Origin of the sequence: Acerihabitans sp. TG2, assembly GCF_035013185.1 — a bacterium.
Classification (GTDB): Bacteria; Pseudomonadota; Gammaproteobacteria; order Enterobacterales; family Enterobacteriaceae; genus Acerihabitans.
On record NZ_JAYGJO010000004.1, the window covers coordinates 57,077 to 114,747 of the forward strand.

A 57,671-nucleotide genomic window follows, 5' to 3' on the forward strand; every position below is an offset into this window, starting at 1 on the left:
CTAGGAAAATCTTACTGGCACGCGTTATTGCCGCTGCACAGCACCCAACGCCTGCGCGCAGGCCCAGGCCGAACTCCAGGCCCATTGGAAGTTATAACCGCCCAGCCAACCGATCACATCCACCACTTCGCCAATAAAATAGAGTCCTGGCACGCGCTGGCATTCCATGGTCTTGGAGGATAATAGGCGGGTATCCACACCGCCCTGAGTCACTTCGGCAGTGCGGTAGCCCTCGGTGCCGTTCGGCTGAATCCGCCATTGCTGTAGGGCCATCACCCAATCGGTTTGCTGGCGTCGTGTCAGTTGCTTAAGGGTCGGCTCCGGAATTGATAACAGGGTAAACCACATTTCAACAAACCGGCGTGGTAAGAGTTTTGCCAGCGTATTTTTAAGGCTTTGATTGGGGTGATCGCACAGCTCCTGTGCCAGGAAAACGGCGAGATCGATATCCGGCAACAGGTTGATGGTTAAATGTTCGCCACTTTGCCAGAAGCTGGAAATTTGCAAGACAGCCGGCCCGGACAAGCCGCGATGGGTAAACAATATATTTTCCCGGAACATGGTGCCGTTTTCCGCGCTGACCAGTGCTGGCACGCCAATACCGGACAGCGCGCTGACCTGCTCAAGCAAGGGTTTATGTAACGTCACCGGCACCAGGGCCGCACGGGTGGGGATCACCGGGACACCAAATTGCCCGGCAATTTTATAACCAAAGGGCGTGGCGCCAAGACCCGGCATCGACAGCCCACCGGTGGCAATCACCAGGGCCGCCGTTTTAATCGTTCCCCCAGGCAGCGTCAACATAAACTCGTCGCCTTGCCGTACAACGGCGTCAACCTCACTGCGCACGCGCAGCGTGACCTGCCCCAGTTGACACTCCTTAAGCAGCATGTCCACGACCTGTTGCGCGGAGTCGTCACAAAACAGCTGGCCCAGGGTCTTTTCATGGTAGGCAATGCCATGGCGCTGCATCAATGCGATAAAATCCCATTGGGTATAGCGCGATAACGCGGATTTACAGAAATGCGGATTTTGCGAGAGAAAAGCCGCAGGCTCGACATGGAGATTGGTGAAATTGCAGCGGCCACCACCGGACATGAGAATTTTGCGCCCCGGTTTTTTACCATTATCCAGCAGCAAAACCCTCAGCCCTAGTTGCCCGGCCTGCGCGGCGCAAAACATGCCAGCGGCACCGGCGCCGATCACCACCACATCGTACTGTTCCAAGCTGCCTCTCTCTCTTTAACCGAAAATTTAGCCGAGCAAAAACAACGGGCCGGCCGGTAAACGTATGCCCGGTGGCAGCTGATTGTAATGGGCAAGGATGCGTTAAGCCAACGTAACCGAATGATAAAAACCGTAAAAATAGATATCCTTATGATTTAAAGCATAAAAAATGCTGGTCAAGGAGGTAGTTCCTATAAAAAAGTCATAAAAATGTCATATTTCCCTTTTCCCCCGGGCCTATTGTCGCAGATAATGCGCCCCGTTCATGTCCAATCAATGGCGTAACCCTATGCTACATCTATTTACCGGCCTGGAGTTCCATACCGGTCTTATGTTGGTGCTCGCATTAATATTTGTGTTGGTTTATGAGGCTATTAATGGCTTTCATGATACGGCCAATGCGGTAGCAACCGTAATTTATACCCGCGCCCTGCGTTCCCAACTGGCAGTAGGCATGTCGGGCATCTTCAATTTTCTTGGTGTGCTACTCGGCGGCCTAAGTGTGGCTTATGCCATTGTTCATCTGCTGCCGGTTAACTTACTGCTGAACGTCAATTCCACCCATGGACTGGCGATGATGTTTTCTATGCTGTTGGCGGCCATTATTTGGAACCTGGGTACCTGGTACTTTGGTTTACCTGCCTCCAGCTCTCACACCCTGATCGGCGCTATCATCGGTATCGGCCTGACCAATGCAATGGTGACCGACACATCCGTGTTGGATGCGCTCAATATACCGAAACTGATTGAAGTATTTCTTTCATTGATCATTTCTCCGGTGGTGGGCCTGGTCGTCGCGGGTGGCCTGGTGTTCCTGCTGCGGCGTTATTGGAGCGATACCCCCAAACGGCAACGCATCCATCTGACCCCGGCGGAACGGGAAAAAAAAGACGGTAAGCGCAAACCTCCGTTTTGGACGCGAACCGCGCTGATTTTATCCGCGGCCGGGGTAAGTTTTGCCCACGGCGCCAATGATGGACAAAAAGGTATCGGCCTGATTATGCTGGTGCTTATTGGCGTGGCACCGGCGGGATTCGTGGTCAATATGAGCTCAACGGGTTACGATATCGCCCGTACGCGGGATGCCATCAGTAACCTGCAGCAATATTATCTGCAACATCAGATGGCACTACCAGAGGTGGTGGAAATCGAGCCACCGATAATACCTGCGCCCAATACCAACCCCGACTCGACCGGCTCCACTGAATTCTATTGCGACAGTTCACGCGCGATGATAGCCATTAATCAGGCCATGAAGCTGCTTGATAATCTGCAAAGCTTTGACGCGCTCTCACCCTTTGAACGCTCCCACGTGCGGCGTTTGCTGATGTGTATCGCCGATACAGCGGACCAGGTGGCTAAACTGCCGGAAACCTCTCATGAGGCTCAACGGTTCATGAATAATTTGCGCAAGGATCTGCTGGCAACCGTTGAATATGCGCCGTTGTGGATCATCGTTGCAGTCGCCGTTGCGTTATCATTAGGCACCATGATAGGTTGGCGTCGGGTCGCCACCACCATTGGTGAGAAGATCGGCAAAAAAGGCATGACCTATGCGCAGGGATTATCCGCGCAGGTGACCGCCGCCGTTTCGATTAGCGCTGCCAGTTATACCGGCATGCCAGTATCCACCACCCACGTACTGTCCTCTGCAGTGGCGGGCACCATGCTGGTGGACGGCGGCGGGGTACAGGGCAAAACGGTGCAGAATATCCTACTGGCGTGGGTGCTTACCCTACCGGTAGCGATCGTATTATCAGGTAGCCTGTACTGGGTGGCGCTAAAACTGATTTAACGCCCCCGGTAGCCATTTTACACAGGCGACCCGTTGGTCGCCTTTTTTATACCCTAAATAGTCCACTGGGCAGAAAACCCACACATCTGCAACGCAACGTATCGCAGGTATAGGCTTAATGCCAGATAACCAACGCCACCAAACTCACGACGATCAAACCACATAACGCGCTGGTTAACATAAACTGCCCGCGCACCCGTTCACAACGGCGAATAAATTCCGGATCATGATGATCAAGGTAACGTTGGGCGTAGATATAACGCACCAATCGCAATTGTTTGCTGGGTTGTCCGTGGGAGGTAAAAAAACCGCTGCCATCAACATATTGATAAAGTAACGGATCGCACCCACGCAGCACAATGAGCAAAGCCCTTAATGAGGAGTAATAGCGCGCCATATTGATGGCGCAGACGACACATAAAGCCCATAACAACGCGACAGTGTTAATCATAAACCCCCCCCGGCGACGCAAGTCATCACTGAAACAAAATATCATTTTTTTCAGCGAATGATGCGTCCTGACGGCTAACCCCCAAGGCTGATTAAGCCCACCCCAAAAAATGCATGTTACCGAGAACGGAGCGACGTTATAAAACATATTTGCTAACAATAATAAGTGTAGGAAATATTTGTCAAAATAAAGCAATTGCAGCGACACAAATGATAGATTTATAGCAAAATTTTTTGATTGTGCCAAAACCTTACCGCTGCCTCTCTTCAGTATACTCCCACGAGAGATATTGGCAGATCCCCTATTTTTAAGAAGCTATACTAAAAGTCGCGCCCAGAATAATTAATAATTTTTACTCTACTCCAGCAGTTGATGCTGATATTGTCTCAATTTCTCGGTACGTTAGCATGATAATGCCATGATCGACCGGCATCGTACACCCGATGAGCTTTCGCGTTGCAGGCAGGCGGCAAGCAAATGAACCCCGATGAGCTTACTCTCGTAAGTGATTCGGGTGAAAGAGTGCAGCCAACGCACCTGCAGCGCGAAAGATGACGGACATACCCTATAGCTTTCGCGTTGCAGGCAGGCGGCAAGCAAATGAACCCCGATGAGCTTACTCTCGTAAGTGATTCGGGTGAAAGAGTGCAGCCAACGCACCTGCAGCGCGAAAGATGACGGGTATAGTGATCCCCGCATCACTTCTACGATACCATCGGGTGGTAAACTTAACACGTCACAGACATGCCGGATGATTTACCCGCGTCACGACGAGCCTAACGAGTGACATTTTGCAAGGAGCCTAATTATGTCTTACAAACACATCCTGATCGCCGTTGACCTTTCACCGGAAAGTAATATTTTGGTGGAAAAAGCCGTATCAATGGCCAGACCGTATAATGCCAAGATTTCGTTGATACATGTGGACGTCAATTATTCGGATCTTTATACCGGACTGATCGACGTCAATCTTGGCGATATGCAAAAACGCATCTCCGAAGAAACCCAAAACGCCATGACCTTGTTATCGAAAAATGCCAACTACCCGATTACGGAAGTCCTTAGCGGCAGTGGCGATCTCGGGCAGGTATTGGTGGACGCCATTAATAAATATGATGTCGACCTGGTGCTTTGTGGCCATCACCAGGACTTCTGGAGCAAGCTGATGTCTTCGGCCCGACAGTTAATCAACACTGTGCACGTTGATATGCTTATCGTTCCGCTCAATGATGAAGAAGTATACGACGAATAATAGTCATCCTACCCCATACTCGGTGCGTTGAGGGCGGAGTATGGGTGGTATTGAACTTAGACCCGGTTTTCGTCTGGGGTATAGAGATCGAAACGGTGATTTTTTGTGGTGATGTGCGCTTGCGCCGCTACGCCGCCTAGCGGCTCGGCGTAGTCTGGCCGCTTTACCACGATGCGTCGAGTCGCCAACGCCCGAGCGGGCGCCAAGAGTTCATCCGCATCTTCATCGGCCCCTACCAGCGACTGAAATACCCGCATCTCTTTTTTAACCAACGCGCTTTTTTGCCGGTGTGGAAACATCGGATCCAGATAAACCACGTCTGGACGCGGCTGCAGCCCGGTTAGACCGGTCAAACTGGAACAATGCACCAAGGTCAGGCGCTCGCGCAACCAGGGTCCCACCAGTGGATCGGCATAAGCTCGCTGTAATCCATCGTCCAATAACGCCGCCACTACCGGATGGCGCTCAAACATCCGCACCCGACAGCCCAGCGCAGCCAAGACAAAGGCATCGCGCCCCAATCCGGCGGTGGCATCCACCACGTCTGGCAAGCGCTTGCCTTTAACCCCGACGGCCTTGGCGATAGCTTCACCACGTCCGCCACCGAAACGCCGCCGATGGGCCATCACGCCGCCGGTAAAATCAACAAAAATGGCGCCCAACTTGGGCTCGTCACGCTTGCGCAATTCCAGCCGCTCTGACGTCATCACGAGCTCCATCACTGCTGACGCGTCGTTCACCAAACCCCAGCGTTCCGCTAGGGCTTGCAGCCGCGATTCGTCAACCTCTGGCCCATGGTTTAAGCATATTGGCCCCAGCGCCATTATCCCCGGATGCCGTAATGGTGCAGCATCGCGTCCAGCTTAGGTTCGCGGCCGCGGAAACGGACAAACAGCGCCATCGGCTCTTCGGAACCGCCGCGGGAAATAATGTTGTCCAGGAAAGACTGACCGGTCGCACGGTTGAATATTCCTTCGTCCTCAAAGCGCGACCAGGCGTCCGCCGCCAACACATCCGCCCAGAGATAACTATAATACCCTGCGGCGTAACCACCGGCGAAGATATGGCTGAACGCATGAGGGAAACGGCTCCATTCTATGGCCGGCATAACCGCCACCTGCTGCTTCACTTCCGCCAGGGTCTGCAAAATACGCGCACCCTGCTCGGCGCTATATTCGTAATGCATACGGAAATCGAACAGCCCAAACTCCAACTGACGCAGGATAAACAGCGCCGCCTGGTAATTTTTGGCGGCCAATAACTTGTCTAGCATCTCCTTGGGTAGTGGCTCCTGGGTGTCGAAATGGCCAGAAATAAAAGCCAATGCCTCCGGCTGCCAGCAGAAGTTTTCCATAAACTGACTGGGCAGTTCGACGGCGTCCCAAGGTACGCCGCTGATGCCGGCCACTCCCGGGGTGTCAATCCGGGTTAGCATATGGTGCAGACCATGGCCAAATTCATGGAATAAAGTGGTCACTTCATCATGGGTAAACAGCGCCGGTTTCCCGCTGACCGGGCGATTGAAATTACAGGTCAGATAGGCTACCGGCTTTTGCAGCCCACCATCAGCTTTGCGCAACATGCCGACGCAATCATCCATCCATGCGCCGCCACGTTTATTTTCGCGCGCGTATAAATCAAGATAGAAGCTACCGCGAAGCTCACCTTGTTCGTCGAACAGATCAAAAAACCGCACCTCCGGGTGCCAAGTGTCGACGTCGTGACGTTCGTCGGCAGTGATACCGTAAATGCGTTTTACCACTTCAAACAAGCCATTCACCACCCGTGACTCGGGGAAATAAGGGCGCAGCTGTTCGTCGCTGATGGCGTAGAGGTGCTGTTTTTGCTTTTCGCTGTAATAGGAGATATCCCACGGATTTAACGCGTCGCGGCCATGATGTTCGCGCGCAAAAGCCCGTAACTGCGCCAGCTCTTGTTCGCCCTGCGGCCGGGCACGTTTGGCCAGATCGGTGAGAAAATCGAGGACTTGCTGGGGATCCTGCGCCATTTTAGTGGCCAGCGATTTATCGGCATAGCTGTCGAAGCCCAGCAACTGCGCAAACTCATGCCGCAGCGCCAGGATTTCCTCCATGATGGGACCGTTATCCCATTTACCGGCATTGGGGCCCTGATCAGAGGCGCGGGTCAGGTAGGCGCGATACATCTCTTCACGCAAGGCCGCATTATCACAATAGGTCATCACGGGCAGATAGCTGGGAATATCCAACGTGAGCAGCCACCCATCAAGCTCCTTCGCCTGGGCTTGCGCGCGGGCAGCAGCCAAGGCGCTTTCAGGCATGCCACTGAGTTCCTGTTCATCGGTAATCAGCTTGTTCCAGCCCATGGTAGCATCCAGTACATGGTTACTGTAGGTCGAGCCCAGCTCGGACAAGCGGGCGGCTATCTCGCCGTAGCGCCGCTGTTTTTCAGGGGATAGTCCGATACCGGACAGCTCGAAATCGCGCAGAGCGTTGTCCACGGCTTTTTTCTGCGCCACGCTCAGCTCAGCATAATGCTCACCGTCGCGTAACGCGCGATAGGCGTCATAGAGTTCTTTGTTCTGACCAACCCAGGTGCTGTATTCCGACAATAACGGCAAACTTTGCTCATAGGCCTCACGCAGTTCCGGACTGTTCTTTACCGCATTAAGATGCCCAACCGGCGACCAGATCCGGCCGAGAAGATCGTCTACTTCCGCCAGAGGCTGGCATAAATTATCCCACGTATAAGGGCCAGGCTGCGCCACCAGGTTCAATACCGTTTGGCGGCAATCATCAAGGGCGGAGGTGATTGCCGGGACGATATGTTCCGGACGAATGGCGGAAAAAGGGGGCAAGGTAAATGAGGTCAATAACGGATTGGTCATAGGGCAGCCTTGATAATTGTTAGCAATACATTCGACTAAGATGAGGCTAACTATAGCGAAAATCAATGGTGGCTGCGGATTTACCAGATTTGGATGCTGACGACCGGCGATAAAAAAAGCCTGCTTTCCGCCATTTTTATCCAAAATAGTTTGATCTGGCGCAGCCCACAATAAGTAGATTTAGCATTGAATAATATATTCATAAATGCAACGATAATCGTTCAACATTTATGAACATATTCAGTTGTGCAAAAGCCACCCGATGAGCTTACTCAGATAAGTGATTCGGACCCGCGAGCGCAGCTAACGCACCTGCGGTTTGAAAAATAATGGGTGTCCCTGGTACTATTGATTCTATGGAAAGGTAACAACATGATTTCTATATTTAATCGTCTACTTGATAGACCCGATCTAGGAAAATTGCTGCTGCGCGTCACCTTTGGTGGTCTGATGCTGTTTCATGGCATTCATAAGCTGGTTTATGGCATCTCTGGCATCGTTGGCATGGTGGTGCAACACGGCATGCCGGCCTTTGTTGCTTACGGTGTATTTATCGGCGAAATCGTGGTGCCTATCTTGTTCATCCTGGGTATCCTGGTTCGCCCTGCCGCATTGATTTTTTGCGCCACCATGCTGTTTGCCTGGCTGGTTAGCGATCCGGGCATGGTATTCACCTTGACCAAAGTCGGTGCTTGGGGATTTGAAACTATTGCCGTCTATCTGTTTGCCGGCCTGGCCATTGCGTTTCTCGGCTGCGGTCGTTACAGCATTATGTCAAATCCTAACTGGCGTTAACTGCTCACGGGTTAGCCAAGTATGTTGATGAGTCTGAACTGTTAATTTATCAATGACATTTCAGGCTCCTGCTCCCGGCTAAACAAGACGTGATGCCGAGTCGATCAATAAGCAAGGTTTCATCGCCCTCGTTGGCCGCCATGGCGGCCGTCACCAGATGAAAACCGACCCGATTTGCTGCCCAAAAAGCGTTATCCGCCGGCGCCGATTTCAGTAATCATGGCCGCCAGTTGTTCAGGATAAACAGTGTCCATACTGGTCTTGATAGCCCATTGGGAAAACCACGCATAACGCGCCAGTTCGTTCCGCTCGTTCTGCGACCAGTTCTGTTCGGAAATGATCACGAGGCCAACCTTGGCGACAAAATAATATTCCTGGGCATTAACCCACTCACCATCGTTAAGCTGCATGGGAAAGTTACGGGTAAATTCCGTTGCGGTTAACATGACATCCTTGATACCGGTTTCCTCATATAGCTCCCTGGCCGCGGCCTCGAGTAACGTTTCACCTGTTTCCACCGCCCCGCCAGGAGTTGCCCAATAAACCTGTCCAGCCAACGCACCGTCGGAATGGCTGAATTGAAACAGTAATACCTCGTTGCGCGGATTCAAAACTAAAATCCGTGCCGATGTCCGTATACGCATTTCTTGTCTCGATAATGATATTAAGACGCAGTATAAAACCAGGCAATCTCAATAAGTCCGTTCCCAACCTGAAATATCGCCATGTTCTCTAGCGGTTTTTCCAACAGCGCAAAAATGCCGCTAAATCGTGAGCATTATAAGCATAGAATTGATGTTCTACCGGGAAAATAACACTCATCGTGATCATGGCTATCGTCTGGAATAAAAAATTAATATATAACGGATTAAATGGACAGGCTATCACCGTCAACCGCGCCGGCTGAACGCTATCATCATACTGTCGTCATACTGTCGGTTGTCTGTCGGGTTGCCGTCGTGTTATCACCGCGGCGGGGCGATTAAATTGAATGCGCACCCACCGTCAGGAGAAAAACATGAGTGAATATCGAATCAAAACATTGCGTTTGGCCAAAGCGTGGTCCCAGGAACAGTTGGCCGACATCGCTTCCGTGAGCGTCAGAACGGTACAGCGTATCGAAAATGGCGAACAGGCTAGCCTGGAAACACTGGCCGCTATCGCCTCGGCATTCGGCGTTAACGTAACCGATCTTTACGTCGGGCAGGCGGCGCCAGCCGAGCAGGAACAGGCAAAGGCTATCGATGAACAGTTGGCCAGAATCAGAAAGCGGATCGAGTCGGAGGCCAAATTTTATCGTAGTTTAATCAGTTTCATCATAACCAGCATGATTTTACTGACCACAAACTGGCTGACCAGCCACAGCATAACCTGGTCGGCATTGGTGATCGGGATCTTGGCCGCCTTGCTGATCAGACGGGGATTAATCATCTTTATATTCAATCGACATATCGATAAATGGAAAACGGACAAGATCACCAAGCTGCTGGAGAAATGAACTCGGCGCTGAAATTGTTTATTTTTAATAATCTTCGCCAAAAAGAAGCTATCATTAAACTGCCTAAAAACGTTTTTTTCGCAGACCGATAAACCCGCCGCCGCTAAATGTTATAAGCGTATTTGTCTTGTCCGTTATAGTCATAATGGCTGCGGGGTTGTTTTATATTTTTAGGTGTTTTTTTTACAACTGTTAAGAATATATTAAGGCAGGTAAATCATTGTCAACCTGGAGTTTTTTAGGATAATTCGTGGTTACACATCATCATACTTAGCTGATAGTGATAACCATTGGCTTGACAAAGCAGTCGCGTTATCAAGGGATATAAAAATGAAAAAAACAATGCTCGCATTCGTAATAACCCTATTCTCAGCAAGCGTCTGCCTTTCCACCCAATCTTACGCTGATGGTCGTGATGGTGGCCCTCAGGGACAGCAACAGTGGCATAAACCAGGTGGGCAAGACCGCGGCCATGGGGATCAGGGCGGCCCTGGCCGGCAGGACAGACATGGTGATCGCGGCCATGACAATCGTGGTCATAACAACGGCCCGCGTGGCGGCGAGCGCGACCATTTTACCTGGGGCGGTCATGATTTCAGGCGCGGACATCCGGCACCACGACGGTTTCGCGGCGACGAATACCGTGTACACGACTGGCGCGGTCGCGGCCTGCGTGAGCCACCCCGTGGCGAATATTGGGCTTATGTTGACGGTAATTATGTGCTGATTGCTGTGGCGACCGGGATCATAACCTCGATCATCCTCGACAGCGTGGTACATTAATAACCCCTGCGCGTGCTGCTCGGCGTTTCGGCCGGCGGCATGCCTGAGCCAGTCCCCCCCCCCGCTTGAACATCTGAAAACCGTACCGGGTTGATGAAAAATCCACAGGTCTACACTTTTTATAACCTATGCGGTTTATCCTGCCCGTCATGGTATGCTGTGCTCCGTTTTCACGTGCCTTGCTTGTCGGTTCCCGCACAGGTTGCCCATAACCAGCACAACAACAATGCACAGTAGAAACTTTAGCTATTCACTGATTTTACTGTTGATACAAACACCCTCTAAAAAAGCAAATATACTATGTTAAGTTATCGCCACAGCTTCCATGCCGGTAATCACGCCGATGTGCTCAAGCACACCGTGCAAAGTCTGATTCTCACTGCCATGAAAGAAAAGGATAAACCTTTCCTTTATCTTGATACCCATGCCGGTGCCGGGCGTTACTTGCTCAGCAGCGAGCACGCTGGTCGCACCGGTGAGTATCTCGAAGGTATTGCTAAAATCTGGCAACGGGATGATTGTCCGGCGTTACTGGAACCCTATCTGACGGTCATCCGCCATTACAACCGTAGTGGTATGCTGCGTTATTATCCCGGTTCGCCGCTGATTGCCCGCCAGATGCTGCGTGAACAGGATAAGTTGCATCTCACTGAGCTGCATTCCAGTGACTATCCGTTGTTACGCGATGAGTTTCAAAAGGATCTGCGCGCGGACGTGTTGCGCGCCGATGGTTATGCGCAGTTAAAATCGCAGTTGCCGCCGTTAAGTCGCCGTGGGATGGTTCTGATCGACCCGCCTTATGAAATGAAAACCGATTATCAGGATGTGGTATCGGGTATTCAGGAAGGCTACAAACGCTTTGCCACCGGTGTGTATGCGCTGTGGTACCCGGTGGTGTTACGCCAACATGTGAAGAAAATTCTGGTGTCGTTGGAAAAAACCGGCATCCGGCGCATCATGCAAATCGAGCTGGCGGTACGGCCCGATAGCGATCAGCGTGGCATGACCGGTTCCGGCATGATTGTGATTAATCCACCCTGGATGCTAGAGCAGCAGATGACAGAACTGCTGCCATGGCTGCACCAGGCGCTGGTCCCCACCGGTCACGGCCATACGCTGGTGCGCTGGGTAGTGCCTGAATAACCTCGGCATGCAGGCATGTCATGCGGCAAGATAATGCATGTTGTCCCTGCGCCTATCGGAGGGATTGATGCAAACTTTGCGACAAATGCATTTTGCACGTTAAACTTGTGCCCATCATGTCACACAAAGGGAACACACAAATGACCAGACATTATGATTATCTCGCCATCGGCGGCGGCAGCGGCGGCATCGCCTCCATCAACCGCGCTGCGTCCCATGGCCAGAAATGTGCGCTGATTGAAGCCAAACAGCTTGGCGGTACCTGCGTTAATGTCGGTTGTGTTCCGAAAAAAATCATGTGGCATGCCGCGCAGATCGCCGAAGCTATCAAGCTTTATGGTCCGGATTATGGATTCGATACCACGGTTAATCACTTCGATTGGAGTAAGTTGATCAGCAGTCGTAGCGCTTATATTGACCGGATCCACCAATCTTATGAAAAAGTGCTCGGTAATAATCAGGTCGACGTCATCAAGGGTTTTGCCACCTTTGTCGATGCCCATACCGTGGACGTTAACGGTGAGCGTATCACCGCCGATCATATTCTGATCGCTACCGGCGGCCGGCCCAGCCATATCGATATTGTTGGTGCAGAATATGGCATTGATTCCGATGGCTTTTTTGCCCTCGACGCTATGCCGCAACGGGTGGCGGTGATCGGCGCGGGATATATCGCGGTGGAAATCGCTGGCGTATTAAACGCGCTGGGCGCACAAACCCATCTGTTCGTGCGTAAACATGCACCGTTGCGGACCTTTGATCCGCTGATCGTGGATACGCTGGTGGAAATTATGCGCGCGGAAGGCCCGACCCTACATACCGGCTCCATCCCTGAATCCGTCGTCAAAAACCCGGACGGTAGCCTGACGCTGACCTTGGAAAACGGTGAAGCAGTGACGGTAGATGCGCTGATTTGGGCCATTGGCCGCGAACCCTCCACCGATAACCTCAACCTGGCCGCTGCCGGGGTGGAAACCGATGGTAATGGTTATATCCGGGTCGATAAATATCAAAACACCTCAGTACCCGGCATTTATGCCGTCGGCGATAATACCGGCGCGGTAGAGCTTACACCGGTGGCAGTCGCCGCCGGTCGTCGTCTGTCGGAACGGTTGTTTAACCACAAACCGGAAGAACATTTGGATTACGATCTTATCCCCACCGTGGTGTTTAGCCACCCGCCCATCGGCACCATTGGTTTGACCGAGCCGGCGGCAATAGCCAAATACGGCGAACAAGAGGTTAAGGTGTATAAGACTGCCTTCACATCGATGTATACCGCTGTCACCGGCCACCGTCAGCCTTGCCGGATGAAACTGGTCTGTGTTGGGGCAGAGGAAAAAATTGTTGGCCTGCACGGCATTGGTTTTGGCATGGATGAAATCCTGCAGGGATTCGCGGTGGCGATTAAAATGGGCGCAACCAAACGCGACTTCGATAATACCGTGGCCATCCATCCCACCGCGGCGGAAGAGTTGGTGACGATGAGATAATGGGTAGAAAGATGCTGATGGCTCTTTCTGAAAAACCATCATCTGTATATATCAATAATGAAGTCAGGTGCTTGGGCATCTGACTTTTTTATTTAGGGCAACGGGTTCGTTTGGCTTTTATGGGAAACCTTATTCAAAATGGTTCATTGGGGTCGGCCATCATTGATCCATTCTGTTACTTGCCTCATCGTGAGGCGATAGCGTGCGCAGTTAAATACATCTAGCACTCGCAGCTCTTCTTGTACCAGGGTACTGAATCGAGGCACATCATTTTCATCAATGCCTATTTTGGCAATAACGGCATCGACATTATTCCGGTCGCACACCACAGTGCCAATAGCATGATTAAGTGCCTCACGATAACGCAACCTGAACGGATCGGGTATGCCCATGGCTTCCAGGGTGACGGTATATTTCTTAATTGAACGCCGATAGACCAGCTCAAATAAATCTACCGCCAATGCTATATTGCGTTTTTCATAAACGCCCATCATTGCATATGCATATCGCGTCGGGTCTGCATCCAGGAAGGATAATGGTGCATTGTTATTGATCATAAGAGGAATATTGGCAGCCAACCTGCTTGTCCGTTTGTTGCCATCTTCAAAGGGTTGCAGATAGGCCAGATGTACCCAAAGGAAAAAAGACGATTCGACAGGATTTTTTATATGACAGGCTTTATCAATAATCTCGTTAAAGAGTTCTTCAAGGATCGTAGGGACCTGCAGCGGGATGTATGTTGAATCACTTATGTTGACGATTTTCGTTCTGATGCTGCCAAGACTCGCGGCATCTGGCAGTAAGTCACGCATTAGAATTGAGTGAAGGTTACGAATCAATGCCGGCGTCAGCCCGAACTGCGGAACTGAATCAACCAGAAACTCAATAGATTGCTTATGGTTAAGCAGCATCACGGCATCGATATCTCCGGCCTGCGTTCCACTGCGAAACAACTCTTCCGTAGCCAGCAATGAATATCTATTTCCTTCAAGTCGGGAAGACGACCACGACAGGTCTATCAGTAATTGTTCTAAAACTTTGCGAGCGTAGGTTCCTGCGGGCTGCTGACCGGCCATTCTTCCTTCTTCCATGAGAGTCTGCGCAAGCGGTTTTGGCAGCAAGAACGTCTGATTGGGTATGTACTCATCGACAAACTCACGGACATAGCCTGTTATGTCTCTCAGGGTCAGTGGCGTATTGAGATAAGCTAACAATTGTTCTGCTTCTGATGCCTGTTTTAGATAATGTTGCGGCAAAGACTCGGCAAGAGCAGAAACGTCTGCCAGAGTGTATCTGGTTGCCTTACCAATCCCTTTGCGGATAACCAAACCTTTATTGATAAGCTCGTCCAGATGGCGTTTTATTGTCGATTTACCAACATTCAGCTGCCTTGCAAGTTCCCCCGAGCTATATTGCACGTCACGAGTATTGCCTATGGTATTAAGAATTTCTTCTTCCAATGACATATTTTATCCAGGGAGTAATGGCTATTCTCAGCAAGAATAGCATTTTACGGCCCACCTCACGACTCAATACGGCCCATAAATGATAAATACGGCCCAATATGTTTCTTACGGCCCGGCCAAACCACGAATGCGGCCCACAACTTCCCTTTTGGCCCATATCAGCGGCGAATGCGGCCCACGACTTCCCTTTCGGCCCACATCAGCAGCGAATACGGCCCATTGCCTCCCTTTCGGCCCACATCAGCGGCGAATACGGCCCGCAAGCACTTTTACTGCGTCAGCCCTAAGATGTTCTCACCGCACAGCGGGGAGCGACTGCCCCGCTGCCGGCACATTTTCTGACGCTATTTGATGCGCCTTCGGCGACGGACTTTGCGATCGCGGTTCCAGACATTCACGCAGCCTAGGTCAATGACCGCCTAGGCGGTCACCCTTACCCCACGCGATCAGAACCAGGCTTCCCACATGGCCCCGACGTTGAAAGAGTCAAGCGTGGTATCTTCACTGTCGGTGGTGTTCGCGGTATGCTGGTTATCGACTTTGCCGCCGGTGACATAGAAACGCAGCATCGGTCTGAATTCCGGTCCCATGGCAAAAGAAATATTTTGCGAAAGGGTCAGTTTCCAGCCTTTATTGTCGCCGCCGGTTTCATAATTGACCCGTTGATAGCCCGCCTCGAGCCAGGTTGAATGGACATCATTCCAAAAATACATCGGCCGTACGATGGCAGCATAGTTCTTCCGATTATCCTCAGTTTGTTCACTATTATCGTAATCATGGAACGCTAACAGATATTTGACTGTGGTTTTCGGGTTAAACGTGTACAGTCCTTCAAAGCTGGTATACAGGGTGCGTAAGGACTCGGTTTTTCGATAAACGCTGTTATCCGAGTTATCTGAATAACGGGTAATCAGTTTGTTCATAGTTTTGTCAGTCGTGTGACTCAGTACAACTGCGCCTTGCCATGCTTTGGTTCTTTCTTTGCTGTCGATGGCTTTGGAATCAAAACCATAGTTGGCATAAATATCAACATCTAGCGGGCCTAACTTTATGTCATGTATTTTTGACGTCAGCGCATAGTTGCCGGCTTCACCGGTGCCTGCGCCGCCGGTACAGGTAATACGCGACGGGTTATCGCCATCACTCACGACCTGCGATTCACAGTTTTCCACGGCGCCGACGCCCGCCAGGTCAAACTTGATGCCGTTGATGTCGAAATTTTTTATCCCGGCGCCCTGTCCATCATGAGCCATCCACATGTAGTCATTGATATCTTGTTGCGGACGCTGATGGAAATCGCGCCCGGCCCATAAATAAAGTTGGGGCTGTGATTCAAATAGATTGGTGACACCCGCGTAGGCTTTTTTCAGATTAACCTCATCGCTCCAGTGGTCAAACATCACGCCCACATCCCAGATGGCGCCGTTTTCGGCTTTAAAGAATTTAGTCAGCTGGAACTCGCCGCCGTATCCTTCGTTACCTAATCGACCAATGCCTGAAGAACCATTGTATGAACCATCTACGCCGACGTATTTTTGATCGCCGCCCTGGAAATTGGCGCCATAACGAGCATACGCGCTGAATTTCAAACCATAAGGAATGTCCGTAGCAGGTGATGTGGGTGCTGGCGACGTGGCTGAGGTTGAGGTTGTTGTCACTTGTGGTACCGGTTGTGCTTGTTCCACCCATGGCACCTGTGTGGCTTGTTGCGTGGCTAGCGCATCGGCCTTTTTAAGCGCGGCAGCATCCAGTTTTTCTTGGCGCTTCGCCAATGCTTTATCCACTGCCCGAGCGACAATTTGATCTAATTGATCCTGACTAATTGTTATTTCTTGAGCGAATGATGGCAAAGGGCTCAACGAGGCAACAACCGCCATTGTGAGTAGTCGTTTTTTAATTGGTTTCATATTATTCTCAACATAGTGAATTATCTTCAGACAATAACTATCCCGCTCAGATTTGACTGTAAAAAATCATCATCTAAACAAGCTTGTTTGTATTTTTTAATCTGTTTTTATTTAATTATTTACGCTATATCGTCTCCATCCCAGTGGTAGAATATTCATTATTTTTGTCATGTTAACGCTGATAAATATTGATAACTCTGCTGATAATTTGTCGACTGCATTCTACATTATTAATGGATGCCAATAGTAATGTAATCTGTTTATTGGCTTTTTTAGCCATTACGGCAAGCAGTATAGTCTGTATCATTTTCGCCATTAATAATTTTATTGCGCTACAGTTTATGACGTTTAGGAATAACTCTCGCTAACCAACATAGATTTCCCCATTCCTAATACGATATTGTTTATATTAAACAGGCATTGGGTTTTGAATAGTAAACAATACAAATCAATCGCTGGTATCTTTTGTCGGTTTACACTCGCCTGCATTTAAAAGAAATCATTTTATCAATTGTGCTAAAACTCAGGTTGCGTCCCTGCACGTCATCGTCACCAAAAGCTGCCACATTGAAATAGCGCAACGTCACCAGAGGTTATTTAGCATTTAGCGCTCCATGTATTAGCCCACAATGTCAGTGGTTATGAGACACTGGTGACGGTTTCTGCTCGCGGCGAAAGATTTGGGTCGTTTTCTTTTATCGTTTTTAATAACGAACGTTCATAAGCACGCAAGAAAGGCAGGTAAAACAAGCAAGATACCCCCATGCAAATCACACACATCACTAGCGGGCTGAACGTCCAGTTAGTGGCCCAGGAAGCGCCAATAGGTGCGGGTGTGGTCCAGGGCGTCAGGGAAACCACTTGCGCCAGCCAACCCAATTTAGTCGCGCCGTAAGCGAGCACAGCATTCACCATCGGCACGAAAATAAACGGAATAAAGAACATAGGATTCATGATTATCGGCGCACCAAACAAAATCGGTTCGTTGATATTAAAAAAGCTCGGCACAATACCCATTTTACCAATGGTGCGCAAATGAGCGACCTTGCTGCGCAACAGCAGGAAAACCAATGGTAGGGTAGATCCTACGCCACCAATCAATAAGTAGTGATCCCAAAAGCCTTGTAGATATATATGCGGTAACGTCGCACCCGCAGCCAGTGCAGCCTGGTTTTCGGCCAGGTTGGCCATCCAAAAGGGGTTCATGATCCCAGTAACAATCAGCGAACCATGAATTCCGGAGAACCAGAAAATCTGGCATAACAATACTGATAGCAAGATTGCGGGTAATGAATCAGACGCAGATACCAGCGGTGCCAAGAGATGCATTATGGCTTCGGGAATGATCATGCCGGTTTTTGCTTCTATAAATAAATTTAGCGGATGCAGCGTGGCGATAATGACCAGTACCGGGATCAAAATCTCAAAAGAACGGGCCACACCCGTTGGTACTTCTTTCGGCAGGCGGATGGTGATCTTAAACTGTTTAAGCGCAGCATATACATGGGTGGAATAAATAGAGGTAATAATTGCGGTAAAAATGCCTTGTCCAGAAAGATACTCGGTTGAGATGTGCTTATCGGCATAAGGTGCTGCAACGATAATAAAGGCCATAAACGCCAGTAGCCCGGCCATTACAGGCTCCAGATTTAGCTGCCGTCCTAAGCTTGAACCAATCCCTACAGAAATAAAGAACGTCATCACGCCCATACTCAGATGAAAAGGTAACATCAATTGTTCACGGTAGGTCTGTGAAAAATCTAGCCATAACCTGGCAAACCCAACGGTAGTATCGGCGGAAAAAGGGGGGTAAATAAACACCAACATAAATGAGCCGATGATCATAAAGGGCAGCGCGGCAGTAAAACCATCACGGATAGCGATAATGTATTTTTGCTGCCCCAAACGCCCGGCTAGCGGGGTGATAGACTGCTCAATAACAGTAATCATTGATTGATATAGCGAAGCCATATGAACACCTTTTTAGTAAATGACTTTGTTAAGCGATAGAACCTCATCCCATACCGTTACGCCACGCTGCATACCCTAGGTCATCGGCGCTCTCGGCTGAGCGGGCAAGCCGTGAGCGGTTGTGTTAACGACGATCGGCATATTCTTAACGTAAAGACTTGTGCACATACCGAAGGGCTCGACGTCAAGTTCATGCTCCTCTTTCGGCCATACACAAGTGTAAAATAATATTGCAAAAATGATTTGATACTATATGGAAACCGTTTTCCATCGTGCGGGTGCAGAACTGTGACACGCCTCAAAAACCAAGCTTTAAAGGGATTATTTCTTGGACTACCATCACATATCCGAGGCATGAAAAGGCATGAATAGTTAATTTCTGTGGCAATTGGATATTCGGTTTCCATGGCAAATTTTAGCAGTTATACTGCTCATGGCGACCCAATCCGCCATAGCCGTATTGGGGATTGAAGGGCTGGCAATCAGGCCTGCTAGGGGAAAATAATGTCAACTATCAATGATGTGTCGCGTTTATCTGGCGTGTCTAAAGCCACAGTATCGCGGGTATTGAGCGGTTCGCGGGGCGTAAAAGAAGGGAGTCGTCTTGCTGTACTGAAAGCAGTTGATGAGCTCAACTACCGGCCAAATGTGATCGCTCAATCGTTATTAAGCCAGTCAACCGGTTGTATTGGCGTCATTTGTGCTCAAGAAAATATCAACCAGACCACCGGTTATCTCTACGCACTTGAGAAACATCTCAGCCAGAATCAAAAACACTTACTGCTGCGCTTTGCCAATAATAAGGCAGAGGTGATACGCGCGTTTGAAGAACTGACCTGTGGCCTATGCGATGACGTATTGATTATTGGGGCGCGTTTTCCACTTAATATCTCACATGAAAAACTGGTCATGGTTGATTGCATGGATGTAGATGCCGGTAACTGTATCCAGTTTGATTATGCTTTTGCCGCGGAAACTGCCTGTAATTACTTGATAAAACAAGGAAGAAGGCAGATCGCCTTAATCAATCCCGACGCCAGTGGTTGTTTGGATCAGGTACTATTAGGATATAAGCTTGCGCTGGAGAATAACTTTTTACCGTTTAATCGTAACCTGGTGGTGATGGACACATCTTCTTCATCGGTGGCATTACAAACGCTGCTCAATAACAGCACCACCCTCAAATTCAATGCACTGCTGGTGCCCGATGAGCAAGAAGCGCGACGAGTCGTTGCACAACTGCAGGCGTTTAATAAGTCAGTGCCTGGCGACATCATGGTATTTAGCCTGGCTGGATCGTTGAATTTGCCAGGGATCCCACCGATACCCGCCATCGAATACTCGATGGATGCGATGGCAGTGAGAATAGTGGCTTGGCTTAACGAGAAAACCAAAAGCGTACTGGGTTCATATGTATTGCGTGGGGACCTGGTGGTCGCTACTGCCCCCATGAGGAAATAGCGATGCCTTTCATGCGGCGATAAGATGGATGTGTTGACTAACCCTCCGCGAAATCGTCGGAACACGGTGACACGATCGTCAGTATGCCACGGCGCCCAGAAAGCCGGACGCATTGACGTTGTTGCAAGGGTTAATCATCATCCCTGCGCCGCAGGGCATACCAGCCGACGAGTAGAGTAAAGATCGTGACCACGAGCACTAATAGCAAAAAGCCGTGTGGATTGCCCGAGAAGGGAATACCACCCACATTCATACCAAAAAATCCCGCAATGATATTAATCGGTAACGCTAATACCGTAATGACCGTCAGAACATACAACGTACGGTTATTTTGTTCCATCTGACCGGCAGAAATTTCTTCTTGCAATAACCGAATGCGCTCAGTTAATCCGGCCAAATCGTTTAGCACCACGGTAAATTCTTCAGCGAATTGCCGTAGATCCTGTACCACTTCAGTATTAAGCCAAAGGGGTGGGCGACTCATTAAGCGAAATAACGCCGCCGGTTCCGGTGCCAGTAGGCGTTGAAAACGCAATAGCTGTCTGCGGATACGACCTAATCGGGTACGATTCTCTTTTACATGACGACCGGGAAGGCATTCTTCGATTTGATCGACATAGAGATTGGCCTGCCGAACAATTTGTTCGAGCGCCGCTTCCTGTCCTTCCAGCAGATGAACCAAGATGTCGGTGGATGATGTGGGTGCCCATCGGGCTAATTCACGAAACAGCTGTTCAATTAATCGTAGCGGTTTATGCCGTGCAGTGACCACCAGCCCCGTACAGCAGTACAACCACAGCGTCGCCGTCTCATCACTGGTACCATCTTGATGTAAACTGGCGTCGTTGAGTACGGCAAACAGCACATCATCTTGACTCTCTATGCGTGTGCTTCGCGAACCATTGCGGATCTCATCAAAGAAAAATTCTTTTATATCAAACTGCTTTTTAAGCCATTTTTCCGCTGCCGCATGGTTAAGATTAATGTGCAACCAGATAAAATCCGCCCCGGTTAACGACTGAGCGTATTCCGCAGATACTTGCGCGGAGGTGATTCGCCGGGAAGGCTGTTGATCTTGAAAAACAAAGCCATAGATAAGACCGGTCACTTCATCGTTAAAATCGACTTTATGTTTATAACTGTTAATGTCGAGCATCGCAGTTCAAGAGTCACCGGGAATGGAAACATGGCTTCATTACGCCAGTTATCAAGAATAAATCAACTAATTTTAATTTCCAGGTAAACCCTGCTCATGCGTAATCATAAGCCTGGCTCACGCGGTGACCCGTTATGTTGATTTGACGATCGGCAATAGCTGTAGACTGTTGATTCCCTCTATACCCGTTATTTTTCCAGCACCGGTACAAAAGGTGTAGGCGCTATGGCCTTGCTTGGGTAGGGTTTATAGTTATCGTTTCTGCGTTGTCAGCGTCAATCTGGAGTACTACGCCATGCCCCTAACTGCTTTGGCCCACTTGGCCGAGATCGCCGCCAATGAGTGGGATAGTCTGGTTCCCGCCGGTCAGCCTTTTCTGAGCCATGGGTTTCTCTCTTCGTTGGAGGACAGCGGCAGTTTGGGTCCACGATCGGGCTGGCGTCCCCATCATTTGCTGTGGCGAGAAGATGGGCGCTACCTGGCCGCCATGCCCGGTTATCGTAAGCAGCACTCCTACGGCGAATACGTCTTTGACCAGGCTTGGGCCGAAGCTTGTGCCCGGGCGGGTATCGATTATTATCCCAAATGGCTAGGCGCGGTGCCTTTTAGTCCGGTCACCGGCCGCCGTATTTTAGGCCATGAGATGGCAGCGACCCGGCTGTTGCAAAGCCTGCCGGAACACCTTGCGGGTCAAGGTCTTTGCGGTGCCCATATCAATTTTACCGATGCACGGGACGCCGAGCTCCTGGGCGCGCAGCCGCATTGGCTAAGGCGCTTGGGTTGTCAATATCATTGGTTTAATCGGGGTTATCGCGATTTTCAGGACTTCCTTGATACCTTGACCTCGCGCAAGCGCAAACAACTGCGTAAAGAACGCACCCAGGTGGCGGAACAGGGTATTGAATTCGCGTGGCTGGACGGCGGTAACGTCAGCGAAACCCAATGGGATTTTATTTATGCCTGTTATGCCAATACCTATGCAATCAGAGGCCAACGGCCCTATTTAACCCGGGACTTTTTCAGCCTGCTGGGCGAACGACTGCCACAAACCGTCCGGATAGTGCTGGCAAATCAGCATCAACGTCCAGTAGCCATGGCCCTAAGCCTGATCGGCGGCGATACGTTTTATGGCCGCTACTGGGGGTGTCTGGCCGAATTCGACCGTCTGCATTTCGAAACCTGTTTTTATCAAGGCATCGACTATGCCATCACCGAGGGGTTGGCACGTTTTGATGCCGGCGCGCAGGGAGAGCACAAGTTAATCCGCGGGTTTGAACCGGTACTAACCGATTCCTGGCACTATCTTCGTCATGAGGGGTTGAACCTGGCAGTAGCGGATTTTTTGACGCAAGAGCAGGCCGGCGTGCGCGCCTGGATAGACGAGGCGCGTCTCTTGTTGCCCTACCGCCAGACCTGATCGCCACACCCCGAAGGGATGGCAGCTTATTGTGCGCCAACAAAACCACCGGTCTGATAACGCCATAACCGGGCATAGAGTCCTTGCCTGGCCAACAGCTGTTCATGGCTGCCTACCTCGGCGATCCGCCCTTTATCTAATACCACCAAACGATCCATTTTGATGATAGTGGATAAACGGTGGGCAATGGCAATCACCGTTTTACCTTGCATCAACACATCAAAACTCTCTTGAATAGCAGATTCAACCTCCGAGTCCAGAGCCGAGGTAGCCTCATCCATAATCAGGATCGGTGCATTTTTAAGCAGAACCCGGGCAATCGCGATACGCTGGCGTTGGCCGCCAGAAAGCTTAACGCCGCGCTCGCCAACATGCGCATCCAGTCCGGTGCGCCCCTGCGGGTCCGAGAGTAGCGGGATAAATTCATCGGCACGGGCACGGTAAATGGCCTGCCATAGTTCCGCATCACTGGCGTCGGGTCTACCATACAGTAGGTTGTCGCGAATCGAGCGATGCAACAACGACGTATCCTGAGTGATCATACCGATCTGCGCTCGTAGACTCTCCTGACTGACGTGGGCAATATCCTGCTGGTCAATGAGGATCCGCCCACCATCCAGATCATAGAGGCGTAGTAGCAGATTGACCAGCGTAGACTTACCGGCCCCCGAGGGGCCGATAAGCCCGATTTTTTCCCCAGGCCGAATATCCAAATTCAACCTGTCGATAACCCGGCGTTCTTGGCCATAATTAAAGATCACCTCATTGAAACTTATGGCCCCGCTGTGCACACGTAACTGGCCAGCCTGCGGCCGGTCGGTGACACTGACCGGCTGGGCAATGGTTTTCAGACCGTCCTGCACCATGCCAATATTTTCAAAGATGCCGTTAACCACCCACATAATCCAGCCTGACATGCTAACGATACGGATCACCAGGCCCGTCGCCAGGGCAATAGCACCGACGCTTATCAGCGACTGCGTCCACAGCCGTAGCGCCAGCCCAGTGGTGCCGACGATCAATAGGCCGTTAAGGGTGGTGATCACGACGTCCATACTGGTGATCACCCGGCTGGCCAACTGGGTTTTATAGGTTTGTTCGGTGATGGCCTCCCGGGCATACTGTTGTTCCAGCGTGGTATGGGCAAACAGCTTGAGGGTGGTGATATTGGTATATCCATCAACAATACATCCCATCAGTTTGGAACGCGCATCGGACGATTCAACCGAGCGGGCCTTCACCCGGGGCACATAATAATAAAGGCACCCGATATAGCAAACAATCCAGGCTATTAGCGGAATCATCAATTGCCAATCGGCCTGAGCGAACAATACCAGTGCGGTAATGGCGTAGATCACCACATGCCAAAGCGCATCCACTGCTTGCACCAACGAATCGCGCAGAGCGTTACCGGTCTGCATGATCCGCTGAGCGATACGGCCGGCGAAGTCATTTTGAAAAAAATTCAAACTCTGTTTGAGCACATCATTATGATTCTGCCAGCGGATCATGCTGGTCATGCCTGGACTGATGGTTTGATGTACCAGAAGATCGTGCAAACCGATAAAAATCGGTCTCAGTAGCAACATCACAACCGCCATCCACAGCAATTCCCCGCCGTGCTGGCTGAAAAACAACCTGCCGGGCGTAGTATTCGTCAGGTCGATAATGCGGCTAAGGTAATTAAACAATGCGACTTCGATCAGCGCACCAACCAGACCGACCACTAGCAGCGCGGCAAAACTTGGCCAAACCTGACGCAGGTAATACACATAAAAGGGCAATACCTGATTGGGCGGCGCATCCGCCGGCGCTTCTTGGAAAACGTCGATCAGTTTTTCGAAACGGCGGTACAGCATGGTAAACCCCTCATTTTTACGCAGGATGATCCCATCCTGTGGTGATAACCGGTAACGCAGGTCAGCTTTTCATTAAATCATTAAAATCTGCAACCGCCCAGAATAGTGCATTTAACCGAGGATCAGCGACTGAATGCCAACACCAGCAAAAACAGCTCGAGCTAATCGCACTCATCGTGCGACATCACCTACATAGGAGCAGAGAGATAACCTGTGATTATCGTGCAACATCACAGCATAGAAGAATAGGGTTAATCTGGGACTATCGTGCTACATCACAGCATAGAAGAATAGGGATTATCTGTGACTATCGTGCTACATCACAGCATAGAAGAATAGGGATTATCTGTGACTATCGTGCGATATCACCGGTGTGGGAAAAGAGGAATAGTGTAGATTCAATACAGCCAGCGCGGCGGCATAGGGTGTTATTGCCACGAGGAAAACGGCTATCTGCAAAAGAAAAAATGGCGCTCACCACCGGAAAATGTATTTATTAACCTGGCCGGTAGCGCCATTCTACTCGGTTGTAGGTGATTCTGGTCTGCGGTTCGGAAACCTGGATCACTCCACCGCATCGCGGATCAGCGGGCAGGTCATACAATGGCCACCACCACGGCCGCGGCCCAATTCACTGCCGACGATTTCAATCACCTCGACGCCTTCCTTGCGCAACTGGGTATTGGTTTTGGTATTACGATCGTAGGCCATGACCTTGCCGGGAGAGAGCGCCACCATATTATTCCCGCTATCCCATTGCTGGCGTTCGGTATCATAATCATTGCCTTCGGTCTCGACCACCCGCAGTTTATCAAGATTAAGCGCAGCGGCGATCGCCTCAACAAAAGTGCCGTAGTCTCGGCTCAATTTCATGCCGGTGGGACCGTCATCCGGGCGCAGCGAGAAGGTTTTGATCTGATTAACAATGGCTGGATACAGCGTCACCACATCACGATCACAGAAAGTGAATACCGTATCAAGATGCATAGCGGCACGCAGCTTGGGCATCGCGGCGATCATTACCCGTTCCACGCCCGAATTCTTTTTGGCAAACAGTGAGGCGGCCAGCTGCGTGATCGCCTGATGAGAGGTCCGCTCACTCATGCCAACCAGCACGGTTTTATTACCGATAGGCATCACATCCCCCCCTTCCAGCGTGGCGGTACCGTGATGGATGGTCGGATCGCCATACCAGATATCAAAATTAGCGTGGGCGAAATCCGGATGGAATTTATAGATAGCGGTAGTTAGCAGCGTTTCTTCGTGACGGGCTGGCCAATAAAGTGGGTTCAGCGTCACACCGCCATAAATCCAGCAAGTGGTGTCGCGGGTGTATAAGGTGTTAGGTAACGGTGGCAGAAGATATTCGGTAATCCCTACCGCTTCGCGAATCAGCCGTAACTCTTCATTATCATAGTGACCTTCATGCGCCAGTTCTGAAGTGGAAAGCCCGCCGATGAGGATTTCCGCCAATACCCGGGGCGCCAGGCCATCAAGAAAGCTACGGGTCTCGTTAAGGATGCCTAGCGAGACTTCATTCGGCACGACCTGCTGATCCAGCAACCAGGCTTTGGCCAACGGATTTTCCAGTGTGGTGGTCAGCAGATTATGCATTTCAACCACATCGACCCCCTCCTCACGCATTTTGGTGATAAAATCGAAGTGATCCCGTTTGGCCCGTTCAACCCAAAGCACATCGTCAAATAATAATTCATCGCAGTTACTTGGCGTCAATCGATTATGGGCTCGCCCCGGTGCACAGACCAACACCTTACGCAGTTTACCTACCTCAGAATGTACGCCGTAATCAGCAGATTGCAGATTGTTTATCATAATAACCCCACAGTTAATTAAATCGAAATCACACCGGTCGCGATACTCCATATTGCTGCAATCGCCGCAATCAAGATGATGATAAAAAGTATTTTTTCATAATGGTTAAATATTTCAGCGTTCTGCTCGCGTTTCGCCCAAATATAAAGAATGGTGCCAGGGCCATAAATAACCGCTGAGAGCAGGATATATTTCATTCCTCCGGCATATAGCATTAAGAGCGCATAAAAAGTGGCGATAGCGGCAAAAATCAAATCCTTTTTATGCTCACGCCAATCGTTAGACGCATAACTTTCACCGGTCCAAGCCAATTTAAGCCCATAAGCGGCCACCAATAAATAAGGTATCAGTGTTAATGAACTGGTTAACTCAATGGCCAACTGAAAGGCGTAAGTACTGAACAATGTCAGGATAAGGAACACCTGTATCGTGATATTGGTTAACCATACTGCGGCGAACGGTACTGCCTGATCATTTTCGGTGGCAAACACTTTGGGCACACTTTGACTTTTGGCGGCGGAATAAAGCACCTCAGCGGCCAATAGCGACCAGGATAGATAAGCGCCTAGTACAGAAATAATCAGCCCCAGGCTAATAAACAACGCCCCCCAGCGCCCAACGACCGCCTCCATGACCCCCGCCATGGAAGGTTGACGCAGCGCGGCGAGATCAGGCCGCAGCATCACGCCATACGACAACATGGTCACCAGCATCAGTAGACACAGAACACCAATAAAACCCAGCACCGTGGCGATCCCGATATGGCTGCGCTTGGTGGCGTAACGGGAATAGACGCTGGCCCCTTCAATCCCCAGGAAAACAAACACGGTAACCAGCATCGTGCTGCGCACCTGGGCAAACAAGGATTCCGGTTCCGCCACCGTCGCTGCTGCAGCGACCCCATGAGCGGCATGGCCGGCGTAACCATAGTCATTTAAATGGCTCAAATCACCTAGATTCGCCACATTGGCACTGCCCCAAAAATTCAGCACAAACAGATCACGCTTGAATGCCATAATCAGTACGATAATGAAACACACAATCGGGATAATTTTAGCGAAGGTGGCAATGGTATTTATTGATGCCGCACCCTTAACACCTTTCAACAGTAAATAATGGAAACCCCATAAAATGGCCGAGGCCACCAATACTGCCGGTATGGTATTCCCGTCGCCAAAAATAGGGAAAAAGGCACCGAGCGTAGATTTAATCAGGACGAAGTAAGAAACATTACCAATACAGGTGCCGGCCCAAAAACCCAAGGCCGCGGCAAAACCCAGATAATTACCAAACCCCTCTTTGGCATAAATAAATACGCCTGAGTCAAGCTCTGGTTTACGCTCTGCCAGAATTTGGAAAACAAACGCCAGCATTAACATGCCGCCACCGGCGATAGCCCACGCAATAAGCGCTCCAAACCCTCCAGTTGCACGACCAAACGTGGCGGGCAATGAAAAAATACCGGCCCCAATCATCGATCCTACAACCAAGGCCGCTAGAGACCATAGCGACAGTTTATTATCGGCTGAATTTGTCATATTGATTCTCAATGACGAGTGGTGAATTATAACCTAGCTCAAATCTTTCTTAAAGGATAGTGATCTTTACCATATTTTAGATATGTAATATAATTAATAATTAATACTAAATTCCAAAAAAAGCAATTAACTATCGAGATCAAAATTGTATTAGCACCAAGGTGCCTTAATACTAATTCTGGTTAATAATAAGTTTTTTTAAATAATTCCACGGCCATTTTGTTATTATCAAATTATTATTAACGACGTTTGGCGGTTTTTTTTTTGCGCAGCCAGATAACGGCATCCGATCGGTTAAACAATCCGATACGTTTACGTACTGATGAGAGTAGTTAAAAGCTATTTTTAACAATGACTTAATCTTTATCGCGCCTACCTATCGGCGATAACCCGATGACACTGGCATCCCAGTTAATTCAATAGGGTTAAAGGTTAAAAAAATCAGCTATCGTCAAATATATGTAAACTATTGTCTACATGGAGCTTATCGCAAGGAAAAATTATCTAATCTGCCTTTGCGACAGAGTGCACACCAGACCCAGTGTTTGCGCCGATCGATGCAACATGACGGGAGAAAGTAGTTGCCTAACACCGGGGATCTATCATAGTTTTTGCAACTAAGCAGGTTTTGGTGACATGGGTGTGGGTGAAGCTTCTCATGTTGGCTGGAAATTCATCAAGGAGAGAAGGATGCGCATCGGAATCGATCTGGGTGGAACAAAAATTGAAGTTGTCGCGCTGGCGGTGGATGGCAACGTGCTGTTCAGGCAACGAGTGGCAACACCCCGCAATGATTATGGCCAGACCCTAAGGGCCATCGCGGCATTGATTGACACCGCCGAACAGGCCACCGGCGAACGAGGCAGCATCGGTATCGGCATACCGGGCACCTTGTCGCCTTTTACCCATCGGGTGAAAAATGCCAATTCGGTCTGGTTGAATGGCCAACCCATGGACCAAGACTTGACCACCTTGCTCGGGCGGCCAGTGCGCATCGCCAATGACGCCAACTGTCTGGCGGTTTCTGAGGCGACCGATGGCGCCGCCGCCGGTGCCGCGACCGTGTTTGCCGTCATTATCGGTACCGGTTGCGGAGCCGGACTGGCGATTAACGGCCACGTTCACACCGGAGGGAATGGTATCGCCGGGGAATGGGGACACAATCCCCTGCCCTGGCAGGATGAGGACGAACGCCGTCATGCGCGGGAGGTTGCTTGTTATTGCACCAAACAAGGTTGTATCGAGACGTTTATTTCCGGTACGGGTTTCGCCCTCGATTATGCACGTATGGGCGGCAAACCCCTGGCCGGTGCGGAAATCATCCGCCTGGCGACGGCAGGCGACGGTCTCGCCGACGCGGTGCTTGGTCGCTATGAACAGCGTCTGGCCAAATCGCTGGCGCAGGTGATCAATCTGTTAGACCCGGATGTGGTGGTACTGGGTGGCGGGATGAGCAATGTCGATCGTCTCTACCATACCCTGCCCGCACTGGTCAGACAGTGGGTGTTCGGCGGCGAGTGCGAAACACCGATCCGCAAGGCCGTCCATGGCGACTCAAGCGGCGTTCGTGGTGCAGCCTGGTTGTGGCCGACCGATCGCTGAAAAATGCCCCCCTCCTTTTATTCATACTTATCTATAATTTGTTAGATAACATGATAGCTTGATACGCGTCAGGGAGGGTTCATGGCCGGAAAACCGCGCTCAACAGCGCCCACTCAACCGTTAAAAAAAAGCCCGCCGGGCAGCCATATCCACACTGGTATCGTCCGGGTAGATAACGCTGCCCAATGTTCGCGACGTTTCATTGAAAAGATCAGCGCCTACCCGCCGGTAGCACATATCATTCGCGCAGTGGAACGGTTTAACGATCGCATGGGCAGCCAATTCGGCGCGGCGATTACTTATTTCTCCTTTTTATCGATGATCCCCATATTAATGGTGACCTTTGCCGGTTTTGGGTTTTTTCTGGCTTCCAATCCCGATATTCTCACCAACCTGATCAATAAAATTGCCGATAGCATCAGTGACCAGACTCTGGCGGATACACTGAAAAACGCCGTCAACACCGCGATTGCGCAACGAACAACGGTGGGTATTACCGGCCTGCTGATTGCGCTTTATTCTGGATTAAACTGGGTGGGTAACCTGCGCGAGGCCATTCGAGCCCAATTGCGCAAAGAGTGGGAACGCAATCCTCAGGACGAGGAGAAGTTTTACTATAAATACTTACGTGATCTCGTTTCCTTAATCGGGCTCATCGTGGCGCTGATGGTTACCCTATCCCTGACCTCCATTGCCGGCGTCGCACAAGACACCATCGTAACAGCTCTTGGACTGGACACTCTGGAGTGGCTACGACCGGCCATGACGATTATCGGACTGACCATTTCCATCATTGCTAATTATCTGTTGTTCCTGTGGATCTTCTGGGTCATTCCACGCCATAAGTCTCATGGTAAAGCCATCTTTCGCGGGGCTCTGCTGGCGGCCATCGGCTTTGAGGCGATCAAATTTATTATGACCATTAGCTTGCCAAAATTGGCCACATCGCCCTCGGGAGCGGCTTTCGGTTCGGTTATTGGTTTGATGGCCTTCTTCTATTTCTTTGCTCGCCTTACCCTGTTTTGCGCAGCCTGGATTGCCACCGCCCCGGCAGATCCAGACAAAAATCCGCATCCGCCATCCAGTGGAAGCAGCGGCAACAATTCCAGTCATGACGACGTGTTCATGCCGGCAGAGGCCCCCACCAGCGCGACACGACAGGAGCGCCCTCTCCCCCGCGCCAACCGGCGGGTATTACCGCGAACAGGATCGGCACCTTATCTAATGGCGCTAACGACCGCATTACTGGTTTATTCTTTCAGTAAATCCTGACAAAAGCAGCTGTTATGACTGGTTTTTAACAATGTTAATAGATAATTCAGCATATAGCACTTGCTCAACGCTTTTCTTTACCCCGATCGCAGGGTTTAACACTGCGGAAACAGTTATGTCACGCGCTTACCACGGTTAAAATGGCGGCTGTGGAATATATTGTGCTGTTAGCCCCTAAATGGGAGGTTTTGGTTAAAAATACGTCATTGAAAATGCGTTTTTCTCTGTCTAAGATGCCTTTCTTTTACAATGTTGAACAATAAGACATATCATGCCAGCCTCCATCGCATCCACCCTCGAATCCAACGCCGCGTCCGCCCCGGTCAACTCACGCAGTAAAGTGATCGTGGCGTCGCTCATCGGCACCGCCATAGAATTTTTTGATTTCTATATTTACGCTACTGCGGCAGTGATTGTGTTCCCGCATATTTTTTTCCCTCAAGGCGATCCCACCGCCGCCACGCTGCAATCGTTGGCAACCTTTGCCATCGCCTTCGTGGCACGACCCATTGGTTCGGCACTGTTCGGCCATTTTGGTGATCGGGTGGGCCGCAAGGTGACGCTGGTGGCGTCACTGCTGACCATGGGTATTTCTACTGTGCTGATTGGCCTGTTGCCCGGTTATCAGACTATCGGCATCTTCGCGCCGATCCTGCTGGCGCTGGCGCGTTTTGGCCAGGGACTGGGTTTGGGAGGTGAATGGGGTGGTGCGGCATTGCTGGCAACGGAAAACGCACCCGCCCACAAACGCGCCCTGTATGGCTCATTCCCTCAGTTGGGCGCGCCCATCGGTTTTTTCTTTGCCAACGGCATGTTTTTGCTGCTGTCCTGGTTGCTTACCGATCAGCAGTTCATCAGTTGGGGTTGGCGTGTACCCTTCATTTTATCAGCGGCGCTGGTATTAATTGGGCTGTATGTCAGGGTATCGCTACACGAAACCCCGGTTTTTGCCAAAATCGCCCAGGCTAAGGCGCAGGTGCGCATGCCGATCGGTACGCTGTTTAGCAAACATCTTAAAGTGACCATCCTTGGTACCTTTATTATGGTGGCCACCTATACGCTGTTTTACATCATGACGGTCTATTCGTTGAGCTTCGGTACCACGCCAAAACCATTGGGCCTGGGTTTTTCCCGCAATGATTTCTTGTTGATGTTAATGGTCGGCGTGATCGGTTTTGGGCTGCTGGTTCCGGTCTCCGGGCAATTAGCAGACCGCTTTGGTCGCCGTAAGACCATGATTACCGTCACTTTAGTGATCATCATTTTTGCCCTGGTATTCCCTTTCATGCTCGGGTCTGGCAACACCTGGCTGGTGATGGCGTTTTTGCTGTGCGGTTTTATTGTGATGGGGTTGACCTTCGGGCCAATGGGCGCGCTGCTACCCGAGCTGTTCCCAACCGAGGTGCGTTATACCGGTGCGTCATTTTCCTACAATGTCGCCTCAATTATCGGTGCGTCCGTGGCGCCATATATTTCGGCCTGGTTGACCGTTCATTACGGTTTGTTTTATGTCGGGGTTTATTTGGCGTCCATGGCGACACTGACGTTACTGGCCCTATTGGCTACCCATGAAACGCAGCATCAATCATTGTAATATGGCCGCAACCCGATTGGCATACACTGCTGGAGCCGGGCCGGCTAAATAAACGCGGGCCCGGCTCACTGGGGGTCGCCCGTTTTTTATGCCATCCGGAGATCATTAATGCTTAAGTCGCAACGTCGGTACGCCATTTGGTTTGGCATTTGCCTCCTGGTGGCGGTTATCACCATTGGCATTTACCATTATCGCCAATCACCGGGCAATCCCGACGCACTCTGGCATATCGTCAACCAGAAGTGTGTACCAAACCAAGAGCACAATGGGCAGGCGGCACCGTGCCGTGAGGTCAATTTAGCGGCGGGTTATGTGGTATTAAAAGATCTCATTGGGCCACTACAATATCTGTTGATGCCGGTGGAGAAAATAACCGGCATTGAAAGTCCGCGCCTGCTCGCGGACAACACGGCCAACTTCTTTAATGACGCTTGGCAAGCTCGGCATTATCTGGTTGAAAAACACGACGCGCCGATCCCGGATAGCGCGATCGCACTGGCGATTAATTCCCCCGCGGGACGGACGCAAAATCAACTGCATATTCATATTTCCTGTCTGCGCCCCGACGTACGCCAGCAACTGGACCGCGAAGCCAGCGCCATCGGCGTCCACTGGCACGCACTGCCCACCGCCTTAGTCGGGCATACTTATCTGGCTAAACGTGTCAGCGCCGCTGAACTGGCGGCACAGAGTCCCTTCCTGATGCTGGCACGGGAAGTGCCGGCGGCGGCAGGCGACATGGGAGATTATGGTCTGGCGATGGCGCAACTCACCCACGGAACCTATGTGCTACTGGCGGTCAAGCGTGATCTGCTGCGCCTCAACATGGCCTCTGCCGAAGAAATCCAAGATCATAACTGCACTATTCTGGACTGAACCCACCCCGAACGCGCCAGTCGCGGTAGGGAAGGCTTATTTAGCGTTATGCATTTCGCGCAGGATTGGCGCACACTGATTTTCCTCACCGCTCGGTGCGATCAGCGCCAGCAAGGCCGCCGCCGGCGTCAGTACCGCCCCCAGGACCAACGCCGCCGCACCGCGGGCTATCAATGGCCCCGATTTAACCCCGGCGTCAGGATGTTTAAAGGTACCGCGCACGTATAATGGCGAGCGTAGCGTGACGATGCGAACGCCTTTACTATTGGGGTTAATGGACAGATCGAGCCGTTCGTTGGCAAAATTAGCCGTACCGTCAATTTTAATCACCGCATTTTCGGTATCAAAAATAAACAGCCGCGGCGTTGCCAACCCATGGCGTATACCTAGATCTGCCGCCGCGCAGTTGATCTTCACCGGATCGTCGCCAAACAATTTACCAACCACATAATTCCCTACATTCAGACCCGCAATCTCCATCAGATTGCGGCTGATCATGCCGTCATTCATCAAGATCCGCACCTGACCATTACTACTGCCCAGTAGTGCGGCCACAGAATTACCCGTTCCAGTAAACTGTGCATCACCATTCAACTGCCCCATGCTGCTGCGCATAGCCTCGACGTCGGGAAACAATGCCTTAAGCTGCAATCTCCGCGCGTGCACATCCGCACGGCCGCGCAGGGGGGTCTGGTTCCCATCCAAGCGAATAGAAGCGTTGAGATTGCCACGCGCCATGCCAAACCGTAGAGGGTCAAGTCGCAGTACACCATCATTGAGCTTAAGGTGGGTATAGACATCGCTAAGCGGTAGATTCTTACCATGCTCGATCCGTTTGCCGGTGAATTTTACATCCGCATCCATGGTTGCCCATTTGGTCGTATCAAACTTTTCGTAGGGCAGCACTTTATCCGCCGGTTGTACCGACTGGATTTTGGCTTTTTGTTTACCGGTTTGAGTACCTGAATCGAAACCGATTAGCGGCCCGAGATCGGCAAAGCGCAGGCTATTAGATAGCACATCGCCGGTTAGCAACGGTCGAGACTTGCCTTGCAAAAAGGTCAAGCTGCCGTGTATATCGCTGGAACCGATTTTCCCATTGAAGTTTTCATAGCGATACCGGCCGCCCGCTTTGCCTTGGAAACGGGCGATAAGGTGGCCATCAGTGGTATAGGGCGGCGAGTCCGGCAACACGACCCCGGTCAGCCGGTGCAGATCGCCTAGGTTGTCGCCCGACAGTTTCAGGCGTAAATCAAGGCCGCCCAAGTTCAGCAGATCCAAAACGGTCCCCCGCAGCACGACACGCGTCTCACCGGAGCGAACATCCGCCTGCACTGGGAAAGGGGTATTGGCACTGCGCAAGGCTAGCATACCGCCCATTTTACCTTCGCCGCTCAAGGGTTGATTATTATACTTGCCGCTGACTTCCCAGCCGAAAATATAATCGGCAACGTCCGCCTCTTTATCGGTGTCAGTCTCGCCGGCCAACTCGGCAAAAGGGACCGGTTTACCCAATGGATTTAGCGTGATATGAATATCTGCCTGGGTCAAGGGATCTGAAAACACCATTTTAGCTTGATCAAAAACGATATCATCCACCTCGAAAGACCAGGCGGAGGGAGGGCCGTTCTGCTGCGATGCATCGCTATTGACCAGGTTGAAGGTCCAGTTATTTTTGCCGTTGACCAGTCGCTTTAGCTCAGCATCCGGTCCCACCAAGGTAATCCGCGGCAGGTAGACCTCTTTATGCAGTAGCGCTAAGGGTGAAATACTCGCCTCCACCCGGCTCAACCGGGCGGTGTAATCCCCGGGGATCTCGGCGGGATTGCCCAACACTACATCCTCGGCATGCAGATGCGGCCAAGGGATCCATCCACGCCAACCCACCTGACCCTGCTGGCGCGCCCATTGCACACCAAGATCACCATTGATGGCAAAGGGGCGATGCAACGCCTCGGAGACTGTCGCATTGATCCGAGGTTTCAGGCGATTAAAATCGAAGGTGGCTATAAATATCACGCTGGCAACCACAATCACTAACAGAAAAACAACGCCGCCCAAGATCGTCTTTTTGGTCCGGGTCATGGTGATACTCTTCCTCTTTAATGGTCTCAACCCATTAATCATAGTTGAGGATCGCTGGCCTGACGGCGGGTAGTGACCTACATGTGGAAAAAACGTTTATTTCCTATAGCGTTAGTCATTAAACCGGGTAGGGTCGATGGTGGGTAGCTCGCTCAATATATCGCGTTAGCAAATAAAAAATAAAACAACGTTTCAGTGGCTATTGACTGAAACCCACATTCTGTTGAGACTAGACGATGATCCATTCTTGCAGGTGAGTACCGCCAACATACCTGCAAGTTTACAGATTGTAGGTATACTTTTCTTTTTATCCCACTCATACAGGCCAGCTGTTAATGACAACTAAAAATATTGCCGTGATCGGCGAGTGCATGATCGAACTGTCCCAAAAAGGCGATGACGTTAAACGCGGTTTCGGTGGCGACACACTGAACACCTCGGTTTATATTGCGCGGCTGGTCAACTCCGACGTCCTGAAAGTACATTATGTCACCGCGCTAGGCATCGACAATTTTAGCCAGGATATGATGACGGCATGGGAAAGCGAGGGCGTTAACACCGATTTGATCCAGCAGATGGAGGATCGTTTGCCCGGTTTATACTATATCGAGACTGATGAAACCGGCGAACGGACATTCTATTATTGGCGCAACGACGCGGCTGCCCGTTATTGGCTAGAAAGCGCGCAGACTGAACTCATTTGCCAACAATTGGCTAGTTTTGACTATATCTATTTAAGCGGTATTAGCATCGCCATCCTCAATACCGAAAGCCGTAAGCGCCTGCTAACGCTATTAGAAGAGTGCCGGGACAACGGCGGCAAAGTTATCTTTGATAACAATTATCGCCCGCGCCTATGGGAAGACCACGAAGAGGCGCGCTCAGCCTACCGAGATATTTTGTCACATACCGATATCGCATTTCTGACCCTGGACGATGAAGATCTGCTGTGGGGCAAATGCCCGGTAGATGAGGTGATTGAACGTACCCGTGACTGGGGTGTGCAGGAAATCGTCATTAAGCGCGGTGCCGACTCATGCTTGGTGAGCTCGGCGCCAGGCGAACGTATAGAGGTGCCGGCGATCACGTTGCCGAAGGAAAAAGTGGTGGATACCACCGCAGCAGGAGACTCATTCAGCGCCGGTTACCTCGCTATTCGCCTCACTGGTGGCGACGCAGCAGCGGCAGCCCGCTCCGGCCACCTGACCGCCAGCACCGTCATTCAATACCGTGGTGCCATCATTCCGCGCGAGGCGATGCCGAGCTGATTGCGTAGGTACCGGACATCAGGCGGTGTCCGGTAGATGTCCGCCAGCGGTGCATCCGCGCAATGGCGGGACACACCATGGCCTACCTGATCGCAGAGATAACCAGCCCGTCGCATAATGCTTCACACGACGGGCTCATCAGCCTCAAGATTGGGGAGGAATATCCGTGACGTCCGGTTTACTTTCATCCACAGAAGACGGCTGCGGTCCAGGTGCAATAATATGCTCGTAGGTCTCCTGCAACGCCTTCATATTGATTTCCGGTTCACCTTTGGGCTGCATCAGCACCAGCGTAGCGTTTTGCGATAGCCGGGCGCGCAGCTCCTGATTAAGCATCTCCAGCGTCAGCTTGGTCAGGAACTCATTACGCAGTTTTTGATACTGTTCCGGGGCGATATCCACCACGTCGTTTTGCTGTGATCGCAGGCGCTGACGCATCAATACATCGGTATCCATGCGGGCATAAGTGGCAAACAATGTGCCCAGCTCAGCCGTCTTGCGCGTCATCAGCGCATCGAATTCCGATTGGCTTAACCCGTTGTTGCGCAGATTCGCCAACTCGTGTGAAACAAAGGTCATGGCCGGGGTTAAATTTTCTGCCGACGTATCAATATGCAACGCACATTGGGCGCGTTGGTAATGCACATTACAATCAAAACGCAGGTTAGTGGGTTTGAGGTTGTTGTGATTCATCGCCTGTTGAATATGCAAGAACAGCGCCTCACGCGCCAAATCGCTACGCCAGTAACGGTTTAAGGCACGAGAATCGTGAATCGGCTGCCAAGGCGTATCCCACACCAATTTCAGACTGTCTTCCTTGACACCTTCACCTATCAGGCTGACCGGTTGTGCCACCAGTGGCGATAAGGTCGGCAGGGTGGATGGCGTCTCGCGCCGGCCCTTAAGGGAGGAGAAGGTTTTGACAATCTGTTCATTAAGCGCGCGACTATCCACATTGCCCACCACATACAGCGTCATCGCGTCCGGGGTGTACCAATGCTGATAGAATTGCTGCAATTGCTGGACATTGATCGGTGTACGAGCCTGCTGACTTGGATCATGGGACAATAACACCGAACCTTTCAGCCGATAATGCCACCACGCGCCGCGTGGATCAATCGGCACGGTGGCTACCGGGTCCGCCCCCTGCAACGCGGTGTGCAGCGCCGAGGAGTTGATGGTGAGATGTCCGCCGGTGTTCATCAACCACTTAAGCGCGTCTTTTAACACGTCAGGGCGACCATTGGGCAAGCTCAAGCTATAAAGCGTGTAATCATAAGTGACCACCGCGGGTGCCTGAGGGTGTACATTATTTTCTGCTTGCTCCCCTGCTTGCTGCCAGAACGACTTAAGCTGCGCGGCGGAAAATGTTTCACTATGCGTCAACGCCAGGCGCGGCAGCAAACGCGCATATCCCGTCTGCTGTTGGTTTTCTGCCAGCGAGCCGGTATTCACCATCAAGCGTAATTCGATACGGTCATTGGGCCGTTGCGGTGTTGTCAATACTTGCCAGGAGAAGCCATTATTGAGTTTACCCTGTTGCCAGGCGGGATCGGGTTGTAATGCTTCAGCCTGAACATTGCCACCCACCGTCGCCAGTAACACTCCACTCATAAAAAGACGAATTCCGGTGCCCTGCATGTGAACCCCTGCTCAATAACTGCCCATTAAAATAGGTGAATCTTATCCAGACGGTTTACCGTGCGTTCCATCGATTCGTCCTTTTTTTGTCGGAAAAAAATGTGTCGCAAAGTGTACCATGTTGTTAGACCGCAGACCGTTGCGGATGTCACCGCACGAGAGAAAATAGTACTGTGGCGTTAAAAAACGCGACAAAATGGGGAAAATAAGCATTTGCCGGCCATAGCACGATGACTAGGCCGACAGTAGGGGTCAAAAAAGCAGCAAGAGATTAGGAGGGACGGGGGATCTTTTTATTGGCCTTTAACACCTGGTTCATTTGCGTTTCGTCCAACTGATCACACCATTTTGCGACAACAATGGTCGCCACGCCGTTACCGACCAGATTGGTCAACGCACGAGCTTCGGACATAAACCGATCGATGCCAAGGATTAACGCCAAACCAGCCACCGGTAAATGGCCGACCGCCGAAAGGGTCGCCGCCAACACGATAAAACCACTGCCGGTGACGCCAGCCGCGCCTTTGGACGATAGCAGCAACACCACCAGCAGGGTAACCTGATGAATAATATCCATATGGCTATTGGTGGCCTGGGCGATAAATACCGCTGCCATCGTCAGGTAAATAGAGGTACCGTCGAGATTAAAGGAGTAGCCGGTGGGGATCACCAGTCCCACTACGGATTTTTCACATCCGACGCGTTCCATTTTATCCAGCATGCGTGGCAATGCCGACTCGGAGGAGGAGGTGCCAAGCACAATCAGTAACTCTTCTTTAATGTAATTGATGAACGAAAAAATGTTAAAACCGGTGATCCGGGCGATGGTGCCAAGCACGACCACCACAAACACAACACAGGTAAGATAGAAACACGCAATCAGTTGCCCCAATTGCACCAACGAACCCAAACCGTATTTACCAATCGTAAACGCCATGGCACCAAAAGCACCAATCGGTGCCAAACGCATGATCATATTGATAATACCGAAGATAACCTTGGCGAAACTGTCGATCACATTGAAAATAAATTGTCCCTTGCTACCGAGACGATGCAAGGCAAAACCAAACAGCACGGCAAACAGCAAAACCTGCAGGATATTGCCGCTGGCGAAGGCGCCGATCACACTGCCGGGGATAATATCCAGCAGGAAGGCAATCAGCCCGTGTTGCTCGGCTTGATGGGCGTACATCGCCACTGCATTGGCATCCAACGTGGCTGGATCGATATTCATGCCCGCGCCGGGTTGCACGACATTGACGATGATCAAGCCAATTATCAACGCTATTGTGCTGACAACCTCAAAATAGAGCAATGCCACCGCCCCGGTACGACCCACTTCTTTCAAACTTTCCATGCCCGCAATACCGGTGACCACGGTACAGAAAATGACCGGGGCGATAATCATCTTGATTAATTTAACAAAACCATCCCCCAGTGGCTTCATCTGCGCCCCTAGCTCCGGATAAAAATGACCCAACATGATACCCGCCGCAATGGCAACCAGTACTTGCAGATAGAGGCTTTTAAATGGGTTGAATTTCATACCACCAACCTTATTGTTAGCTGAAAATGAGTTATTACGTAGATAAAGTGATATAAATATTAATGATTTGTTAATCATTAAATTATGCATACATACGTTTACACTAGCGCGGGAGCGATGTCGGTAAGCAGAAAAGAAAAGTAAGAATTGAAACGCTTCAGTTGGGGGTTACGAAAGTAAAGTAATTTCTCGGGCGTTTTTTGGCCCGAGGGTGAAACTAGACGGTGGCGAAATGCAAAAAACGCTGTTCAAAATCTCCCTGCGGCAAAGGTTCGGCAAATAAATAACCTTGTCCCCAGCTTATGTTATTTTCCAGCAGGCATTGCAACTGCGCATCGGTTTCAACCCCCTCCGCAATTACCGGCAAAGCCAACACCTCGGCGATAGCGCTGACGATACGCAGCATAACCGTGTCATCCGGTATGCCCTCAATAAAACTTCGGTCAATTTTCAGCAGGTCGATAGGCAGGCTGCGCAGTCGGTCTAGATAATACAGGCTGGCATACCCCATACCAAAATCATCCAAAGCAATTAATACGCCTAAATCATGCAACTGGCGCAGTTGGTTAAGGGAGTAATCAAATTCACTGATCTGCGCGGTTTCGGTTATTTCCAAAACCAACTGAGACGCATTGATATTGTAGCGCTTTAACAGCGTGTCAAGCAGCACCACCAGGTTTGATTGCTGCAACTGCTTGGCGGAAATATTGACCGACAAGGGAATATGAACACCCTGCTGTTGCCATTGCGCCAATACCCGGCAAGCCTCGTCCAGTACCCAGTTTCCCAAAGGCACCATGGCACCCGTATCTTCCGCCCCGCTGATAAAATCCGACGGCAGTGAATAGTTGCCGTCATCTTGCCGCCAGCGCAACAACACCTCCGCGCCAATCAACTGCCGGTTGCGGATATCCACTTGTGGTTGGAAAAACAGCGCGCAACGCCCTCGCTCGATACCCTCGAGGATGGTGCTTTCCAGCGTTAATCGTCGATGGGCCATTTTGGTTAGTTTAGGCTCGAAAAACAGAATTTGGTTTTTACCATTATCATGAGCGGACATCATTGCCGACGTGGCGCGTCGCAAAAGTTGATGCGCGGATTCATCATGTCGTTGTTTGAGGGCAATGCCGATACTGGCAACGGGACGTAGCGACAGACTGCCGATGGTCAAAGGGGAATTAATACTTTTCATCAGCCTTTGTGCCAACTGCAACCCCTCAAAGTCGTTATGGCAGCGGGTATCAAACACCGCAAATTCGTTATGGTTAAGCTGGCCGAGAAAACAGGTGTCGCTCATATGCCGCATGAGCTGGCGGGTTAGCGACATTAACAACACGCCCCGCTGCGCCTCCGTCAGGACACCTGTGGCTTCATGCAGCGTTCCTATCTCAATCACCAGAAGGCAAAACGGTATCTGTTTAGGTTGCAAGACCATTTGTGAATCCAGAATGGCAGTAAACAGATTTTTATTAGGTAACGCGGTTTCGGCACGACCTGCCAACAAACGGTTAATATCCTCGAACATGTCACCCAAAATGTGTTGGTTACGATTATAACTGCGGACTAAAACCCCCAACTCATCGTCACGATGCATATTGGGCAATGAGAGTTGGTGCTTTGGGGTATCTCGCGGCGAGAGTAATTCCAACTCGCGAGCGATTTCACGTAATGGATGCACCATCAGACGATTAATGCTCCAGGTTATCGCCACCGTCAAGATCAGCGCCAATAGCATGTAGATGGACATCATGGTGGAAAAGGCACTGACGATAAATTGATACAACCGGTAGGGGTCGATGCGCAACTCCAATGAGGCCAACGGTCGGGGATGCGACGACTTTGGCAACGCGTAGAGCGGTAGTGTGATCTCCACCGGCAGTCTGAATAGCCGTTGGATTAGCCGCGGCACCGGCCGTTCAGGAGGAAAATCTGCGTGCAGTACTTCAACATTGTTGCTTAGCACAACATCCGCCCGACTCAAAATGCCTACCGACTTAAGCGTATTCAGGATTCGCTCGGCCTGCGGCACATCGCCTTTAAGCACCGCATTAGATAATGGTAACTGCACCGACAACGCGATACTGTGCAACTGTTGGGCATAATCCTCACGACGTTGCTGCACAAAATGGAACAACTGGATGACGATAAAAATGCAAATTGTGACCAGCGTCACTCCCGACACGGTCGCCATCTGTTTAATCGTTAATGATCGTCTGATCCGCAAGATGTTCTCCAATGCGCTCATGTTTGCTATCGCGGCCCACCGCCGGGCTGTCCGGCAGGATTATACCTACTAATGTATACTATCTCACACTGGCTTTGGTTCCTTAAAACAGGCAATTTGGATAGTACCTAGGTATATCGAGTAAACGTTGTTTCGATGGTTAAGCCGCAGCCAGATTGAGTCAATGACATTTTATAAGTGACCTTGGGAACAGTTTTGCATCGGTGGATCCTTAACCGGGGTAAGAAAGAAGAGTAAAACATGCTCATAACTTACCCATTAGAACAAAATAACACCGACATTTTACTCAGTAAATTCTGAAAATAATCGCCACAGTTATTCAACATGATACTATAGTCAAATAAAGGGTTAACCATAGTTAAATAGCCATCAGGAACGGCGCCGCAATGTGAATTTGCTTTCTAACGTGCCCATTAGCAGCCTCTAGTTATGTATGGAATAGTTAGGTTTATTGCTTATTTTTCCGATAGTGTAGAAAATCGGCGATTGCCTACCCTGGACCCGGTTTTATTTACCGGCCCTCATCGGCTATGCGCGCTGGCAACCCCGTCCTGGTCTGGGTAAAATACAGACAAAGGCTAGCTTACTCCCCAGAGGAATTTGCGTTGTACCAGCAGTCATGTGAATATGGCATTGTTTCAGTTGGCTGGTCCGAGCGAATAAGCGTCATATTATCCCTGATAATCTGAAAATGACGGTGTAGATCAAAATCTGCTGGCGATGTCAATATACCTATCTATGTAAGTGGATTGATGTAGATTGCTATTGCAGTCGTTCCGCATAGATACGCACTTTTATCATAACAAAATGATATTCTTCATGGATTTTGAACCCTATCTAAAAGGTGGCTGATTTTTATATGGTTACGTTTATTTTACCCATCGTCCACACATAGAACACATTATTCGCGGCACGCAACACTCTATTTCTGATGATTTAACTTTGTAAAAAAATGAAACTTGTATTAATTTATATAGGTGACCTCATTTATCTTTGCTGAGCCAAAATCAAGACAAAGACTCGCGATGAGTGCCGGTACTTTGCAGGACAGTGATGTCTAATGGTACGACAGGTCTCTTTTTCGCGTGAGGTTGAGAATGAATAATTATGACGATATTAAGCGATTTAAAGAAAAGCTAAATTTGGAAGGCATTGATTATAAAGAAATCGTTGAAAACCATCCAAATAATACAGCCAACAATTGGGCCATCATTAAGCAAGTTGCCACCGCCGATGAGCCATTTCATCCTTTGGATCATGGCCGTTCCACTCAACCCACGCCGACGCCGGTTTCACATCAAGAGTTTAGTGCTTCATCCTTCGCTCAGGCCGAGCCAGTGCAACCACCGTTCCGAGCTCACCAAGATCCAGGTCTGCTCAACGCGATTGGCGAATCAATTGCCCCGACACGTGAACAACCGCTCACCTCACCGTTGTTGAGCGCACTGAGCAAGGTTATGCCGCCGGCGGTCGACGCGGCTGGTTCTGGCGCGAATGTTGGGAATTTCTCGGTTTCCGGCCCGAGCAACACGTTACATCCTATGTTGGGGAATCAAGCCATCGAGCGGCCAACGGCGGCACCGGAGTTCAAAAGTCAGGTGAATGCGCTATTCGAAACCGCGAGTCGCCAGGATTTCACCCCAGCCCCCCCCGTGGTGGCGCAGACCCCGTTGCGCTCGCCATCCGGCTTACCGCCCCGGACCTCATCACCTGCCCGATCGGGAGATACCAAACGCTTTACGACGTTATTTAATCGGAAATCTCATTTGCCGGCAGGGATAACGCCGACGCGGGATATGTCCCTTGCCCTTCTTTTAGAGAATATTGCTTTATGCCGTTAGTTTGTGTCTGTTCACCGAAGGGTGGTGTGGGTAAAACCACCGTTAGCGCTAATTTGGCTTATGCTTTGGCTCGCAGCGGCAGCAAAGTGCTGGTTATTGATTTTGATGTGCAAAATGCCCTGCGATTGCATTTCGGTGTACCCATTTCCGATTCCCGGGGATATGTGGCTGAGGCCACCACTGCAGTGGACTGGAGCCAATTTATCCTGAAGGCAGATGCCAATTTATTTGTCCTACCTTATGGCGAGGTTGAAGAACAACAGCGTCTGGCGTTTGAATATGCCCTCAGCCACGATGCACATTTTCTGCAACGTGGCCTGAACACCGTATTGAATTATCCGGGTCTGGTGATTATTGCAGATTTTCCCCCCGGCCCGGCACCCGCACTGAAAGCCATCAAGCCGATCGCTGATATGCACATTACGGTGATGCTGGCAGATACCGCATCGCTCTCCTTACTGCCGCAAATGGAAAATCATAAATTTCTCGGTTCAGCAATGAACGACAAACTAGGGGAATATTATGTTGTTAACCAAAACGATATGCGTAGAAATCTCAGCCGCGACGTATCACAATTCTTTGAGCAGCGTTTGGGGGATAGGTTATTAGGCACTATCCATCGCGACGAGTGTGTACCGGAAGCCAACGCCTCGCAACGTTCGATCATTGAGTTTAGTCCAGTCTCTGCCGCCGCGTTTGATATTGAGCTTATCAGTAAAAAAGTAAGTGCCATCATCGGGATCACAGTAGGTGACGGAGAAATCTACTCTGCACCTCATCATGGCGTTCAATAAAATGTTCGGGGCCAGGCATGAATAAATTACTCTTTTCTTTTTTGCTTCTATTATTATTGCCGGTCGCCATGGTGATCGTTATCACTCCGATGGATAGCGATAAACAATACATTTTTGGGCTGTTCAGCATTGGGTTAATATTGCTGCTCGGTATCAGTAAAAGCCATTTAATCAGTGTAATTATGGTGGTGATGTCTTTTTTGATGTCAACCCGCTACATATATTGGCGCGCCACCGAAACGCTACATTTTAATTCAGTAATTGAAGCAGTATTGGGAATTGGCTTATTTATTGCCGAACTCTATGCCTGGACTATTCTGGTATTAGGTTATTTGCAAACCACGTGGCCGTTAAAACGTAACATTGAGCCAATGCCTGATGACCCATCGACCTGGCCGACGGTAGATGTTTATGTGCCCACTTACAACGAAAATCTGGACGTGGTGCGCGATACAGTCCTGGCAGCGCAGTGTATCGATTACCCGCGCGACAAGATGAGGATCTATGTCCTCGACGATGGCAAACGCAGTGAATTTGCCGTTTTCGCCGCCGCTGCCGGGGTCGGCTATATTACTCGTAACGATAATAATCATGCCAAAGCCGGTAACCTTAACCATGCCATGACCGTAACCAAAGGCGAGTATATCTGCGTTTTTGATTGCGACCACGTCGCAACCCGGGGTTTTCTCCAGGCGACCGTTGGCAGCTTCTTAATCGACGATCGATTGGCACTGATTCAAACACCCCACCATTTTTATTCTCCGGACCCGTTTGAACGCAATCTGTCGGCAGCACGCGACATCCCTAATGAAGGTGCGCTGTTCTATGGCCCGGTACAGCAGGGCAATGATAATTGGAATGCCACGTTCTTTTGCGGTTCATGTGCGGTAATTCGCCGCAGCGCGCTCGATGAGATTGAGGGTTTCGCGGTGGAAACCGTCACCGAAGATGCCCATACGGCCTTGAAATTGCAGCGTCGCGGCTGGAACTCCGCTTTTTTATCCATTCCACTGGCGGCCGGTCTGGCCACCGAACGCCTGGGGCTGCATGTTATTCAACGTACCCGCTGGGCGCGTGGTATGACCCAGATATTTCGCATGGATAACCCGTTGTTTGGCAGGGGTCTGAAGTGGCAACAGCGGTTGTGCTACCTCAATGCGATGCTGCATTTCCAGTATGGTTTGCCTCGTGTGGCGTTCCTTACCGCGCCGTTGGCTTATTTACTGTTTAACCAAAACATTATTGCCTCGTCGGCCAGCACCATCTTTGCATATGTACTGCCGCACCTGTTTTTAGCCATTTATATCAACTCCCGGATGAACGGGCGATTTCGTTATACCTTCTGGGGAGAAATCTACGAAACAGTGATGGCATTCCATTTGGTTATCCCCACCATGCTCACCCTGATTTCGCCCAAACACGGCAAATTTAACGTCACGGATAAAGGCGGTCTACTGGATGTGGGTTTCTTCGATTTTCATATTGTTAAACCCCATGTGATCGTGGCGGTATTATTGATGATCGGTATTGCCACCGGGATCGTGCGGGCGGTGATGAATGACTATTTTAACGTCGATCCGCGGGTTATCTTGCTCAACGTGGTGTGGGCATCGCTCAGCGTCATCATTCTGCTGGCGGCGATTGCCGTGGCAAAAGAGACGCGTCAGGTGCGTAAAACCATTCGCATCGACGTGAAAATCCCCGCAATCATCTATTTTTCCAGCGGTATTTCTGCCCGAACCGAAACCCTCGATCTGTCGATGGGTGGACTGAAGCTGGTAACACCCGATGATCACTATCTACATGATAAAATAGAAGAAGTTGAGTTACGCCTGCAATCCGGTGCGGTCTGTATCCCGGTCAGTATGATCGAGGCCGATGCCAACGTTATCCGTTTGATGTTTGAAGAGATGTCGTTGGAAAAACGCCGTGAACTGGTGCGGGTGGTGCTTGCCCGGGCAGATGCCTGGATAGTGCCACCTCATCCGAAAGATCGGCCACTGCACTCTTTCGCCACTATAGTCCGGTGCGTATTCGAATTTTTTTACAATACCTGGAAAGAACGCGGCCAGAAAAGAAAGCATGCCAAGTCCCATGCCTCTGGCGACGTTCTCTAAGATCACACGGAATCAACCGAATGCCACTTCTGATCAGGAAAATAGTCGACTGTTTCATCTTGTTTGCCGTCATCGGTAGCATGAGTTCAACGGCGTATGCCGCTGCGGACACCCCGGCTGATCATATACCTGCATCGGCGTTGTCCTCGCAGGATGGTGTGGCATTGCCAACGGCGAATTCCAGCGCGCAGGACAAGACCGTCGCCAATCAAGCGGGCGGATCTACGCTGCAGGCCAACGGTTTGCCTATGGACTTCCCGCCGCCGGTGGTTCAATTCGCGCCGCCGACCACCCCAACAGCGGATCCGACGGGTGATAACCCGTTGGCGTTAGTCAATACCCTCAGCGACGACAGCATCAGCGTCACCAATATGGGCCAGCCAAACGGCCTTACGCTCGGTGGCGGCCAGTTGCAATCGGGGATTGCATTCTCCCTGCCGCTTGATCAGGTGGTTGTCAGCGCACGTTTATACCTGGCGCTGAAAGTCTCTCCCGCGCTGGCCGCCAGGGATACTAACCTGCAGTTGATGCTCAACGGCCAAGACTTAGGCAGTGTGGCCTTAAACCAGGCCAACGCGACCAATAATGTCTATCAATTGGATATTCCGGCGGCGATGATCGTCAGTAATAACAATCTGAGTTTTAGTGTCAATGATGAAAATACCCTACAGTGCGAACCGGATTCTACCGACAAATATTGGGTCACCGTTCTGCCCACCAGCCGTTTGCAACTCAGTAGCCAGATCCTGGATACCGGCCGCGATTTAAGCCGCTTCCCCCGGCCATTTTACGATCCATTATCCATGAAGAGTTCGTCGGTGGCGTTTATCTTTGGTCAAAACGTCAAATCAGATGCCGTCCAGGCCGCCAGTATGCTCGCGTCCTATTTTGGTATTCGTTCGAACTACCGTAACGTCGATTTTCCGGTGCATCTGGATGATATCCCGGCACAAAATGGTATTGTATTTGGCGCGCCCGGTGAAAAAATCGCCGGCATTATCTTGCCTAATGTATCCGGCCCGACGCTGGCGATAATCGATAATCCGCTCAATCCGGTTTTCAAATTGCTGCTGGTGATCGGACGCAACGATACTGAGCTGCGTCAGGCCACTTATCGGCTGATTTCATCACCGTTGCCGGCTAAACAGGATGTGGTAGAGGTACAAAACCAGGCGATCCCGCTGCGTCAACCTTATGATGCGCCACGCTGGATCAACACCACCAAACCGGTATACCTAAAAGATCTGGCGCAAAACACTAATGCGCTGACCGTCAACGGTCTCTACCATGACAGTATTCGCATTGGTTTTCGCGCCGCGCCGGATTTATTTATGTGGGACGGTCGGTTTATTCCAGTGTCGATCGGTTACCGTTTCCCTACTGAAAGCTGGATCGATGAAGATCGGTCGCAGTTGAGTGTTACGCTTAACGGCACGTTTTTGCGCAACCTGCCCGTTAACAAGCATGGTCTGGTGGAGTCCGCCTGGCGCAAGTTCGGTGGCGATACCCGTCAGGAGCGCTTCACGCTGCAGTTGGCGCCTTATTTGATTTATGGCGATAATCAAATGGAGTTTTACTTCTCGCTCAAACCGAAAGCGAATGCCCCTTGCAGTCTGTTGACCAGTAACAATATCAAAAGTCGCATTGATCCTGACTCCACTATCGACCTGAGCAATACCCATCATTTTACCTTGCTGCCAAATTTATCTTATTACATCGGTGCGTCATTTCCTTTTAGCCGTCTGGCGGACTTTTCACAAACCGAGATGCTACTCCCCGCCAAACCCCAAGCAGCTGAAATCGCTACGCTGCTGGCCATGGCGGCTCGCGCAGGCAATGCCACCGGTATCCCGCTGACCCATGCGCAGGTTCGCATCGGCCTGCAGGATGATGATATGGCGCAGTTAGCGGATAAAGATATTCTGGTATTTGCATCTCTCAAACAAAATAAACTCGTGCAGGCGCTATTGCCCAGGTCGCCGTTTGAAATGCGCGATGGCTTGCTGACGATAAAAGAAGAGTCTCTGACCAATAGGCTTAAAGGCTATTTTTCGGGCGAGTTTTTCCGACAAGGCATCGAAGCAGACCGGTATTTGTCATCCACCAATGCCTGGCGCGGCTTTCTGAGTTTTGCGTCGCCTTGGGACAATAATCGTGTGGTAGTGATGGTCACAGCAACCGATAGTGAACAACTGTCACGCCTTGGCAGCGATTTGCAGCAGCCAACGGTAAATGCGGGCGTGCGTGGCGATATCTCGTTGATTAATGATGAAAACGGTGTGAGAAGTTTTAGCGCCGGCACGCAGTTTCCGCGCGGGGAAATGCCGTGGTACATGATGATTATTTGGTATGCCAATCAACATATCATCTTATTGTCTCTCTGCGCTCTGGCCATTGCCATGCTGATCGGCGCCAGCGCTTATGTCCTGCTGGCACGGCATGCCGCCAAACGCTTGGCCAATAGTAAGAATAAATAACGGTTTTCATTGAAAGTTATGCCTGACTGGGCCATATGGGTAAGAAAAATGAAACGTCACATAAAAAAAGACCTTAAGACGCTGTATGTGGCAGGCATAGCGGGCATATGTTTATTTTCCGCCATGACGCAGGCAGCGGATAATAGCCCAGCCATTAACGCCTTATTGCAGCAAGCCGCCTATTGGCATGACAAAGCCCATAACGATCTGGCTGAGGAGTCGTTGCAGAAAATTCTGGCGGTGGATGAGAACAATGCCGATGCGCTTTATCTGTTGTCGTTATATTCGTTAGGCGACGGACAAAAAGCCCAAGCTCAGAAATGGCGGCAACGCTTTGTCAACGTTTCGCCCAACGACCCGCGCTTGCAGAATCTTAATAGCGCCAGTGTCATGCAAAGCATTTCACCAACCCAATTAGCCAATGCCCGACAGTTGGCGGCGCAGGGCAATACCGCGCGCGCCATTGAAAGCTACCGCACACTATTTCAAAACAATCAGCCGCCGGTTAGCCTGGCAGTGGAGTATTACGAAACCCTGGCCGGCATCCCGGCCTCGCGCCCGGAGGCTATCGCCGGTTTACGCAACCGCCTCAATCAGCAACCGACCGACAGCGCCGCCAAACTGGCATTGGGGCGCATTCTCACCTATGACGAAAACACCCGGCGTGAAGGTATTGAGCTGCTGATGCCCTTGGCGAGAAACAATAAAGCGGCGGATAGTGCCTTGCGCCAGGCGTTGATTTGGATGGCGTCGCAGCCCGGCGATAAAGCCATCTATGATGCTTATATGCAGCGACATCCCGGCGATGACGCCGTATTGAATCATTTCCAGCAAAGCGTTGGCGGTGCGGAAAAGGGTCAGGGATATACCGCGCTTAACAGCGGCGATCTCAGTGCCGCGCGCACGAAATTCGAATCGGCGCTGGTTATCAATCCCAACGATGGCGACGCGCTGGCGGGGTTGGGCTATATTGCCATGCGCAGCGGCGACTTTAGCACGGCGGAAAACTTTCTCGACCAAGCGATGAAACAAGGCGGGCCCAATAGTACGCAGTGGGCCTCCCTGGCCAAGGAGGCCCAGTTTTACGGTCAACTGAACAAAGCCAAAAGCGCCGCATCAGCCGGCGATTTGAACACCGCCTTAAGCCTGAGTGAACCGTTGGCACAGGCCGGGGGCAGTAAGGGGATATCCGCCGAATTGTTCCGCGCCGATGTCCTGCGCCGACGTGGCGATCTGCCGGGAGCCGAGCAGGCTTACCGCACCGCCTTATCCCACGATGACCAAAATACCGACACCAAACTGGGCCTGTACTATACGCTGCACCAAGAGAATAAAGAGGCTGAAGCCCAGCAGGTTTTGACCACCATTCCCGCAGAAAAACGTCCGAAAATCGCGATGGCAGTCGCGGCGGTGAATGTGGATCCATTGCGTCGGCAGGCCGAACAGGCGATGCAGGCCAACGATCCGCAACGGGCGCTCAACGTGCTGCAACAGGCGCTGGCAAAGCAACCCGCCAATGTCTGGGTGCGTTTGGATATGGCGCGAATTCTGCAAAAACAGGGCGACAGCGCCCAGGCACAGGCGATGATGGCCTCGGCGGGTCAACGCGGCGCGCCAGCGGATAGTCTGTTCGCCGCCGCCCTGTTTGCCAGCGAGACCCAACGTTGGTCCGTCGCCTCGCAGTTATTATCCTACATCCCCAACAACCGCCGCACCCGCGCCATGCGTGATCTGACCGCACGGGTCAGTTTCAATGAGCAACTGGCTAATGCGCAACGCTATACTCAGCAGGGTAACCACACTGCAGCGTTAAACACCTTACGCAGCCTGGCGCAAACGCCACCCTCCGCGCCAGCGGATGTGGGCAAACTGGCCCAGGCGCTGATGGCCTTGGGCGATAGTGCCACCGCGGTCTCACTAGTGCGTAATAATATGCGCGCCGGCGTTAACGGCAACGCGGGAGACTATGCCGCGCAAGTCGCGGTGTTAAACCAGGCCGGTCTGACCACCGAGGCAGAAGCCTGGCTGAATAATCCGCGTATTCTGGCCAGTACCACGCCGGCCGAGCTAAGCCGGATTCGTCAGGGTTCGGTGATTAACCAGGCGGATGAGTTACGCGGCCGCGGTCAGTATGGCGCGGCATACGACAAGCTGATCGTCGCCATGCAAAACGACCCGCAGAATATTGATTTAATGCTGGCCATGGCGCGGTTATATCAATCCGGCAAGATGAATGACCAAGCGGCCCGGGTATATCACTACGTGCTGGTGCGCGATCCGCAAAATGAAAGCGCCAGAGAAGGTGCGGCCAATGTGGCGCTGGCCCAAGGCGATATTGCCGGTGCCAAACAGCTGGTAGCCGGAATGCGTGGCGCCCGTTCGGTGGATCGCATGGTGTTGGAAGCCCGCATCGCAGAGGCGTCCGGGGATCATCAGCAGGCCCTGGCGTTGTTGCGCTCCGCCAAAGGCCGGGTGATCGGCCTGAGTCCTGCCGGCAACGGTGGCGCGCCATTAATTGGCGGATTGCAAACCGCCGACAACCCCTTTATTAACCAATCTGACGCCACCACCACGCCACGCACCACCTCCAGCTATGGCACGGTACTGCCGTGGCAGCATTCCGATAGTGTGACACCGCTGCCGTTGACCGGCATGACGCTCGCCTCAACCCACGCTGAGACGCCCGAGGATCGCACACTCAAAAACATCAACCAGCTCATCGATCAGGTCCGGGATAAAACCGCCACCTGGGTACAAGGTGACATTGGGTTTCGCAGCCGAGATGGCGAAAGCGGTCTGAGCAATCTGAGCGAAATCAAAGCGCCGCTGACGATTTCCGGCGCGCCGTTCGACAGCACGCGCTTGAAATTGAGCGTCACCCCGGTCTCGTTGAATGCCGGCACACCCACCGGCTCAGTCAGCAACCGTTTCGGTACCGGCGCATTGCAACAGGCCCGTTTAGTGGAAGCCGCCACCACCGCTGCCAACGCCGCCGCGGTAGCGGGCAGCAGTACCTCGACCACCACCACGTCCACCACCACCAACGCCGATGGCACCTCCAGCAGTACCACCACCACCACTGAATCGGCTACCAGCGCGGCCTCCACGATAAACGCCGACGATTACGTCGCCGATTCGCCTGGATCGCAAACGGCATCCGGGGTGGAGTTAAATCTGTCACTCAGCGGCAATAGCTATCAAGCGGATGTGGGTACGACCCCGCTGGGGGAGGATCTCAGTTCTTTGGTGGGCGGGATTCAGTGGTCGCCCAGTTTAACCCACTACAGCAAACTGATTTTTACCGCTGAACGGCGAGCGGTAACCGACAGTTTGCTCTCCTATGTCGGCACCACGGACAAAATATCCGGGAATAAATGGGGCCAGGTGACCAAAAACGGCGGGGGTGTCCAATACTCCTATGACAACGGGGATGCCGGTTTGTACGCCGGCATCGCCGGTTATAGTTACCTGGGCGATAATGTACCGGCCAATACCGGTATCAATTCTTCCGTCGGTTTCTATGTGCGCCCCTACCGCGATGATCATAGCGAGGTGAAGACCGGTGTTAATGTCACCTTTATGGATTATGACAAAAACCTGAGTTATTACAGCTACGGTCAGGGCGGCTATTTCAGCCCACAAAATTATATCAGCATTTCGCTGCCGGTGGATTATAGCCAAACCTATGACGAGTGGACCCTCGCCATTGGCGGTGCTGCGGGTTATCAGTCTTATTCACAAGACAAAAGCGCTTATTTCCCGAATAATCCAACCTTACAAGCTCAGTTGGAATCCTTGGTGGCATCAGGTTATGGCAAAAATGCGTATTACGATTCCCGCAGCGAAAACGGCGTGAGTTACAATGTGCATGCCAACGGCACGTATAAAATCAATCCAAACATGTCGGTAGGAGGCCAGTTGGGATATGACACCTTTGGTAGTTACTCCGAGAGTACCGCGCTACTGTATTTTAAATACTTACTGGGTGAGAAATAAGTATGCAGAATATCTCAAACACCACGCCCGAACTTAATTATTATCGTCGCCAACAGTACCAATCCGGTTGGCAAGATCTCCTGGATATCATGATTTCCGGTGTGGCCGAAAATGCCAGCGATGAAGACCGACGGCAGTTTTTGAATTTGATGGGCAACCGACTGGCCGATCGATTTCCGCTGAATCCAGCCGAAACCGTAGGGGATTTGGAGGATCAGATTAACCGGTTGTGGTGCACATTCCATTGGGGATTCGTGACGCTCCAGCCTGGTGAGACACATTTGATCCTGATTCACCGCGCCCTGCCCTCGGCTGCGCCCGGTGCGCAGGCTGAACAATGGCTCACCGGACTCGCTGCCGTGCTCGAAGGCGCCTATGCTCAGTGGCTATTGGCTCAAGGGGGTCAGCCACATGTTGCGTTACTCTGGCAACAGGACAGCGCAGATGGCACTATGACGTTTAGCTACCAAAATAGTCTATAGGGACGCCCACGCTATGAGATTGACACGCCATGTTGCACTGGTGGTGGCCGCGATGGTTTTCACGTTGATGATGGACGGTGCACTGGCGCAAAGCGCCGGCTGGCAAAGTTACAAAAGTCACTTTCTTCAGCCGGATGGCCGAATCATCGATACCGCTAACCACAATGTCAGCCATACCGAAGGACAGGGGTTTTCCATGGTGCTGGCCGTTAACTATAACGACCGCCCCACTTTTGACGCGCTGTTAAAGTGGTCCAATGATCATCTTTATCGTAAAGATATCGGGCTGTATTCCTGGCGTTATGATCCCGCCGCTACTCCGCCGGTATCCGACCTCAATAATGCCTCCGACGGCGATACGCTAATCGCTTGGGCATTGTTACTGGCCGGCCAGAAATGGCATGAGCCGTCCTATATCGCCGCATCCAACGCGCTGCAGGCGGCAATCATCAAGCATAACGTGATTTATTACGCCGGTTATAACGTATTGTTGCCAGGTGTCTCGGGATTTAATCACAATAGCTTTATTACGCTCAATCCATCCTATTTCATTTTTCCGGCCTGGCAAGCGTTTTACCAGCACAGCCATCTTAAGATCTGGAACGATTTAACCCTCGACGGTTATACACTGCTGGGGAATATGCGTTTCGGCAACCCTCGCTTACCCACGGACTGGGTAACCCTGTGGGCCGACAAGACGCTTTCACCTTCTGATCGCTGGCCAGCACGTTTTAGTTATGATGCGGTGCGTATTCCTTTGTATATCAACTGGGCGCAACGCAATAGCCCGGCATTGGGTCCTTATGTCGCTTATTGGCGCCAGTTTAATCGACTAAGCACTCCCGCGTGGGTTGATGTATTAACCAACGCCATCGCCCCTTATATGCTGACGCCGGGACTCATGGCTATCCGCGACTCTATTATGGGTGACGGTGCGCTGGTAAGTGAAAATATGCAGCCAAAGGAAGATTATTACTCTGCCAGTCTGCGTCTGCTGACCTTCTGGTCGCTGAAGTAACCCCATTAGACAATGCCGGCGGGGACATATCCCCGCCGCTGTTATTTTAGGCTAACCGCGTTAGCGGATATTTTGCGCCTCATCCTGATCCACAGCAAAGCAGGCTACCAGTTGGTCACCATAGCGTTTAAGCTGCGGCTGCAGTTCGGTACAGGTATCGAAACGGCGGCGGCAGCGAGTGCTAAAGGCGCATCCTGGCGGTGGGCTCAAAGGGCTTGGCAGCTCACCGGTCAGTTTGATGCGCTCACGACGCAGGTCTGGATTCAGGCGGGGGGTTGCCGACAGTAACGCCTGGGTATACGGATGACGTGGATTATTGAATATCGCGTCCTTACTGCCTTTTTCCACGCAGCGTCCCAGATACATCACCATCACTTCATCGGCAATATGTTCAACCACCGACAAGTCGTGGGAAATAAACACGTACGACAGTCCCATGTCCTGCTGCAAATCCATCATCAGGTTAAGCACCTGGGCACGAACCGATACATCAAGCGCAGATACCGGCTCATCGGCAATCACCACGTCCGGATCGAGCATCAACCCACGAGCAATGGCAATACGTTGACGTTGCCCACCGGAAAACATATGGGGGTAGCGATCATAATACTCGGCACGCAGCCCCACTTTTGCCATCATCGCCAAGGCTTTTTCGCGTCGCTCATCGCGGTTCAACGAGGTGTTGATTTGCAACGGCTCTTCGAGGATCTGCCCCACCTTTTTGCGCGGATTCAACGAACCATAGGGGTTTTGGAACACTATCTGAATTTTTTGGCGCCGAAGATGTTCAGCCGTCACATCCGGTTTGAGTAAATCCTGCCCCAAATAATGCAATTCACCACCGGTGGGTATCTCAATCATGGTCAATAACCGGCCCAGGGTGGATTTGCCGCAGCCGGATTCACCCACCACAGCCAGCGTTTTCCCACGCTCCAGTGTAAAAGAGATGCCATCCAGAGCCTTGACCATGGTCTCTTTGCCAAACATGCTTTTTTTGACCGGATAGTATTTTTTCAAATCTACCGCGTGTAACAGGGCAGTGGATTTAGGATCGTAAATGGCTTCGCTCATCGGGTAGGCCTCCCAGCATCATCCAGCGGATAGTGACATTTTGACTGACGATCGGGCAAATCCCTCAGCTCCGGTTCCACCTGACGGCAGTGGTCGGTAGCATACGGACAACGAGGGTTAAGCAGGCAACCGGTAGGCCGGTCATATTTACCCGGCACCATACCGGGCAACGAAGCCAGCCGCGCCTTTTCGGTGGCGAACTCCGGCAACGAGCGCAGCAGCGCTTGAGTATAGGGATGGCGCGGCGCACGGAAAATTTCCGTAGCCTTGCCGGTCTCAACCACTTGTCCGGCATACATAACAATGATGTGATGCGCGGCTTCCGCCACCAGGGCCAGGTCATGGGTAATCAGCACCAGCGCCATATTTTCACGTTGCTGGAGCTCGAGCAGTAGCTCGATAATCTGCGCCTGAATCGTAACATCCAAGGCCGTGGTCGGCTCATCGGCGATCAACAGCTTGGGTCGGCAGGCTATCGCCATGGCAATCATGACCCGTTGGCTCATGCCGCCGGAAAGTTGATGCGGATAAACGTCTAGCCGGGATGCCGGTGCGGGAATGCCCACCAGGGTCAATAAATCAATCGCCCGCTGGCGGCGGGTCTTGCGGTTACCTCCCTGGTGCGCCTTGATGGCTTCCATAATTTGGAAACCAACGGTGTAGCAGGGATTCAGGCTGGTCATCGGATCCTGAAAAATCATGGCAATATCGGCGCCAATCAGCTGGCGACGTTCACCGCTGGAGATTTTCTGCAGATTCCGACCGTTAAACACCAGATTGTCCGCCATGACACGGCCGGGAAAATCGATTAACCCCATGATGGCTAACGAGCTAACCGATTTACCCGAACCGGATTCACCGACAATACCCACGACCTGGCCTTCTTCCACCTGGTAGCTGATGCGGTCGACGGCACGAAACGGTGTCCCTTCATCACCGAAATGTACCGAAAGTTTATCTATGGTTAATAACGCCATTGCTTCCTCGTTACTGCTTGAGTTTGGGATCGAGAGCATCACGCAACCCGTCTCCCATCAAATTAAAGGCTAATACGGTAAGCAGAATAGTGAACCCCGGGAAGGCCACTATCCACCAGGCGCTTTGCGCAAACTGCAACACATTGGCGAGCATGGTGCCCCACTCCGGTGTCGGCGGCTGTGCACCCATGCCCAGAAAGCCTAACGCAGCCATATCAAGGATGGCATTGGAGAAACCCAGCGAGGCCTGAACAATCAGCGGAGCCAGGCAGTTGGGAAGGATATTGATAAACATCTGTCGCATGGGTCCGGCACCGGCCACTCGCGACGCGGTAACATAGTCGCGGTTTACCTCGCCCAATACCGCCGCGCGCGTTAACCGCACATAGTGCGGCAAGGCAACAAACGTCAGCGCCAGCGAGGCGTTAACAATGGACGGGCCGAAGATCGCCACTAACACCAACGCCAACAGCAGGCTGGGCAGCGCCAGCATGATATCCACCACGCGCATGATCAGCACGTCAACCAGGCCACCGATGTACCCGGAGAGCAAACCGAAGAACACACCAAACACCAGCGATAGCGCCACCACCAGACAGCCCACCAGCAGGGACAGGCGTGCGCCGTACATCAGGCGGGTCAAAATATCGCGGCCGACGTCATCGGTTCCCAGGATAAATTGCCAGCTACCACCCTCCATCCATACCGGCGGGCGCAGTAGCGCATCGCGGAACTGCTGCGCCGGTTCATGTGGGGCCAGAAACCCTGCACCAATGGCGATAACAAACATCAGAACAATATAGATCAGGCCGATAACTGCGCCTTTATTGCGGGTAAAATAGTGCCAGAACTCCTGGA

Annotated in this window: 39 protein-coding genes and 1 pseudogene (1 of these 40 cut by a window edge); 21 read left to right on the forward strand and 19 right to left on the reverse strand. The window is 51.3% G+C overall.

All coding sequences use genetic code 11. The annotated features are described in order from the left end of the window. Positions 1 to 24 precede the first annotated feature (24 nt). On the reverse strand, positions 25 to 1,227 hold the full coding sequence (locus tag SJI19_RS04815) for an NAD(P)/FAD-dependent oxidoreductase (protein WP_323477137.1): 1,203 nt from the start codon (positions 1,225 to 1,227) through the stop codon (positions 25 to 27). 289 nt (positions 1,228 to 1,516) lie between these two features. On the opposite strand from SJI19_RS04815, the gene pitA reads away from it, so the two are divergent. Continuing rightward, positions 1,517 to 3,022, forward strand: a complete 1,506-nt coding sequence (gene pitA, locus SJI19_RS04820; RefSeq protein ID WP_323477138.1) for an inorganic phosphate transporter PitA — start codon at positions 1,517 to 1,519, stop codon at positions 3,020 to 3,022. A gap of 115 nt (positions 3,023 to 3,137) precedes the next feature. On the opposite strand, the gene uspB is transcribed toward pitA, so the two are convergent. After that, on the reverse strand, positions 3,138 to 3,473 hold the full coding sequence (gene uspB, locus SJI19_RS04825; RefSeq protein WP_323477139.1) for a universal stress protein UspB: 336 nt from the start codon (positions 3,471 to 3,473) through the stop codon (positions 3,138 to 3,140). 808 nt (positions 3,474 to 4,281) lie between these two features. Between uspB and uspA the strand changes: the two genes are divergently transcribed. After that, positions 4,282 to 4,725 carry a universal stress protein UspA gene (gene uspA, locus SJI19_RS04830; RefSeq protein WP_323477140.1) on the forward strand — a complete coding sequence of 148 codons (444 nt, stop codon included), beginning with the start codon at positions 4,282 to 4,284 and terminating at the stop codon, positions 4,723 to 4,725. Positions 4,726 to 4,781: 56 nt separating this feature from the next. Here uspA and rsmJ read toward each other — a convergent pair whose 3' ends face one another. Together rsmJ and prlC are read right to left on the reverse strand one after the other, a co-directional pair. Next, positions 4,782 to 5,549 carry a 16S rRNA (guanine(1516)-N(2))-methyltransferase RsmJ gene (rsmJ, locus tag SJI19_RS04835; protein ID WP_323477141.1) on the reverse strand — a complete coding sequence of 256 codons (768 nt, stop codon included), beginning with the start codon at positions 5,547 to 5,549 and terminating at the stop codon, positions 4,782 to 4,784. Further along, entirely contained in the window at positions 5,549 to 7,591 is a 2,043-nt protein-coding gene (gene prlC, locus SJI19_RS04840; protein WP_323477142.1) for an oligopeptidase A, read from the reverse strand. Before prlC ends, rsmJ begins: the two co-directional genes overlap by 1 nt. A 372-nt stretch (positions 7,592 to 7,963) precedes the next feature. Between prlC and SJI19_RS04845 the strand changes: the two genes are divergently transcribed. Continuing rightward, a complete protein-coding gene (locus tag SJI19_RS04845; RefSeq protein ID WP_323477143.1) occupies positions 7,964 to 8,386 on the forward strand; it encodes a DoxX family protein in 423 nt (140 codons plus the stop codon). A gap of 191 nt (positions 8,387 to 8,577) precedes the next feature. Here SJI19_RS04845 and SJI19_RS04850 read toward each other — a convergent pair whose 3' ends face one another. Next, positions 8,578 to 9,030, reverse strand: coding sequence for an NUDIX hydrolase (locus SJI19_RS04850; RefSeq protein WP_323477144.1), 453 nt, complete (start codon positions 9,028 to 9,030; stop codon positions 8,578 to 8,580). 374 nt (positions 9,031 to 9,404) lie between these two features. Here SJI19_RS04850 and SJI19_RS04855 point away from each other — a divergent pair, with 374 nt between their 5' ends. The 4 genes from SJI19_RS04855 to gorA all read left to right on the forward strand — a co-directional run bounded on the left by SJI19_RS04855 (position 9,405) and on the right by gorA (position 13,303). Beyond that, positions 9,405 to 9,884 carry a helix-turn-helix domain-containing protein gene (locus SJI19_RS04855; RefSeq protein ID WP_323477145.1) on the forward strand — a complete coding sequence of 160 codons (480 nt, stop codon included), beginning with the start codon at positions 9,405 to 9,407 and terminating at the stop codon, positions 9,882 to 9,884. Positions 9,885 to 10,214: 330 nt separating this feature from the next. After that, positions 10,215 to 10,667 carry an RcnB family protein gene (locus SJI19_RS04860; RefSeq protein WP_323477146.1) on the forward strand — a complete coding sequence of 151 codons (453 nt, stop codon included), beginning with the start codon at positions 10,215 to 10,217 and terminating at the stop codon, positions 10,665 to 10,667. A 300-nt stretch (positions 10,668 to 10,967) separates the two neighbouring features. Next, positions 10,968 to 11,810: a 23S rRNA (adenine(2030)-N(6))-methyltransferase RlmJ gene (locus SJI19_RS04865; RefSeq protein ID WP_323477147.1), complete on the forward strand. Its 843-nt coding sequence runs from the start codon at positions 10,968 to 10,970 to the stop codon at positions 11,808 to 11,810. Positions 11,811 to 11,950: 140 nt separating this feature from the next. Further along, positions 11,951 to 13,303 carry a glutathione-disulfide reductase gene (gorA, locus tag SJI19_RS04870; protein ID WP_323477148.1) on the forward strand — a complete coding sequence of 451 codons (1,353 nt, stop codon included), beginning with the start codon at positions 11,951 to 11,953 and terminating at the stop codon, positions 13,301 to 13,303. Between the two features lie 143 nt (positions 13,304 to 13,446). Here the strand turns inward: gorA and SJI19_RS04875 are convergent, their stop codons facing one another. From SJI19_RS04875 to SJI19_RS04885, 3 genes are all read right to left on the reverse strand, one after another. Next, on the reverse strand, positions 13,447 to 14,769 hold the full coding sequence (locus tag SJI19_RS04875) for a Fic family protein (RefSeq protein ID WP_323477149.1): 1,323 nt from the start codon (positions 14,767 to 14,769) through the stop codon (positions 13,447 to 13,449). A gap of 446 nt (positions 14,770 to 15,215) precedes the next feature. Beyond that, a complete protein-coding gene (locus SJI19_RS04880; RefSeq protein ID WP_323477150.1) occupies positions 15,216 to 16,676 on the reverse strand; it encodes a carbohydrate porin in 1,461 nt (486 codons plus the stop codon). A gap of 639 nt (positions 16,677 to 17,315) precedes the next feature. After that, positions 17,316 to 18,647: a PTS sugar transporter subunit IIC gene (locus SJI19_RS04885; protein WP_323477151.1), complete on the reverse strand. Its 1,332-nt coding sequence runs from the start codon at positions 18,645 to 18,647 to the stop codon at positions 17,316 to 17,318. 504 nt (positions 18,648 to 19,151) lie between these two features. Between SJI19_RS04885 and SJI19_RS04890 the strand changes: the two genes are divergently transcribed. Next, complete coding sequence (locus SJI19_RS04890) at positions 19,152 to 20,108, forward strand: LacI family DNA-binding transcriptional regulator (RefSeq protein ID WP_323477152.1); 957 nt, start codon at positions 19,152 to 19,154, stop codon at positions 20,106 to 20,108. A 130-nt stretch (positions 20,109 to 20,238) separates the two neighbouring features. Here SJI19_RS04890 and SJI19_RS04895 read toward each other — a convergent pair whose 3' ends face one another. Continuing rightward, positions 20,239 to 21,264, reverse strand: coding sequence for a transporter (locus SJI19_RS04895; protein ID WP_323477153.1), 1,026 nt, complete (start codon positions 21,262 to 21,264; stop codon positions 20,239 to 20,241). A gap of 295 nt (positions 21,265 to 21,559) precedes the next feature. Between SJI19_RS04895 and SJI19_RS04900 the strand changes: the two genes are divergently transcribed. Beyond that, positions 21,560 to 22,681: a GNAT family N-acetyltransferase gene (locus SJI19_RS04900; RefSeq protein ID WP_323477154.1), complete on the forward strand. Its 1,122-nt coding sequence runs from the start codon at positions 21,560 to 21,562 to the stop codon at positions 22,679 to 22,681. Between the two features lie 26 nt (positions 22,682 to 22,707). Here the strand turns inward: SJI19_RS04900 and SJI19_RS04905 are convergent, their stop codons facing one another. The 3 genes from SJI19_RS04905 to SJI19_RS04915 form a co-directional block, all read right to left on the reverse strand. After that, a complete protein-coding gene (locus SJI19_RS04905) occupies positions 22,708 to 24,540 on the reverse strand; it encodes an ABC transporter ATP-binding protein (RefSeq protein WP_323477155.1) in 1,833 nt (610 codons plus the stop codon). A 564-nt stretch (positions 24,541 to 25,104) separates the two neighbouring features. Further along, positions 25,105 to 26,373, reverse strand: a complete 1,269-nt coding sequence (gene arcA, locus SJI19_RS04910) for an arginine deiminase (protein WP_323477156.1) — start codon at positions 26,371 to 26,373, stop codon at positions 25,105 to 25,107. Between the two features lie 17 nt (positions 26,374 to 26,390). Next, complete coding sequence (locus tag SJI19_RS04915) at positions 26,391 to 27,911, reverse strand: amino acid permease (protein ID WP_323477157.1); 1,521 nt, start codon at positions 27,909 to 27,911, stop codon at positions 26,391 to 26,393. Positions 27,912 to 28,601: 690 nt separating this feature from the next. Between SJI19_RS04915 and mak the strand changes: the two genes are divergently transcribed. The 4 genes and pseudogenes from mak to SJI19_RS04935 all read left to right on the forward strand — a co-directional run bounded on the left by mak (position 28,602) and on the right by SJI19_RS04935 (position 33,255). Then, a complete protein-coding gene (mak, locus tag SJI19_RS04920; RefSeq protein WP_323477158.1) occupies positions 28,602 to 29,513 on the forward strand; it encodes a fructokinase in 912 nt (303 codons plus the stop codon). Between the two features lie 81 nt (positions 29,514 to 29,594). Next, a pseudogene (yhjD, locus tag SJI19_RS04925) lies at positions 29,595 to 30,578 on the forward strand (inner membrane protein YhjD); the annotation flags it as partial. A gap of 478 nt (positions 30,579 to 31,056) precedes the next feature. Next, positions 31,057 to 32,379 carry an MFS transporter gene (locus SJI19_RS04930; RefSeq protein ID WP_323477160.1) on the forward strand — a complete coding sequence of 441 codons (1,323 nt, stop codon included), beginning with the start codon at positions 31,057 to 31,059 and terminating at the stop codon, positions 32,377 to 32,379. 108 nt (positions 32,380 to 32,487) lie between these two features. Further along, complete coding sequence (locus tag SJI19_RS04935) at positions 32,488 to 33,255, forward strand: CDP-diacylglycerol diphosphatase (protein ID WP_323477161.1); 768 nt, start codon at positions 32,488 to 32,490, stop codon at positions 33,253 to 33,255. A gap of 36 nt (positions 33,256 to 33,291) precedes the next feature. Here SJI19_RS04935 and SJI19_RS04940 read toward each other — a convergent pair whose 3' ends face one another. Beyond that, complete coding sequence (locus SJI19_RS04940) at positions 33,292 to 35,340, reverse strand: AsmA family protein (protein WP_323477162.1); 2,049 nt, start codon at positions 35,338 to 35,340, stop codon at positions 33,292 to 33,294. Positions 35,341 to 35,675: 335 nt separating this feature from the next. On the opposite strand from SJI19_RS04940, the gene SJI19_RS04945 reads away from it, so the two are divergent. Next, positions 35,676 to 36,608, forward strand: a complete 933-nt coding sequence (locus SJI19_RS04945) for a sugar kinase (protein ID WP_323477163.1) — start codon at positions 35,676 to 35,678, stop codon at positions 36,606 to 36,608. Between the two features lie 144 nt (positions 36,609 to 36,752). Here the strand turns inward: SJI19_RS04945 and SJI19_RS04950 are convergent, their stop codons facing one another. From SJI19_RS04950 to hmsP, 3 genes are all read right to left on the reverse strand, one after another. Further along, positions 36,753 to 38,249 carry a pitrilysin family protein gene (locus SJI19_RS04950; RefSeq protein ID WP_323477164.1) on the reverse strand — a complete coding sequence of 499 codons (1,497 nt, stop codon included), beginning with the start codon at positions 38,247 to 38,249 and terminating at the stop codon, positions 36,753 to 36,755. Between the two features lie 271 nt (positions 38,250 to 38,520). Beyond that, positions 38,521 to 39,795 (reverse strand): dicarboxylate/amino acid:cation symporter, encoded by a 1,275-nt coding sequence (locus tag SJI19_RS04955; RefSeq protein WP_323477165.1) that lies wholly within the window; start codon positions 39,793 to 39,795, stop codon positions 38,521 to 38,523. 217 nt (positions 39,796 to 40,012) lie between these two features. Next, positions 40,013 to 42,019: a biofilm formation regulator HmsP gene (hmsP, locus tag SJI19_RS04960; RefSeq protein ID WP_323477166.1), complete on the reverse strand. Its 2,007-nt coding sequence runs from the start codon at positions 42,017 to 42,019 to the stop codon at positions 40,013 to 40,015. Positions 42,020 to 43,137: 1,118 nt separating this feature from the next. On the opposite strand from hmsP, the gene SJI19_RS04965 reads away from it, so the two are divergent. From SJI19_RS04965 to SJI19_RS04995, 7 genes are read left to right on the forward strand one after another with little or no spacing between them, the layout of a single operon-like run. Next, the gene (locus SJI19_RS04965) at positions 43,138 to 43,881 is read left to right on the forward strand and encodes a hypothetical protein (RefSeq protein ID WP_323477167.1); all 744 of its coding nucleotides are present in this window, start codon (positions 43,138 to 43,140) and stop codon (positions 43,879 to 43,881) included. After that, positions 43,872 to 44,675, forward strand: coding sequence for a cellulose biosynthesis protein BcsQ (gene bcsQ, locus SJI19_RS04970; protein ID WP_323477168.1), 804 nt, complete (start codon positions 43,872 to 43,874; stop codon positions 44,673 to 44,675). The genes SJI19_RS04965 and bcsQ overlap by 10 nt, the downstream gene beginning before the upstream one ends. Positions 44,676 to 44,692: 17 nt before the next feature. Next, positions 44,693 to 46,792: a UDP-forming cellulose synthase catalytic subunit gene (bcsA, locus tag SJI19_RS04975; RefSeq protein WP_323477169.1), complete on the forward strand. Its 2,100-nt coding sequence runs from the start codon at positions 44,693 to 44,695 to the stop codon at positions 46,790 to 46,792. Between the two features lie 20 nt (positions 46,793 to 46,812). Continuing rightward, complete coding sequence (gene bcsB, locus SJI19_RS04980; RefSeq protein ID WP_323477170.1) at positions 46,813 to 49,269, forward strand: cellulose biosynthesis cyclic di-GMP-binding regulatory protein BcsB; 2,457 nt, start codon at positions 46,813 to 46,815, stop codon at positions 49,267 to 49,269. Positions 49,270 to 49,317: 48 nt separating this feature from the next. Further along, positions 49,318 to 53,265, forward strand: coding sequence for a cellulose biosynthesis protein BcsC (locus tag SJI19_RS04985; RefSeq protein WP_323477171.1), 3,948 nt, complete (start codon positions 49,318 to 49,320; stop codon positions 53,263 to 53,265). A gap of 2 nt (positions 53,266 to 53,267) precedes the next feature. Further along, the gene (gene bcsD / locus SJI19_RS04990; protein ID WP_323477172.1) at positions 53,268 to 53,747 is read left to right on the forward strand and encodes a cellulose biosynthesis protein BcsD; all 480 of its coding nucleotides are present in this window, start codon (positions 53,268 to 53,270) and stop codon (positions 53,745 to 53,747) included. A gap of 13 nt (positions 53,748 to 53,760) precedes the next feature. Beyond that, positions 53,761 to 54,765: a glycosyl hydrolase family 8 gene (locus tag SJI19_RS04995; RefSeq protein WP_323477173.1), complete on the forward strand. Its 1,005-nt coding sequence runs from the start codon at positions 53,761 to 53,763 to the stop codon at positions 54,763 to 54,765. A 60-nt stretch (positions 54,766 to 54,825) separates the two neighbouring features. Here SJI19_RS04995 and dppF read toward each other — a convergent pair whose 3' ends face one another. The 3 genes in view from dppF to dppC are tightly spaced (at most 10 nt apart) and all read right to left on the reverse strand, a layout consistent with a single transcriptional unit that may run on beyond the window. Further along, positions 54,826 to 55,836 carry a dipeptide ABC transporter ATP-binding subunit DppF gene (gene dppF, locus SJI19_RS05000; protein ID WP_323477174.1) on the reverse strand — a complete coding sequence of 337 codons (1,011 nt, stop codon included), beginning with the start codon at positions 55,834 to 55,836 and terminating at the stop codon, positions 54,826 to 54,828. Next, positions 55,833 to 56,813 (reverse strand): dipeptide ABC transporter ATP-binding protein, encoded by a 981-nt coding sequence (gene dppD / locus SJI19_RS05005; protein WP_323477175.1) that lies wholly within the window; start codon positions 56,811 to 56,813, stop codon positions 55,833 to 55,835. The genes dppF and dppD overlap by 4 nt, the downstream gene beginning before the upstream one ends. Before the next feature lie 10 nt (positions 56,814 to 56,823). Next, positions 56,824 to 57,671: the 3' portion of a dipeptide ABC transporter permease DppC gene (gene dppC, locus SJI19_RS05010; protein WP_323477176.1), read on the reverse strand. 55 nt of this gene lie beyond the right edge of the window; the window shows 848 of its 903 coding nt (coding positions 56-903); its start codon lies beyond the right edge, outside the window; it ends in the stop codon at positions 56,824 to 56,826.

Bases quoted from the DNA above. Each gene is read 5' to 3' on its own strand.
- pitA (WP_323477138.1), top strand. From the start codon at position 1,517: ATGCTACATCTATTTACCGGCCTGGAGTTCCATACCGGTCTTATGTTG.
- SJI19_RS04890 (WP_323477152.1), top strand. From the start codon at position 19,152: ATGTCAACTATCAATGATGTGTCGCGTTTATCTGGCGTGTCTAAAGCC.
- bcsB (WP_323477170.1), top strand. From the start codon at position 46,813: ATGCCACTTCTGATCAGGAAAATAGTCGACTGTTTCATCTTGTTTGCC.
- SJI19_RS04965 (WP_323477167.1), top strand. From the start codon at position 43,138: ATGAATAATTATGACGATATTAAGCGATTTAAAGAAAAGCTAAATTTG.
- uspA (WP_323477140.1), top strand. From the start codon at position 4,282: ATGTCTTACAAACACATCCTGATCGCCGTTGACCTTTCACCGGAAAGT.
- SJI19_RS04945 (WP_323477163.1), top strand. From the start codon at position 35,676: ATGACAACTAAAAATATTGCCGTGATCGGCGAGTGCATGATCGAACTG.
- SJI19_RS04900 (WP_323477154.1), top strand. From the start codon at position 21,560: ATGCCCCTAACTGCTTTGGCCCACTTGGCCGAGATCGCCGCCAATGAG.
- bcsA (WP_323477169.1), top strand. From the start codon at position 44,693: ATGAATAAATTACTCTTTTCTTTTTTGCTTCTATTATTATTGCCGGTC.
- SJI19_RS04940 (WP_323477162.1), bottom strand. From the start codon at position 35,340: ATGACCCGGACCAAAAAGACGATCTTGGGCGGCGTTGTTTTTCTGTTA.
- bcsQ (WP_323477168.1), top strand. From the start codon at position 43,872: ATGCCGTTAGTTTGTGTCTGTTCACCGAAGGGTGGTGTGGGTAAAACC.
- SJI19_RS04935 (WP_323477161.1), top strand. From the start codon at position 32,488: ATGCTTAAGTCGCAACGTCGGTACGCCATTTGGTTTGGCATTTGCCTC.
- mak (WP_323477158.1), top strand. From the start codon at position 28,602: ATGCGCATCGGAATCGATCTGGGTGGAACAAAAATTGAAGTTGTCGCG.
- prlC (WP_323477142.1), bottom strand. From the start codon at position 7,591: ATGACCAATCCGTTATTGACCTCATTTACCTTGCCCCCTTTTTCCGCC.
- SJI19_RS04865 (WP_323477147.1), top strand. From the start codon at position 10,968: ATGTTAAGTTATCGCCACAGCTTCCATGCCGGTAATCACGCCGATGTG.
- SJI19_RS04955 (WP_323477165.1), bottom strand. From the start codon at position 39,795: ATGAAATTCAACCCATTTAAAAGCCTCTATCTGCAAGTACTGGTTGCC.
- SJI19_RS04930 (WP_323477160.1), top strand. From the start codon at position 31,057: ATGCCAGCCTCCATCGCATCCACCCTCGAATCCAACGCCGCGTCCGCC.
- SJI19_RS04855 (WP_323477145.1), top strand. From the start codon at position 9,405: ATGAGTGAATATCGAATCAAAACATTGCGTTTGGCCAAAGCGTGGTCC.
- SJI19_RS04885 (WP_323477151.1), bottom strand. From the start codon at position 18,647: ATGGCTTCGCTATATCAATCAATGATTACTGTTATTGAGCAGTCTATC.
- SJI19_RS04895 (WP_323477153.1), bottom strand. From the start codon at position 21,264: ATGCTCGACATTAACAGTTATAAACATAAAGTCGATTTTAACGATGAA.
- SJI19_RS04875 (WP_323477149.1), bottom strand. From the start codon at position 14,769: ATGTCATTGGAAGAAGAAATTCTTAATACCATAGGCAATACTCGTGAC.
- arcA (WP_323477156.1), bottom strand. From the start codon at position 26,373: ATGATAAACAATCTGCAATCTGCTGATTACGGCGTACATTCTGAGGTA.
- SJI19_RS04950 (WP_323477164.1), bottom strand. From the start codon at position 38,249: ATGCAGGGCACCGGAATTCGTCTTTTTATGAGTGGAGTGTTACTGGCG.
- dppD (WP_323477175.1), bottom strand. From the start codon at position 56,813: ATGGCGTTATTAACCATAGATAAACTTTCGGTACATTTCGGTGATGAA.
- dppF (WP_323477174.1), bottom strand. From the start codon at position 55,836: ATGAGCGAAGCCATTTACGATCCTAAATCCACTGCCCTGTTACACGCG.
- gorA (WP_323477148.1), top strand. From the start codon at position 11,951: ATGACCAGACATTATGATTATCTCGCCATCGGCGGCGGCAGCGGCGGC.
- uspB (WP_323477139.1), bottom strand. From the start codon at position 3,473: ATGATTAACACTGTCGCGTTGTTATGGGCTTTATGTGTCGTCTGCGCC.
- SJI19_RS04915 (WP_323477157.1), bottom strand. From the start codon at position 27,911: ATGACAAATTCAGCCGATAATAAACTGTCGCTATGGTCTCTAGCGGCC.
- SJI19_RS04850 (WP_323477144.1), bottom strand. From the start codon at position 9,030: ATGCGTATACGGACATCGGCACGGATTTTAGTTTTGAATCCGCGCAAC.
- SJI19_RS04880 (WP_323477150.1), bottom strand. From the start codon at position 16,676: ATGAAACCAATTAAAAAACGACTACTCACAATGGCGGTTGTTGCCTCG.
- SJI19_RS04860 (WP_323477146.1), top strand. From the start codon at position 10,215: ATGAAAAAAACAATGCTCGCATTCGTAATAACCCTATTCTCAGCAAGC.
- SJI19_RS04995 (WP_323477173.1), top strand. From the start codon at position 53,761: ATGAGATTGACACGCCATGTTGCACTGGTGGTGGCCGCGATGGTTTTC.
- SJI19_RS04845 (WP_323477143.1), top strand. From the start codon at position 7,964: ATGATTTCTATATTTAATCGTCTACTTGATAGACCCGATCTAGGAAAA.
- SJI19_RS04905 (WP_323477155.1), bottom strand. From the start codon at position 24,540: ATGCTGTACCGCCGTTTCGAAAAACTGATCGACGTTTTCCAAGAAGCG.
- rsmJ (WP_323477141.1), bottom strand. From the start codon at position 5,549: ATGGCGCTGGGGCCAATATGCTTAAACCATGGGCCAGAGGTTGACGAA.
- SJI19_RS04985 (WP_323477171.1), top strand. From the start codon at position 49,318: ATGAAACGTCACATAAAAAAAGACCTTAAGACGCTGTATGTGGCAGGC.
- bcsD (WP_323477172.1), top strand. From the start codon at position 53,268: ATGCAGAATATCTCAAACACCACGCCCGAACTTAATTATTATCGTCGC.